Annotated in this window: 51 protein-coding genes and 2 pseudogenes (1 of these 53 running past the window's edge); 17 read left to right on the forward strand and 36 right to left on the reverse strand. The window is 67.0% G+C overall.

The annotated features are described in order from the left end of the window. Positions 1–17: 17 nt before the first annotated feature. From GS4_RS18755 to GS4_RS18770, 3 genes are all read right to left on the reverse strand, one after another. Positions 18–716: a hypothetical protein gene (locus GS4_RS18755; protein ID WP_040511076.1), complete on the reverse strand. Its 699-nt coding sequence runs from the start codon at positions 714–716 to the stop codon at positions 18–20. Positions 717–1318: 602 nt separating this feature from the next. Next, on the reverse strand, positions 1319–2149 hold the full coding sequence (locus GS4_RS18765; protein ID WP_157226689.1) for a hypothetical protein: 831 nt from the start codon (positions 2147–2149) through the stop codon (positions 1319–1321). 967 nt (positions 2150–3116) lie between these two features. Then, positions 3117–4274, reverse strand: coding sequence for a hypothetical protein (locus GS4_RS18770; protein WP_007623485.1), 1158 nt, complete (start codon positions 4272–4274; stop codon positions 3117–3119). Between the two features lie 746 nt (positions 4275–5020). Here GS4_RS18770 and GS4_RS18775 point away from each other — a divergent pair. The 3 genes from GS4_RS18775 to GS4_RS18785 all read left to right on the forward strand — a co-directional run bounded on the left by GS4_RS18775 (position 5021) and on the right by GS4_RS18785 (position 9010). After that, positions 5021–6433, forward strand: a complete 1413-nt coding sequence (locus GS4_RS18775) for an amino acid permease (RefSeq protein WP_007623487.1) — start codon at positions 5021–5023, stop codon at positions 6431–6433. Positions 6434–6779: 346 nt separating this feature from the next. Continuing rightward, complete coding sequence (locus tag GS4_RS18780; protein ID WP_174344031.1) at positions 6780–7376, forward strand: DUF8020 domain-containing protein; 597 nt, start codon at positions 6780–6782, stop codon at positions 7374–7376. 206 nt (positions 7377–7582) lie between these two features. Next, positions 7583–9010 (forward strand): CYTH and CHAD domain-containing protein, encoded by a 1428-nt coding sequence (locus GS4_RS18785; protein WP_007623491.1) that lies wholly within the window; start codon positions 7583–7585, stop codon positions 9008–9010. Positions 9011–9092: 82 nt separating this feature from the next. Here the strand turns inward: GS4_RS18785 and GS4_RS18790 are convergent, their stop codons facing one another. The 3 genes from GS4_RS18790 to GS4_RS18800 form a co-directional block, all read right to left on the reverse strand. Then, positions 9093–10532: an MFS transporter gene (locus GS4_RS18790; RefSeq protein WP_157226690.1), complete on the reverse strand. Its 1440-nt coding sequence runs from the start codon at positions 10530–10532 to the stop codon at positions 9093–9095. 24 nt (positions 10533–10556) lie between these two features. Next, complete coding sequence (locus GS4_RS18795; protein WP_007623494.1) at positions 10557–10979, reverse strand: SRPBCC family protein; 423 nt, start codon at positions 10977–10979, stop codon at positions 10557–10559. Positions 10980–11098: 119 nt separating this feature from the next. Then, a complete protein-coding gene (locus tag GS4_RS18800) occupies positions 11099–12052 on the reverse strand; it encodes a DMT family transporter (protein ID WP_051989783.1) in 954 nt (317 codons plus the stop codon). A 297-nt stretch (positions 12053–12349) separates the two neighbouring features. On the opposite strand from GS4_RS18800, the gene GS4_RS18805 reads away from it, so the two are divergent. Further along, on the forward strand, positions 12350–14398 hold the full coding sequence (locus tag GS4_RS18805) for an OPT family oligopeptide transporter (protein ID WP_083862790.1): 2049 nt from the start codon (positions 12350–12352) through the stop codon (positions 14396–14398). A 22-nt stretch (positions 14399–14420) separates the two neighbouring features. Here the strand turns inward: GS4_RS18805 and GS4_RS18810 are convergent, their stop codons facing one another. Further along, positions 14421–14837, reverse strand: coding sequence for a YchJ family protein (locus GS4_RS18810; RefSeq protein WP_007623500.1), 417 nt, complete (start codon positions 14835–14837; stop codon positions 14421–14423). Between the two features lie 152 nt (positions 14838–14989). On the opposite strand from GS4_RS18810, the gene GS4_RS18815 reads away from it, so the two are divergent. The 3 genes from GS4_RS18815 to GS4_RS18825 all read left to right on the forward strand — a co-directional run bounded on the left by GS4_RS18815 (position 14990) and on the right by GS4_RS18825 (position 17730). Then, a complete protein-coding gene (locus tag GS4_RS18815) occupies positions 14990–15208 on the forward strand; it encodes a dodecin (RefSeq protein WP_007623501.1) in 219 nt (72 codons plus the stop codon). A gap of 57 nt (positions 15209–15265) precedes the next feature. After that, positions 15266–15820: a TetR/AcrR family transcriptional regulator gene (locus GS4_RS18820; protein ID WP_007623503.1), complete on the forward strand. Its 555-nt coding sequence runs from the start codon at positions 15266–15268 to the stop codon at positions 15818–15820. A 320-nt stretch (positions 15821–16140) separates the two neighbouring features. Continuing rightward, complete coding sequence (locus tag GS4_RS18825) at positions 16141–17730, forward strand: GMC oxidoreductase (protein ID WP_007623511.1); 1590 nt, start codon at positions 16141–16143, stop codon at positions 17728–17730. 9 nt (positions 17731–17739) lie between these two features. Here the strand turns inward: GS4_RS18825 and GS4_RS24915 are convergent, their stop codons facing one another. Both GS4_RS24915 and GS4_RS18835 read right to left on the reverse strand, forming a co-directional pair. After that, positions 17740–18315, reverse strand: a complete 576-nt coding sequence (locus tag GS4_RS24915) for an ANTAR domain-containing protein (protein WP_007623512.1) — start codon at positions 18313–18315, stop codon at positions 17740–17742. Between the two features lie 196 nt (positions 18316–18511). After that, positions 18512–18697 (reverse strand): hypothetical protein, encoded by a 186-nt coding sequence (locus tag GS4_RS18835; RefSeq protein WP_007623513.1) that lies wholly within the window; start codon positions 18695–18697, stop codon positions 18512–18514. A 266-nt stretch (positions 18698–18963) separates the two neighbouring features. On the opposite strand from GS4_RS18835, the gene GS4_RS18840 reads away from it, so the two are divergent. Further along, positions 18964–19308 (forward strand): hypothetical protein, encoded by a 345-nt coding sequence (locus tag GS4_RS18840; protein ID WP_007623514.1) that lies wholly within the window; start codon positions 18964–18966, stop codon positions 19306–19308. Between the two features lie 57 nt (positions 19309–19365). On the opposite strand, the gene GS4_RS18845 is transcribed toward GS4_RS18840, so the two are convergent. Then, entirely contained in the window at positions 19366–19677 is a 312-nt protein-coding gene (locus GS4_RS18845) for a MerR family transcriptional regulator (protein ID WP_007623515.1), read from the reverse strand. 319 nt (positions 19678–19996) lie between these two features. Then, a complete protein-coding gene (locus GS4_RS24920) occupies positions 19997–20383 on the reverse strand; it encodes a hypothetical protein (protein WP_007623516.1) in 387 nt (128 codons plus the stop codon). 271 nt (positions 20384–20654) lie between these two features. On the opposite strand from GS4_RS24920, the gene GS4_RS18855 reads away from it, so the two are divergent. The 5 genes and pseudogenes from GS4_RS18855 (at position 20655) to GS4_RS18865 (ending at position 25938) form a co-directional block, all read left to right on the forward strand. After that, entirely contained in the window at positions 20655–23717 is a 3063-nt protein-coding gene (locus tag GS4_RS18855; RefSeq protein ID WP_007623518.1) for an MMPL/RND family transporter, read from the forward strand. Positions 23718–23762: 45 nt separating this feature from the next. Continuing rightward, positions 23763–24197, forward strand: coding sequence for an FAD-dependent oxidoreductase (locus tag GS4_RS26420; RefSeq protein WP_369403317.1), 435 nt, complete (start codon positions 23763–23765; stop codon positions 24195–24197). After that, positions 24103–24816 (forward strand): annotated as a pseudogene (locus GS4_RS26425) (NAD(P)/FAD-dependent oxidoreductase); the annotation flags it as partial. The gene GS4_RS26420 and the pseudogene GS4_RS26425, both read left to right, overlap by 95 nt. Before the next feature lie 309 nt (positions 24817–25125). Then, entirely contained in the window at positions 25126–25263 is a 138-nt protein-coding gene (locus tag GS4_RS26430; protein WP_369403318.1) for a Rieske 2Fe-2S domain-containing protein, read from the forward strand. A 70-nt stretch (positions 25264–25333) separates the two neighbouring features. Then, positions 25334–25938, forward strand: a pseudogene (locus GS4_RS18865) (flavodoxin family protein). Between the two features lie 79 nt (positions 25939–26017). Here GS4_RS18865 and GS4_RS18870 read toward each other — a convergent pair. Then, the gene (locus GS4_RS18870; protein WP_007623525.1) at positions 26018–26875 is read right to left on the reverse strand and encodes an SDR family oxidoreductase; all 858 of its coding nucleotides are present in this window, start codon (positions 26873–26875) and stop codon (positions 26018–26020) included. A 231-nt stretch (positions 26876–27106) separates the two neighbouring features. Between GS4_RS18870 and GS4_RS18875 the strand changes: the two genes are divergently transcribed. The 3 genes from GS4_RS18875 to GS4_RS18885 all read left to right on the forward strand — a co-directional run bounded on the left by GS4_RS18875 (position 27107) and on the right by GS4_RS18885 (position 29376). After that, positions 27107–28285 (forward strand): alcohol dehydrogenase catalytic domain-containing protein, encoded by a 1179-nt coding sequence (locus tag GS4_RS18875; protein WP_007623527.1) that lies wholly within the window; start codon positions 27107–27109, stop codon positions 28283–28285. Between the two features lie 49 nt (positions 28286–28334). After that, a complete protein-coding gene (locus GS4_RS18880; protein ID WP_007623530.1) occupies positions 28335–28769 on the forward strand; it encodes an SRPBCC family protein in 435 nt (144 codons plus the stop codon). Positions 28770–28839: 70 nt separating this feature from the next. After that, positions 28840–29376, forward strand: a complete 537-nt coding sequence (locus tag GS4_RS18885) for a Dps family protein (RefSeq protein ID WP_007623532.1) — start codon at positions 28840–28842, stop codon at positions 29374–29376. Between the two features lie 45 nt (positions 29377–29421). On the opposite strand, the gene GS4_RS18890 is transcribed toward GS4_RS18885, so the two are convergent. Then, positions 29422–30252, reverse strand: a complete 831-nt coding sequence (locus GS4_RS18890; RefSeq protein WP_040511090.1) for a SigB/SigF/SigG family RNA polymerase sigma factor — start codon at positions 30250–30252, stop codon at positions 29422–29424. Between the two features lie 314 nt (positions 30253–30566). On the opposite strand from GS4_RS18890, the gene GS4_RS24925 reads away from it, so the two are divergent. Continuing rightward, complete coding sequence (locus GS4_RS24925; protein WP_007623540.1) at positions 30567–30983, forward strand: STAS domain-containing protein; 417 nt, start codon at positions 30567–30569, stop codon at positions 30981–30983. 98 nt (positions 30984–31081) lie between these two features. On the opposite strand, the gene GS4_RS18900 is transcribed toward GS4_RS24925, so the two are convergent. From GS4_RS18900 to GS4_RS19010, 23 genes are all read right to left on the reverse strand, one after another. After that, positions 31082–31501 carry an anti-sigma factor gene (locus GS4_RS18900; protein WP_157226692.1) on the reverse strand — a complete coding sequence of 140 codons (420 nt, stop codon included), beginning with the start codon at positions 31499–31501 and terminating at the stop codon, positions 31082–31084. 194 nt (positions 31502–31695) lie between these two features. After that, positions 31696–33531, reverse strand: a complete 1836-nt coding sequence (locus GS4_RS18905; RefSeq protein ID WP_007623542.1) for an AMP-dependent synthetase/ligase — start codon at positions 33529–33531, stop codon at positions 31696–31698. A 129-nt stretch (positions 33532–33660) separates the two neighbouring features. Further along, positions 33661–35586, reverse strand: a complete 1926-nt coding sequence (locus GS4_RS18910; protein ID WP_007623543.1) for an ABC transporter ATP-binding protein/permease — start codon at positions 35584–35586, stop codon at positions 33661–33663. Positions 35587–35708: 122 nt separating this feature from the next. Further along, the gene (locus GS4_RS25670; RefSeq protein ID WP_007623544.1) at positions 35709–36311 is read right to left on the reverse strand and encodes a hypothetical protein; all 603 of its coding nucleotides are present in this window, start codon (positions 36309–36311) and stop codon (positions 35709–35711) included. A 36-nt stretch (positions 36312–36347) separates the two neighbouring features. After that, positions 36348–37226, reverse strand: a complete 879-nt coding sequence (locus GS4_RS18920) for an acyl-CoA thioesterase (protein WP_007623545.1) — start codon at positions 37224–37226, stop codon at positions 36348–36350. Between the two features lie 36 nt (positions 37227–37262). After that, positions 37263–38684, reverse strand: a complete 1422-nt coding sequence (gene pyk, locus GS4_RS18925) for a pyruvate kinase (RefSeq protein ID WP_007623547.1) — start codon at positions 38682–38684, stop codon at positions 37263–37265. Positions 38685–38855: 171 nt separating this feature from the next. Further along, positions 38856–40358, reverse strand: a complete 1503-nt coding sequence (locus tag GS4_RS18930) for a glutamate synthase subunit beta (protein ID WP_007623549.1) — start codon at positions 40356–40358, stop codon at positions 38856–38858. Next, positions 40351–44922, reverse strand: a complete 4572-nt coding sequence (gene gltB, locus GS4_RS18935; protein WP_007623550.1) for a glutamate synthase large subunit — start codon at positions 44920–44922, stop codon at positions 40351–40353. The genes GS4_RS18930 and gltB overlap by 8 nt, the downstream gene beginning before the upstream one ends. Positions 44923–45292: 370 nt before the next feature. Beyond that, on the reverse strand, positions 45293–46927 hold the full coding sequence (gene lgt, locus GS4_RS18940) for a prolipoprotein diacylglyceryl transferase (RefSeq protein ID WP_007623552.1): 1635 nt from the start codon (positions 46925–46927) through the stop codon (positions 45293–45295). 54 nt (positions 46928–46981) lie between these two features. Continuing rightward, the gene (gene trpA / locus GS4_RS18945) at positions 46982–47794 is read right to left on the reverse strand and encodes a tryptophan synthase subunit alpha (protein ID WP_007623554.1); all 813 of its coding nucleotides are present in this window, start codon (positions 47792–47794) and stop codon (positions 46982–46984) included. Continuing rightward, positions 47791–49101 carry a tryptophan synthase subunit beta gene (gene trpB / locus GS4_RS18950; RefSeq protein WP_007623555.1) on the reverse strand — a complete coding sequence of 437 codons (1311 nt, stop codon included), beginning with the start codon at positions 49099–49101 and terminating at the stop codon, positions 47791–47793. The genes trpA and trpB overlap by 4 nt, the downstream gene beginning before the upstream one ends. A gap of 70 nt (positions 49102–49171) precedes the next feature. Next, complete coding sequence (trpC, locus tag GS4_RS18955) at positions 49172–49990, reverse strand: indole-3-glycerol phosphate synthase TrpC (RefSeq protein ID WP_007623556.1); 819 nt, start codon at positions 49988–49990, stop codon at positions 49172–49174. 128 nt (positions 49991–50118) lie between these two features. Beyond that, positions 50119–51021, reverse strand: a complete 903-nt coding sequence (locus GS4_RS18960; protein ID WP_007623557.1) for a TIGR02234 family membrane protein — start codon at positions 51019–51021, stop codon at positions 50119–50121. After that, positions 51018–52586: an anthranilate synthase component I gene (locus GS4_RS18965; RefSeq protein ID WP_007623558.1), complete on the reverse strand. Its 1569-nt coding sequence runs from the start codon at positions 52584–52586 to the stop codon at positions 51018–51020. Before GS4_RS18965 ends, GS4_RS18960 begins: the two co-directional genes overlap by 4 nt. Next, a complete protein-coding gene (locus tag GS4_RS18970; protein ID WP_007623559.1) occupies positions 52583–52762 on the reverse strand; it encodes a tautomerase family protein in 180 nt (59 codons plus the stop codon). The genes GS4_RS18965 and GS4_RS18970 overlap by 4 nt, the downstream gene beginning before the upstream one ends. Before the next feature lie 55 nt (positions 52763–52817). Next, on the reverse strand, positions 52818–53168 hold the full coding sequence (hisI, locus tag GS4_RS18975) for a phosphoribosyl-AMP cyclohydrolase (protein WP_007623560.1): 351 nt from the start codon (positions 53166–53168) through the stop codon (positions 52818–52820). Positions 53169–53253: 85 nt separating this feature from the next. After that, the gene (gene hisF, locus GS4_RS18980; RefSeq protein WP_007623561.1) at positions 53254–54027 is read right to left on the reverse strand and encodes an imidazole glycerol phosphate synthase subunit HisF; all 774 of its coding nucleotides are present in this window, start codon (positions 54025–54027) and stop codon (positions 53254–53256) included. Positions 54028–54171: 144 nt separating this feature from the next. Next, positions 54172–55023: an inositol monophosphatase family protein gene (locus GS4_RS18985; protein ID WP_007623562.1), complete on the reverse strand. Its 852-nt coding sequence runs from the start codon at positions 55021–55023 to the stop codon at positions 54172–54174. 8 nt (positions 55024–55031) lie between these two features. Continuing rightward, on the reverse strand, positions 55032–55775 hold the full coding sequence (priA, locus tag GS4_RS18990) for a bifunctional 1-(5-phosphoribosyl)-5-((5-phosphoribosylamino)methylideneamino)imidazole-4-carboxamide isomerase/phosphoribosylanthranilate isomerase PriA (RefSeq protein WP_007623563.1): 744 nt from the start codon (positions 55773–55775) through the stop codon (positions 55032–55034). Positions 55776–55866: 91 nt separating this feature from the next. Next, positions 55867–56229, reverse strand: coding sequence for a hypothetical protein (locus GS4_RS26260; RefSeq protein WP_007623564.1), 363 nt, complete (start codon positions 56227–56229; stop codon positions 55867–55869). Further along, positions 56226–56867, reverse strand: coding sequence for an imidazole glycerol phosphate synthase subunit HisH (gene hisH / locus GS4_RS19000; protein WP_007623565.1), 642 nt, complete (start codon positions 56865–56867; stop codon positions 56226–56228). Before hisH ends, GS4_RS26260 begins: the two co-directional genes overlap by 4 nt. A gap of 31 nt (positions 56868–56898) precedes the next feature. Further along, complete coding sequence (gene hisB, locus GS4_RS19005) at positions 56899–57540, reverse strand: imidazoleglycerol-phosphate dehydratase HisB (protein ID WP_007623567.1); 642 nt, start codon at positions 57538–57540, stop codon at positions 56899–56901. A 1-nt stretch (position 57541) separates the two neighbouring features. Beyond that, positions 57542–57671, reverse strand: the final stretch of a protein-coding gene (locus GS4_RS19010) for a histidinol-phosphate transaminase (protein WP_007623569.1). It continues 1010 nt past the right edge of the window; 130 of the gene's 1140 nt are visible here — the last part of the coding sequence; its start codon lies off the right edge, out of view; the stop codon is at positions 57542–57544.

Raw genomic sequence — 57671 nt, forward strand, 5'->3', positions numbered from 1 at the left:
CACAATCGCCGCGCTCATCACAGCCACCGCTCATCAGGGAATCCGGCCAGAACAGGCCAGTCGTCCCAAGCTCGGAGCCACGTCAGCCCGATAGGCATCTCATTGCGGAACCGCGACTCACAACCATCGCAGCACGCCGTGACTCGCGTGACGCCGTGACACCCGAGCAGTAGATACGTGTCCAGCCGAACCCGGGATTTCGCCTCGCAGAAGAAGCAATCATGAACGTAGAAGCCACGGCTGACGAGTTCCGCCACTCGCTTCGGTGTCCAGTACGCGCTGACCAGGAACTCCAAGTTCCCGGCGTCCTTCACGCCATAGAGGATCACCGTCTCGACAGGGCTACCGCCGTACGCAGCGACTTCTGCGGCCTCGTCGTGTTCAAACTCGCGGCGCATAAACTCGTTCACACCACCCCGCTCTGCCTTGGCCTGCGCCAGAGACAGCCGACGCAGCTCGGCATCGGATCGTCCTGGGACAAGAGGCAGAATCTTCCGCCCGCAGTTCGCCAAGATGTACGCAGCCACCGGACCACGAGCCGGAACCACAGGCATCTGTTGCGCCCGAGTGATCGCCTGAGCGGTCGGTAAGTAGTTCGCTGCCTCCGGCGAGTACTCGACTTCCTCGCCGTGCGCGTTGCGGGGATGATCGACGCGCTCCACCGCGTCGGCCAACGGGTCGTCGCCGAGAGAGAATCCAAACGCAGGGAATCTCACTGGTCCTCCCCTGCGACGGGGCGAGCCAGCGACTCGATGAAGCGGACAACGCCCGCCGGACTGTAAGCGTTCTTCGCAGACAGCTTGAACACCTGAATGCGGCGCGCCTCTGTCGCCCGCCGGACGAGGCTACGGGTCAGGTCGACGCCCAGTTCGTCGCGGGCGAAGCGGATTACAGCCTGGACACCGACTAGCGTCGGCTGATCGGACCACACGCGATTCGCGGGCTGCCGATACGGGTCTCGGGGCGGTTGCGGGAGAGCGCCTGCCGGTCGCGCCGGGGCAACTCGTGCTGCTTGGGACACTTGTTCGTTCCTCTCGGGTTACGAGAGAGGTGGGGCCACGGACAACAAAAGAGCCGACCGCGAACGCACCCCTCACGGGGTTTCGCTGGTCGGCCCTAACCCAAGGAACGCGGGGCTGGCATGAGCGCCTTGTCCGCATTGGTACCGATACGTCACGAACCGCTTGACCGGCCCGGCGCGCTTTGTTGCGCACGCCCATAACCCTACAGCATTGCGCACCTATTGCCAAGCGCTGCGCACCCCATAGTCGTTGTGCCGCAAGAGAAGTTGTACAGGGTAGGTTCTCTCATCGCTGCTCTATGGCCTAGGCTCATCGGGTGTGAATCCCCGTTCGACCGATAGGTCCCAAAGGTACCTGTTGTACTCGATCTCATAGTGTTCGTACGCGGCACGACACGATAGAACTGGAGTTATATCCACGCCGCGAAGCACTCCGACCATCCCGGCCGACATGATGCCGCAGTGACTCGCAAAGAGCGCATACCTCCATCCGTCGTCCACATTCTGCGCATTGTCTTGCTGAGCGGATATGACGGCACCAGTGAGTGTGATCGCATTCGCGTGTGTGACACCGGATAGTCGCTGGTACTCCCGACGGCCGATGCTCGGAGCCAGTTGATGAACGAGGTTTGTGTAGTTGGGTAGCGATGTCTTCGGAAAACTCTGTGCGCTCCGCCACGCATTTATGCCCTCAGCCAGCTTGACCATCTGCGGGTCGGCGTCCGGCTTGTTGACACCCAGATCATTGAAGCCTTCTCGGAACAGGTTGAACATCTTTGATATGCGCACTTCGGCAGAGTCGTCGTCCGATGACAGGTAGGCACAACGACTTGCATACTCAGCTGCCGAGCGCGCGAGAACCGCAGGCGATGTGACCATCGGCTGCTGAAGTCCCAGGAGCTGGCCAAGGCTGTACACGAAGTCGCCTGCACCCACCAGATAGAAGCGTGTTAGTCGATGAGCCGACAGGAGCGGATCTGGCATTGCCCCAGAGCCGTGCTGCCTGTCGTACTCGTCAATGTCAGCGATCTTCGGCTCACGATAGTCGCGGTAGGCGATTGCCTGCATAACTTGCGCGGTCGATTCGCAAAGTCGGCTGGCCTCGGACAGCGCGGGGAGGGATGACATACCGGAGACAGTAGCGAGCTCCACTGACGCTTCGACCGTTTAGCTGATAGCGACTAGCGAGAACCCCGCCTCACCGGACCAGGACAGGTCGATGAGGCGGGGTCTCGGTGGGGACGCCCCGGCTTGGGGTTCGGGGACGTCCTCGGCACGGCGGGACAAGTCGACCGCGGTGCCAGGAGACGGACAAGTCGACGTCTCCTTCTAACGGGAGAGCCGAGGCTCCCGTTAGTCTTCGGCGGGTTGGGCGTTCAACCCGCCTGCTTGGTGGCCGCGCTGCGGCCTGTCTGGGGTAGCTGAGCTCTCGGTGGGCCGTGTTGCGGGCTGCGCCGGGTGCCCGTGGGTAGGTAGCCGTTTCTCAACGCTTCAACCGGGTTCCGGCCGGCGATCGGTACCGAATCTTCAAGGTGCCGAGGCTCTGGCCCATCTTGTATCCAGACACTGTCGTCGCTGCTACGTACGCCGCCGACGCTGGAATGGTGTGGGGAACCGCTCGCGGCGCTGGAGCCAGAAACCCGACAGCCGCGCCCGCGAGAGCCGACCGACGAACCGTGCGCTTACGCTGCGCCTTGGCCGACCGGCGAGCCGCCGCCAACTCGGTAACGCCGTCCTCCGCACGTCGTAACGCGGCCTCAGCCTCGTCTAGAGCACTGAGCACCCGCTTACCAGGCGTTGCAGCAAAGCGTCCCCGACTGTCGCGAATGTAGTTGCGCGCCTTCATGACGGACCCGGACGATTGCGCAACGCTCGGCGCTGCGCCAGCTCGTCAGCGACGGATCGAAGGCCGTCGGCGGTCTCGCTGTCAAGCTTCGGAGCCTTGCCGTGGTAGCGTCCACCCTCCGAAGGTGGCGCGTCTTCCAGACCGGGCGGAGTGAGCCCCGTACCCCAACTCATTTCTGAAGCGTCGGGACCGGGTCGGAATTCCTTCGCCTGTTGCCTCATGTTTTCGGCGTACGGCGTGGGACGCATGTCAGCGCCAGTTCCACGACGGCGCGGTGTACGCGCCCGACGCCTTGACCTGGACAATGCACGCCGCGCCCCGGTATCGGACGCCCGTACCGAACGAGCGCTGGAAGAAGCTGTCCTGCAACGGGTAGCGCTGATCTTTTCCTGGGATCATGCGCAAACCCTGATACGCGGAGTTGGCGTGCTGACGGAACGCAACCGGGTTGACGCCGCTGTTCGGGCCGCCTGTCGCCACTACCGCGATGTAGCCCTGTGGGAGGAAGTACGAAGGGACAACCCACGCCGGACCGTAACTGCCGCTGACCTCCAAGCCCGACCACTCAGCCGGAGCGATCTGCCCGACAACGGTCTCGCTCGTGAGGTACGGGATCGAGCTGTTCGACGGGATGAAGTCGTACTTGGACTCCACGCCGTTGGTGATCGCCCCGGCGCGGAAGGTCGAGATGACCTCGGCCTCCTTCGGGTTGCACAGCACGATCAGCCGCGAAGAACCGTCGATGCCGAAGCCCTTGGAGGTCACCTGATTGATCGCGTCGGTGAGATCGCCGGGATCGAGCGCGGTGTTGCCGGACACGAGGTAGTGACTCGTGCTTGACGGGAAGTCCTGCCCAGCGAACGACGGCGGGGTAATCCCGTCCGTGCCCGTGTAGAGGCCATAGGCAGTCTGGCCCACCTCGTTGAGGACGGGAGCCGGATCGAATAGCCGCCGCAGCAGCGTTCCGGTGATGAGCCGGTTGTCCGATTCCATGGCGCGGTTGATCAGGTCGTAGACCTGCTCGGCGGTGGCGCTGCGCAGGAACTTCCACGTGGCTCGGGTCGCCAGGTCGTAGTCCTTGAAGGTATACCCAACGATCAGCGCGTCGGGCGCGGTCGCAATGCTCTGCGGCTCTCCGAACTCCGAAGCTTCCTCGAAGTGATCGCCACCGATGGTCTGGGGGATCGCATCCCCGACGGCGATAGTCGGATAGCTGATCAGCGCGGCCAGGGCGGTGCGCTTCTTGTTCCAGGCCGACATGACCTGATTCGCCTCGTCCCAGATGACGTTGAGGTCGATACCGTCTGCCGTCTTGTTGACGAGTACGTCGCCGTGCGTGCTGTAGCCGCGAGCGTTGTCGCCACCGAACGCGAAGAACTGCGCCGGGGCGGGATGGATGGTGGACATTTGTAGAACTCCGATTCGGTAGTAGATAAAAGCGAGAAATCCGCGACGCCTGGTCGACGGAAGTCCGGCCCTACCGAACTGAGATGTGAAGTTGTCGGCGGAAATCTGTTCACGCCGTAGAACTTGCGGGCGCTCACTAAGCGATCCGCGGGTCGGTGCCGGGTACTGCCCAGCGACGCCGTACTGCCCGCCACCCTATGCCCCGCCCGTGGCTCATCGCTAGCCTCAGCGCACCGAGTGCCGCGCCGCTGCCGTGCTACCCCCGTACTACCCACACGCGCCATCTCAACGGTGATCCAGCGGTAGCCGCTACTGAGCAATAGGGAGCGATTCGTACGGCTCTACCTGCGTCGATTCCTATTGGTCGGCCTTGTTCGCGCCGGTCACCAAGTCGCCCAAAGTGCACACCGCAGGTTTTCAAAACCCGTCCAGTGTGAGTTCGAGTCTCACCGAGGGCACCATCACATTGCCGGCCTCCGGCCGGAGTGCGCGTACTGAGTTCGAGTGACAGCCCGGAAGGCGCACCATGAGACCCCCTGCCCCGGCAGGGGTCTTTCTCGTTTTCGTAGAAGCTCGACGCGGGGCGAGTTCGCCGACGCGGGTGCGGCATCACCCGCGTCCACGGTGACACCCCGCATCCGCGCGGGGCGGCTCACCCGCACCACGAGTGCGACACCCGTCACAGCACCCGATCGGACAGGCGTTAGATTGACACGTCAGCTCGTTAGGGATGCTTAGGAGAACGCGTGTCTGCCGACAATCGCAGTGACGTAACGACTGCCGCCGCCGAGGACGAGGGATATCAGCGGGGACTGACCTCGCGCACCGTCCAGATGATCGCGATCGGCGGCGCCATCGGCACCGGCCTGTTCTACGGTGCCGGCGGCGCCATCGAGAAGGCCGGCCCGGCGCTCATCCTGGCGTACGCCCTGGCAGGCCTTGCCATCTTCATCGTCATGCGCGCGCTCGGCGAGCTGCTCATCTATCGTCCGATCTCCGGCGGCATCAGCGAGTACGCCGACGAGTTCCTCGGCCGCTTCGCGGGATTCACCCAGGGCTGGACCTACTGGGCGGTGTGGACCACCACGTGCATGGCGGAGATCACCGTCGCAGGTAAATACGTCAACTACTGGTGGCCGTCCATCCCGGTCTGGGTCACCGCACTCGTCGCACTGCTGGTGCTCTTCTCGGCGAACCTGATATCGGTCGGTCTCTTCGGGCGCGCGGAGTTCTGGTTCTCGGCTATCAAGGTGACCGCGATCCTCGGCATGATCATCGTCGGCATCGGCGTCTTGCTGCCGATCGCCGGGCTGGGGCCCGAGTCGGGTCCATCGGTCACCAATCTGTGGAACGACGGCGGCTTCTTCGCGACCGGACTGAGCAACGCGCTGCTCAGTCTGCAGATCGTCATGTTCGCCTACGTCGGCGTCGAACTCGTGGGTGTGACCGCAGGCGAGGCCCAGAACCCCCGGGTCACGCTGCGGAAGGCCATCAACTCCGTGCCGTTCCGGATCGGCATCTTCTACGTCGGCTCGCTGATCGTGATCCTCTCGGTGCGCAGCTGGCGCGACTTCCAAGAGGGACAGAGTCCGTTCGTGTCGGTGTTCCAGTACATCGGCATCCCCGGAGCCGCCGGTCTGGTCAACTTCATCCTGCTCACGGCCGCGCTGTCGTCGTGCAACTCCGGCATCTACTCGACCGGTCGGATGTTGCGGTCGCTGGCCCAGCGGGGCGACGCACCCAGACGACTCGACATGCTGTCGGGGCGCCAGGTCCCGGTGGCCGGCATCGTGCTGAGCGCGGTGGTGATGGTGATCGGCGTCGTGGTCAACGTCATCGACCCCGACCACGCCTTCACCTACATCACCTCCGTGTCGACCGTCGGCATCGTGGTGGTGTGGGCGACGATCTTGGTGTGCCAGCTGGCATATCGACGCAAGGTGTCCCGCGGAGAACTCCCCGCTTCGGACTATCGGGTCCCCGGCGCGCCGGTCACCACCTGGCTGGCCCTCGCATTCCTCGCGCTCGTGCTGGTGCTGCTCTTCTTCTCCACCGACGGGCGGGTTGCCCTGGTCGTCGGAGCGATCTGGTTCACCGGGGTCGGGATCGGATACCTCGTGTGGGCGCGCACCAGAGCGGGATCCGACTCCGGGCGGTGAACCGGGGCACTCGTCCACCGGACGGATGCTCTGCCGACCGGGTTCCCGGTCGCCGCGGCGCCTCGCCATGTCGGTGGCGCGCTCCCCCGATCAGCGGCGTGCGCAACCGGCATGGGAACGCAGGACACCGACCCGGAGCGGTGTCGTAACGGCCTGACGAACCGCTACGATTCACAGGTGATCACCGCGGGGGAACATCGGTGGTCATTCACTGGGGAGGAAAGGGCCATCCATGCGAGGGCTTTCGGCTGTCTTGGGCACCGTGTTCACGATCGCGGCGTTGGTGATCGCAGGGGGAACCGCGCACGGCGCACCGCGTGACGCGTCGCCCACACAATCGACAACGGTGGCACGAGACGGCAGCACCATCACGACGACGCTGACGGTCGCGACATTCCAGAAGAAGGCCGGTGACGTGATCGTCGTCGACCGACGGGGCACAACCATCGACCGCATCGCCGATCGCATCATGCTCGACGGTCAGACGGTTCCGTTGCGCACCACGGTGAGCGACGACGGCCGGAAGGCAACCTTCACCCCGCGGTTCACGAAGGAGACGCGGGCGGCACTGGCCCGCGGTATGCACCCGGTCTCCGGCCAGAAGGACCGCGCGTTCCGCGACATGCTCTTCCACGTGGCCAACGGGCTGAACCGGGCAGGCACGGTGAGCACCGTCGCCGGTGCCGCCGTCGGTGCCGCGGTGGGTGGAGTCGTCGGCCTCATCGCGGGGTGCTTGATCGTCACCGGCTGCATCTGGTGGGGCGTGGTCGGACTCGGCATCGGCGCCGCAGCCGGCGCGGGCATCGCCGGATCCATCGGGACCACCTACGGCGATCCCCTCGCCGGGCAGGCCGTCCTCGACTGGCTCAGGACACCGTCGCTGAAGCCGGTCGATCTGTTCGCTCCGGTCCCCCGACCTGAGCAGGTCCGTCACACACCCTGACCTCGACGTCCTCCCGTCGGCCGGGGGGCCCGACGTTGTCAGTCGTGCCGAGCTAATCGAGTCGCACCAGCCGCCCGTCACCGAGGCGCGTTGTCCTGTCTGTTCGTCCGCCTCGGGCCGATCCGACGCGTGAGACAGTCGTCGTCTGGGTACGCCTTCGCTCAACCCGTCACCCACGGGCCACCGACGACGACGAGGAGGACCCCGTGTCCCGCAATCCGGTCCGCGAGGCGGCCTGGGACATCGACCTGGACCGTGCAGTCGAGTTCCCCGAGCGCCACGCCGACGACGACGGCGAGGTGGTGATCACAACGCTCGAGTCGACCACCACCTATTTCGACACCCCGGGCTCCGACCTGCTCGCGCACGGAGTGACCGTCGCCCACCAACACGGCGACGAGACACCCGCTGCCTGGGTGGTCGACGGTCCGATCGAGTCGGAAATCCGCCCCACCGACGACGCACCGCCGTCGGACCCACCGGGCGAGATCGTCGACGAACTCTGGGGACTGCGCGCCGGACGCGATCTCACGATCGCCGCCATCGTCCACACCCACCGGACCCGACACCGCTACACCGACGGCGCCGGAGCGATCCGCTACGACGTCCTCGACGACAGGTTGTCGGCGACCGTCACCGGACCGGTCGCGACCGCCACGACCTGGCGGCAGATCAGCATCGAGAGCGCAGACGCCGACTCCGGTCCCGCATCGCGACTGGGCAGACATCTTCGTCGACAGGGTGCGAGCCCCGCTGCAGGCGTGTCGACGCTGCGTCGGGCACTGGGTGACGACGACTCCGCCCGTCCACACCGTCGCACCGCGGAGTCGGCCGTCACCGACTATGTGACAGAGCAGCTCTCGGCGATCTTCGCCGGCGACGTGGCACTCCGACGCGGTGAGCACCCCATTCATCCCACCCGAGTCGCGATCCGGCGTCTACGCAGCACCCTGCGCACCGCGCATCGGCTCTTCGACGAGACCGCCGTGGCGGGCCTGGACGACGAACTACGGTGGTTCGCCGGGATTCTCGGCGAGGTGCGGGACCGCCAGGTGCTCCGCGCCCGCTTCGCCGACGCCATCGACACGTTGCCCGGCGAGCTCGTCCTCGGCCCGGTCGCGGCGTGCATCGACGAGACGCTGGCAGCCGAACAGGCAGAGCATCGAGCCGTCGTGGCCGACACTCTCACCTCGGAGCGCTACCGCGACCTCGTGGCCCGACTGTCGGAATGGCGACACCGGATCCCGCTCGCCGACAAACGCGTCCACGCCAAACATCTGCGCGCGATCGTCGAGACGGCCACGCGCAAGGCCGACAAACGACTCCGCACCGCCCGCCGAACCGTCGACCCCGACGAGGTGCACAGGGCGCGGAAGTCGGCCAAGCGAGCCCGCTATGCCGCCGAACTGGCCGCTCCGGTGCTGAGTCGCAAGTCAGGTAAAGCACTGGTCAAGCGCTACAAGAAGATTCAGACGACGCTGGGTGAGCACCAAGACGCGGTGGTCGCCGCCGAGGCTCTGCGCACTCTCGGTGCTCGAGCCGGAGTGCGCGACGGCGAGAACGGGTTCACCTACGGCCTGCTCTATCAGCGTGAGGTCGCCATCGCCACCGCGGCGCGGGCCATGCTCCGCTGAATCGGGCTCATCCTCGCCGAACCACAGGCGGTGATTGCCGAGCCGTCGGCAGCGTTCATGCCCGACGAGCCGTCGGCGGCGTTCATCCCCGACGAGCCGTCGGGGGCGCGCCAGCACGGTCGAAGCACTTGGCCGCCGTGTCCGGGGCCACTCGGTCGTCGCGATGGTCGGAGTTTCGGATGCCGACCGCGGCGACGACACCGCCGAGGATGAACAGCACCGCGGTAACCAGCGCTGTGCGATGGAAGGCCGAGGTGTCCAGCACACCGCCGACGACGATCCCCGTGCAGGCGATCGCCACCAGCCCGGCGATGCGGGAGACGGCGTTGTTGATGGCCGAACCGATCCCGCTCTGATCACGGTCCACCGCACCGAGGATCGCCGACGTCAGCGGAGTCACCGTGATCGCCAGCCCCACACCGAAGACGATCAGACCGGGCAGCATCTGCCACCAGAACGCGAGCTGTTCTCCGGTGGTGAGCATCAGCAGGAATCCGATTCCCGCGACCATCGGCCCGAGGGCCATGAACAGTCTCGGCCCGAAGCGTGCGGACAACGCACCCACCGGACGCGCGATGAAGAACGACAACACCGGCACCGGAAGCGTCGCCACACCCGCGAGCAGCGCCGACAGTCCGGCGACCTCCTGGAGGTACAGCGCGGTCACCAGGGTGCCCATCGAGACCCCCGCGTAGACGAACACGGTGGCGAGATTGCCGACCCCGAAGTTGCGGATGCGGAACATCGCGACCGGGATCATCGGATGATCGGTATGGGTCTCGCGCCAGGCCAGCACGCCGAGGCAGGCCACCCCCGCGATCAGGGCGACGAGTACTGCCGGATCGGACAGTCCGAGCCGCTGCTGTTCGATCAACGCGTACACGGTTCCGGCCAGGCCGACCGCGGCCAGGACGGCGCCGGGTACGTCGATGCGCGACCGGCCGCCGCCGTGGGCCGGTTCGGTCACCCGCGTGGCGAGCCACAGGGTCACGACGACCGGGATGACGTTGACCGCGAAGATCCATCGCCAGTTGAGCGCATCGACCAGCACTCCGCCCAGCAGTGGCCCGATGACAAACGCCGTGCCGGTCCACGCGGTCCAGGTGCCGATCGCCTTCGGTTGGTCGTCGGGCGATACGGCCGCGTTGATCAGGGCGAGGGAACTGGGCACCAGCAGCGCGGCTCCGACGCCCTGCAGCCCACGGGCGGCGATGAGGGTGAGGTCGGTGGGTGCGGCCGCACACGCAACCGATGCCAGGCCGAACACCACCAGTCCGACACGCAGCACGGGCAGCCTTCCGAAGGCATCCGAGACGGACCCCGCGACGAGGATCAGGGCGCCCAGGGCGAGCAGGTAGGCGTCCACGACCCACTGTTGGGTCGCCAAACCTCCACCGAGGTCGGACGAGATGGCCGGGAGCGCGAGGTTGACCACCGAGCCGTCGAGGAATGCGACGAAGGACGCGAGGATGGCGACCGCCACCACCGGCCCCGCGGACGTTCTCGTCTGAGGTGTGGCCACGTCGCGCCGCCCGCCTTTCGTCGTTCAGGCGTCACGACGCGCGGACATCCGCGCGACGCGGCCGAGGGCGATCGCCATGACGCCCAGGTACGCCGGTGCCCACAGGGGGACACCAAAGCTCACCACACATCCGTGATCGTGGGGGAACACTTCGTGGCGGGTCGCCGACACGCCGCCCACCCGCCAGGCCCACGATCGTCCGTCGACGAACTCGGAGATCTCGAACGGAAGGGCTATGCCGACCGCGGTGCGCACCGTCCCGCGGGCACCGAGCGCCAGCGACCCCGGACCGTCCAGAGTTGCGCCGACAACCGTCGGGCCCCATTCGGGCCAGGCGTCCAGATCGGTGAGCACCTCCCACGCCGCAGCGGGCGCGGCGTCGACGACGAGATCGACGGTCGGCATCCCCTGTCGGAGCCGAAGGTGCGTCGGCAGGTCGAACCGCATGTCCACTCGGTAGCCCGGTGTCGGGTCACCCAAACCCGGGCGCGAACGAGTGCTGCGCATTCCGCGAGGGACACTCTTGTCGGCTAGCAGAGCTTCGCTCGCAGACGGGTTCGGTCAGGTCAGTGAGATTCGGGGGTGGCCGACGAAGCCGCCGGCTCCGCCCGCCGGCCGAACCCGGTCGGCATGTTCGTGAGATCGGCCTTCTCGACCGCGGTGACCGCCCCTGAGGACGCGAGCACGATGCCGCCGAGGATGGCGGCCGCGAACGCCACGAAGGCGACCGGGCCCCATCCGGCCCGCGTGACATCGCCCAGCAGCCATATCCCGACCATCCCCGGCAGTACCGTCTGCCCAACAACCAGGGCGGCGGCCGCACCGTTGACCGAGCCGGTCTGCAGGGCAACGGTGAACAAATAGAAGCCGAGGATGCCGCTGATCAACAGCGCGTAGAGCGCCGGATCGGTGAACAACACGCCCACTCGGAGCGGCTCGACGCCGTCGAGGATGCGCGACGCAATGGCCATGACACCGAAGATCGCGCCGGCGATCAATCCGGTCGCGGCCGCGAGATGTCGGTGCACGACCCGCATGACCACGATGCCGACCGCGAACAGCGCGGGTCCGGCGACCAACACCGCCCAGTGGAGCCAGCGCTCGTCGTCGACCCCTTCGCGACCGGCCGACACCGCCAGCAGGACCAGCGAGGCGATGACCACCGCGCCCGCCAACCAGTCGCGCATGGTCAGCGATACGTGCAACACCACCAGGGCCAGCAGAGCGGTCGCCACCAGTCGTGCCGAGATGATCGTCTGTGAGAGGAACAGCGGGATGAGCCGCGCCGACAGGATCGTCGCGATGAATCCGACGATGTCGAACACGAATCCGATCAGGAACGGAACCGTGAGCATCGTCGCGACCGTCGACCGCAACGACGGGTGCGCCTTCGACGATCGTCGGCGCTCCTCGCGGACCGCTGCGCGCTGGGCGACGCGATCGGCACCCAGAGCCTGAAGCACCGACGCCGCGGCGAAGGCGATCGATCCGATGACCGCGATGACGACGCCGGTGATCATGAGCGACGAGTTCGGCCGGACCCGATCGATCGGGGTGTGCACACCGGTGGTGAACACACGACGATCTGCCCGACGTCGACGTCGCCGTGTGCGGCGACCTGCCACCGATCCGGGCAGCCGTCGGCCACACGCTGGGTCCTGATGTCGATCACTCCGACGACCCTACTGGGGTCGTCACCGATTCCGCCGACAGCGTTTCCGACATTCCGGACAAGGCGCGCCACACCTGCATCGCCGACCGCATGCGAATACCTGCGAACCACCCACCCCGCTCCTAGAGTTGTCTCTCAGTCCACAATGCCGACCTTCGGAAGTAGAGGTCACACCGTGTCCACACCAGGTTCGACAGCGACGGCTGCCGCCAACAAGGGTTTGAAGGAGTTGACCATCCGGGGCATCGTCCTCGGCGGGTTGATCACCCTCGTATTCACCGCGGCCAACGTGTACCTCGGCCTCAAGGTGGGTCTGACCTTCGCGACCGCGATCCCGGCCGCCGTGATCTCGATGGCGTTGCTGAGATACTTCGCGAACCACTCGATCATCGAGAACAACATCGTCCAGACCATCGCCTCGGCCGCCGGGACGCTGTCGGCGATCATCTTCGTGCTGCCCGGTCTGATCATGATCGGCTGGTGGACCGGATTCCCCTACTGGACGACGGTCGCCGTCTGCCTGATCGGCGGAATCCTCGGTGTCATGTACTCGATCCCGTTGCGGCGCGCACTGGTCACCGGGTCGGATCTCCCCTATCCCGAGGGCGCCGCGGCGGCGGAGGTGCTCAAGGTCGGCGACACCGCAGAGGGTGCCGAGGAGAACAAGCGCGGACTCCGCGTCATCCTCGTCGGCAGTGTGGTCTCCGCGATCTTCTCGATCCTGACGCAGACCAAGCTCATCGCAGGCACGATCTCGGGGACCTTCCGGATCGGCTCCGGCGGATCGATGTTCGGCGCCGGACTCCTCTTCTCGTTGATCGGTGTGGGCCACCTCGTCGGTATCACCGTCGGTATCTCGATGTTGATCGGCCTGGTCATCTCGTACTTCGTGCTGCTGCCGATCGAGACCTGGGGCGACCTGCCTTCGGTCGGTTCGATCGAGGACGTCGTGAGTACGACCTTCGCCAACGACGTCCGTTTCATCGGCGCCGGCGCGATCGCCATCGCCGCGGTGTGGACGCTGGTCAAGATCATCGTCCCGATCGTCCGGGGCATCAAAGATGCGATCGTGTCCACCCGCGCTCGGCGACAGGGACAGAAGGTGGACCTGACCGAGCAGGACCTGCCCGTGACGATCGTGGGCGGCGTGATCCTCGCCGCACTCATCCCGATCGGGTTCATGCTGTGGGACTTCGCATCCGGCACCGCGCTCGGCGGCAGTGCCGCCGGCATCATCACGGTCAGCGTCGTGTTCGTCTTCGTCATCGGCCTCGTGGTCGCGTCCGTGTGCGGCTACATGGCCGGGTTGATCGGATCGTCGAACAGCCCCATCTCCGGTGTCGGCATCGTCGTGGTGCTGGTAGCTGCCGTCCTGATCAAGATCACCTTCGGCTCGGCCGACACCACCCAGTCCGCGGCGCTGGTCGCGTACACGTTGTTCACCGCGGCGATCGTGTTCGGCGTCGCGACCATCTCCAACGACAACCTGCAGGATCTGAAGACCGGCCAGCTGGTCGGTGCCACACCATGGAAACAGCAGGTCGCCTTGATCATCGGCGTCATCTTCGGTTCGGCCATCATCCCGCCGGTGCTGCAGCTGATGCAGACCGCCTTCGGATTCGTCGGAGCTCCGGGGGCCGGCGAGGACGCCCTGCCCGCGCCGCAGGCCGGTCTCATCTCGTCGCTCGCGGAGGGAGTGTTCGGCGGCGACCTCGACTGGGGCCTCATCGGCCTCGGCGTCCTCATCGGCGCCGTGGTGATCGTCGTGGACGAGGTGCTCACGCGCACCACCACCAAGCTGCGGGTGCCTCCGCTGGCGGTGGGAATGGGCATGTACCTGCCGATGTCGGTCACGCTCATCATCCCGATCGGTGCGTTCATCGGACGGTGGTACGACAGCTGGGCCGAGAAGTCGGGGAAGAACGTCGACCGGAAGAAGCGGATGGGTGTGCTCCTCGCGACCGGCCTCATCGTCGGCGAGAGCCTGTGGAACGTCATCTTCGCGGCGATCGTCGCGTCATCCGGTAAAGACACCGTCCTCGCGCTGCCGTTCATCGGCGACGGATGGGAGAACTGGTCGGAGATCCTCGGCGTCGTACTGTTCGTCGCGACGATCGCCGGACTCTACAAGTGGACGCAGAACTGGTCGTCACGGCAGTCCGGCAACGCCGACACCGAGCCCGCGGCACGCTGACGCAGCGGACGCCCTCTCGGCCTCAGGTCGAGTGGACGTCGCCGTCGACGTAGTACCAGCGGCCGGCGTCCCGGACGAACCGACTGCGCTCGTGGAGTGTGCCCCGCGTACCGTCGACGCGATAGTGTGCGGTGAAGACGACCTCACCGGTGCGCTCGAACGGAGTTCCGCCACTTGCGGATTCGATGTCGAGTCGATACCAGCGCATCGACGGGTCGAGGTCTATCCGATCCGGCCGGGTGTCGGCATGCCAGGTCTCGCGGAGATACGACGCGTCGCCGATCGCGAAGGCCGTGAACCGTGATCGCATGAGAGCCCGGGCTGTCGGCGCCGCACGTTCGCTGATCAGGAACGGTCGACAGCACTCACCGTGGGTCAGGCCGGACGTGTACGGGCACCGTTCGTCGGCCGCGACTTCGACAGGGAACTTCGCCACCACCGAATACTAGGTGCGTCGTCCACCTCTGCCACCGCCGCCGGCGCCACCCGCCCGAAACCGACTTCACCTGTTCCGACCGCCGCGCGCACAACGGCCGTCCGAGACCGCGGTTGCTGGTAGACACAGAGGACAGTCAAACGATGGGAGAAGTCATGAGCGACAAGATCTACCGGGTCACCGAGATCGTCGGGACCTCGACCGAGAGCACCGACGACGCCATCCGCAAGGCGATCGCACGGGCCAACGAGACGCTCAACAACCTGGACTGGTTCGAGGTGGTCGAGACACGCGGCCACATCGAGAACGGTGCGGTGGCGCACTTCCAGGTCACCGTCAAGGTCGGCTTCGCACTCGACGCGCCTCGCGCGTGAGATGCTGGGAACGGCGGCCACACCAGGTCGCCGTTCCCGAGAGGCAACACCCACACGATGCGGTCCCGACAGAAGATCATCGACGCCACGCTGGATCTCATCGGCGAGCGCGGGTTCGGGTCCGTGACGATCGCCGCTGTCGCCGACACCGCGCAGGTGTCCCGACAGACCATCTACAGCAACTTCGGGACGCGCGAAGACCTCGTGTCCCAGTCCCTCGGTCATTTCTCGGTGGCGCTCCTCGGTGAGTTGCGCACCCGACTCGAAGAGGCCGACAGCGACCTCGACTACGTCATCGAGCTCATCGTGGCCGGCCGAGCGGCGGTGCGCGAGCATGCGGTTCTCAGCGTCCTGCTCCGGTCCGAGGACGAAGCGAACCCGATCTTCGATCCCGACACGATCAGCCGCGCCTCCCCCTTCACCGCAGACCTGCTAGCGCCCGTGTTCGAGCGACGACCTGACCTGCATGCGGACCGAGATGCGATCGTGCAGTTCGTGGTTCGCATCGCCATGTCGGTCGTGTTCTACGACGATGTCATGGTGCACACCGACGCCGACCTCCGCACGTTCCTGGCGCGCTGGTTGCGTCCTGCGATCGACCCATCGCGCTGAGACCCTGCGCTGAGAGATCCCGCGCTGACACCCCGCTCTGGACCACCGCCACGACACGCAGCCGAGTCGCTGCAGGCAGGCACAGCACCGAAGCACGCCCCTTGACACTTGACCGCCTGAGTGTCTAGTTTGAGCGAGCGCGTGATCAGCACCACCTTCACCTGACTGCTCGACACAGATCACGCAGATCATCTCGGCAGCACGACCGCACCTGTCCGACCGACAGTTCTGCACACCATCTCTTCCACACCGAGCGCACAGCTCGGCGACTGGTGTCGGTTCGCGCTGCCCGCATCGTCATCATGACCGAGGGAGATCACGTGACTGCTGTCCGACGACGAACGTTCCTGGCCGGATCGGCAGGCCTGGCCGCTGCCGGGGCCGCCGGGACACTCGGCGGACCACACGCCGGTGCCGCCCCCGCGCGCATCCGGACCACACACGAGGAGCATCGGGTGGTGGTGATCGGGTCGGGATTCGGCGGCGGGGTGTCGGCGCTGCGACTCGCGCAGGCGGGAGTCCCGGTCCTCGTGCTCGAGCGTGGCCGCCGCTGGGCGACCGGCCCGAACGCGACCACATTCCCCCACGCCGCCGCCCCCGACAAACGCGCGCTCTGGTACGCGTCGTTCCCGCAACTCTTCGGTCGGCGTGTGTCCGTGGACCCCTACGTCGGCTTGTTCGAAGCCGTGGTCGGCGACAACATGACCGCGGTCTGCGCTGCCGGACTCGGTGGCGGATCACTGGTCTATCAAGGGATGTCGCTCCAGCCCGCGGAACACGTGTTCAACGCACATCTCCCCGAGGCACTCGACTGGCAGACGATGAACCGCGTGCACTATCCCCGCGTGGCCCGGATGCTGCGGCTCGCCACAGCCCCCGACGAACTGATCCGGAGCGCGCCGTATCGAGCTCCGCGGATCTTCGCGCGTAACGCCCGACGTGCCGGACTCCCGGTGTCGAAGATCCCGATGCCGATCGACTGGTCGTACGCCGTCCGAGAGCTCCGCGGGGAGATGGCGCCCTCGTATACGAACGGAGACAGCGCCATCGGGGTGAACAACGGGGGCAAACACTCGGTCGACGTCACCTATCTCGCCGCCGCGCAGGCAACGGGCCGCGTGACCATCCGTACCCAGCACAACGTGACCGCCGTGGAGCAGATCGCCAAGGGCCGGTGGCGCGTTCGCGCCGACCGGATCGACACGACGGGACGAGTCGTCGGCCACACGGTGATCTCCACCGGCACCGTCATCCTGGCCGCGGGCAGCCCGAACACCACCAGACTGTTGGTCAAGGCCGACGCCACCGGCAGCATCCCGGATCTACCCGACGGCGTCGGAACCGGCTGGGGCACCAACGCCGACCGTATCTACACCTGGACCAACCCCGATGAATCGTTCGGTGCCACCCAGGGCGGTCCGGTGGTCTACGGGAGCCTCAACTGGGATGACCCCGCAACGGCACACACCATCATCCAGGCCTCGCTACCTCCCATGGGTGTCGATGCGCGCACCACGATGATGGTCGGCTACGGCGTCAGCACCAGCCGCGGTCGATGGGTCTTCGACCGTTCTCGAGGCGAAGCGGTACTGCGCTGGCCCGCCGACGGCGACTCCCGAATCCAACAGCGCCACATCGACCCCGCCGCACATCGCATCGCCGGCCCGCGCGGCATCCTTACCGACACCAACGAACTCGTGCCGTCCACCTGGCATGCACTGGGTGGCGCGAACATGGGATCGGTGTGCGACCTGGAGGGCCGGGTGTCGGGACATCGTGGGCTGTACGTCCTCGACGGCGCACTGATCCCCGGTACCACAGCAGCCTGCAACCCGTCGATGACGATTGCGGCCGTCGCCGAGCGGGCCCTCGACCGCATCGTGGCACGAGATGTCGGTCCGATCATCTGATCGGCGCGATCAGCCCTGTGGTCCTGCCTCGACGATCAGCCTGGCCACCTCGGCGACCTTGGTGTTGGACTCCTGCGACAGCCTGGTCACGAGTGCGAATGCCTCATCAGCGTCGACGTCGTAGCGTTCCATCAGCATGCCTTTGGCCTGCCCGATGAGGTCGCGTGTGTTCAATGCGCGGCGCATCTGAGCCATCTCGACGGCTGCTTGCACCGTCGGCGCCGTCTGGTTCGCCACGATCCCGAACAGCCGGCCCGATACGTCATCAGCCTCGGTCGTCCACATCGTCCAACGAACGCTGCCCTTGTCACCGAGGTCGACGTTCTCGACCACTACAGAAGCAACCTCGCCTGCCGGGTCCACTAGGCCGTCGGCGAGGGTGGGTTCACCGAACCTCGCCGTGGCCACGTCGTCACCGTGAACCGCGAAGACCGCGAGTTCGACAGCGCGGGCGGAGTCGAATCGTCGAGCGACGATGTCGACCACGGCGAGGAGGACGTCGTCGAGCGAGGTCGAGTCGATCGGCATGGCGGTGAGTTCTGCGGCCAACCGGATCACGAAGGAAGCGTCGGCATCAGCCGTCATCGCCCGCACCTGAGCCGGGAGGTCGACCGACTCTTCCGTCTGTCGGCCTCACAGTGGACCGCCGTCACCTCTCCACGCACCCCCTGAATCTATGCCATCAGCAATAGATTTTATGTACCGGGGGACGTCGCTCAAATCAACCCGGACGCGCCGACAACAGCCGACACGACTGCTCGACACCGCCGGCGGCCCGACCTCAGTCCGGCGGCTCGTCCGTCTCGGCGTCGTCGTCCGCAGTGCCGTCGGCCTGACGTCGGGAGTCCGAACTCGGGTCGGTCACATGGTCCGCCCCGGTGTCAGGTGTACTGACGTGGCGACGCTCGAGGTCGTCGACGAGCTCTGACACGTCGGTCTGGTCCACATCGCGCGGTTGCTCGGTCATGAGAACCTCCTGTTCGCCGTCGGATCGACACGATCCGAACACAACTGGCTCCCGATCGGCTTCCCGCCATCCCCAGACACAAACGTTCACAGGGGTTCTCGACGGCGGTGAGGTCGAACACGCCCGCCATCGGGAGCCACCCCTCGCACAGATCTACGCAACCATGTCGTAATCTGTACCGAGTCCGGGACCGAGCAAGGGGTCTGGCGCATCCACGTTCGTGGTGATGGCAGCTCATCGCCGTGTCAGAAACGAGATCCGCTCCCGTGTGTCGCACCCCTGATGCCTCGCTGTACGCCGATGCCCGCAATGCCCTGTCCGTGGTGACCGGCCGCCCGACCTCGATCGTGCCCCTCGGTGACGACACAGCCGTCCGAGTGGAATTCGAGTACAGCCGCTACCTTCTCGCCGTTGTCGACGCCCACGGGCGCACCGACTCGGACCAGTGGACGCGATGGCACGTGACGATCAACCAGAAGTCCGATGGTGCTGCGGATTCCGTCATCGCCGAAGCGACATCGGCATGGCTGATAGACGCCTACGACGCGGCGATCGCGGAGGTTCCCGACGACGATCTCGGGATGACGCCCTCGCGGGACGACGTCCGCTGACGGATGTCTGGACGGGTCGGCTGCACGCGATGACAGACGGGGCCGAGCGCGACCGAACTAGGTGGAGACCGCAGCGTGGACGTCCCCACCGTCGAGCCGCAGGCGCAGGTTCGCGTTCTCGTCCTCGAGCTGGAGGATCAGTCCGACCGCAGCGAGATTCACACCGTCCCGGACCAGGCGGGTGATCCGCCCCAGTCGCAAGAGATCGTCCTCGCTGTAGCGTCGAGTGCCTCCCTGCGTGCGAGCCGGCAGAAGAAGGCCACGGCGTTCGTACAAGCGCAGAGTCTGCAGACCGACGCCGGAGCGCTCCGCTGCGACCGAGATGCTGTACACAGCCCCGACCGACTGCTGCGGTCGTGGCTGCACCATCTCGTCCTCCATAGTCCGAACGTCGGGTTGAAGATTACACCGTCGCGACACGGGCCAATAGCCACGAAGAGCACCGATCCCCCGACGCGGCGGCCGCTTCTGTCGAGCATGACCCATCGAGGTATCTCAGTCGGCGACCGACACCCGATCGATCAGGATCCGCATCGCCTCGATGATCGTCGAAGCGATGATGTCCGGTGTCTGTCCGTCGAAGACCCGCTCAGATGTCGACACGTCGTCCTGGTCGAAGAGCCCGAACCATATCCTTCCCGGCAATCGCGGAGCAGGAGCACGGACGGGGTCGTGAGCGGAGCCGACATCACCTGAGGGACCTGGTCTTTCGGCATGTCACCGCCACGTGATCATCGGATGTCGACACCTGCACGTCGTCGACCATCGCCCGTGCGGTCCGCCAGGCGAAGTCGTCCTCGGGCAATCGGAGTCGCTCGGCCAACCGCCCGGTCACGTGGACGTCGGCGCCTCGACTGCGAGCGTTCACCACGCAGCGGAGCTCATGCGTCTCGGCGGAACAAGACATCACCAGCGCGCAGATCGCGTCGACGGCAACGGTGAGGTCGATCGCGTCGATGGGGTCGAAACCCGTTGCGGCAGCCACGTCACCGACCACCTGACGCACCAGCGACAGCCGTGGGGCTGATGCACACACGGTGAGTTCGACCGAGACATCGGTGCTCGAACCGGACACATGCCTCCCATCGATCCGTCGCTTCACTACTGATACCGGGACGCTGCGGCCACTCAGATCTACCCGTGATCGGCGAGCACAAACACCGCCAGCTCAACGGTTCGTCGCGCCGTCGCGGGTGCCGACACCACCCATGGCGTAGCGATGCCTCCGCGCTAAACGTGACAACGACTGTTGACTGGTACCCGCGGTTACGGCTACCGTCGCCACCCATATCATCTATGTAGGCATACATACCCGCGCCGGATGCCGCCGCGGTCGAGGGGGCAACATGGCGCACGGCAGTAGTCGGACGCTCGTCAGGGTGGGCGGCTGGACTCATCGGCACGCCTGGTGGGTCGTCGGCTTCTGGGTGCTGGTCGCGGGCGTCCTCAACGTCACCATCCCGCAGTTGGAGAGCACGGTGTCGGCGAACTCGGCCGACTTCCTGCCGCGAGACCTACCGGCCAACATCGCGCTCGAGCGAATGTCGGCAGACTTCGATGTCCCGGCATCGAACGCAGTGAGCAGCGTGGTCCTGGTCAACGAGAAGGGCATCGGTCCGGCCGACGATGCCTATTACCGAACGCTCATCGGCAAACTCATCGACGACAAACAGGATGTCGCCTACGTTCTCGACACCTACAGCAACCCGGTCACCAGGGACATCGCACTGAGCCCCGACCGCAAGGCAGTGAACCTGCTGGTGGCCTCCGAGGGATCGGTGGGGTCGACACGTGCCCACCACAGCACCGTCGCCATCCGCGACCACATCGACTCGATCCCGAAACCGGATGGTCTGGAGGTCCATTACAGCGGCCCCACCGCCACGCTCTCGGATCTGTTCTCCGCCATCGACGTCTCGCTGCTCATCATCACCGGGGTCTCGATCCTGCTGATCACGCTCCTGCTGTTCGCGGCGTATCGAGACGTGGTCACCGCCCTGATACCGCTCATCGCCATCGGCCTGACGCTCGGCGTCGTGCGCCCGATCATCTCGGTACTGGGCGGAACCGACGTCCTGTCGGTCTCGAACTTCACCGTCGCGATCATGACCGCACTGGTGTTGGGCGCCGGGACGGACTACGCGATCTTCACGGTCGCGAGTTATCACGAGGCCCGACGGCGAGGATCCCCGGTCGGTGAGGCGGTCGCCCATGCATCCGGGCGGACCGGCCCGATCCTCATCGCATCGGCACTGACCATCGCAGCAGCCTGTGCATCGATGGCGTTCACCAAGATCGGCATGTTCACGACCGCAGGCCCGCCGACTGCTATCGCCGTCCTCGTGACCCTCGCGCTGGCACTCACCCTGCCACCCGCACTGCTGTCACTCGCCGGTCGCCGCGGATGGGCCGAGCCTCGCCGCGACACCGAGAACGCGTGGCGACGACGCGGTGCACGCATCGTGCGACGAGCGGGTGTCTACACCGCCGCAGCCCTGGCCTTTCTGATCGGCACGTCGCTGATCGCGGTCACCTTCGAGATGAATTGGGACGAGTCGGCGATGCCGATCTACGACACCGACTCGACCCGCGGTTACGACGCCGTGTCAAAGCATTACGGCGACAACGAGATCGCGCCCGAGTACCTCACCATTCGCAGCGACCACGATCTACGATCCACCACCGACCTGGCCGCCATGGAGCTGGCGGCGCGCGCCGTCGCAGACCTCCCCCAGGTCGCACGCGTCCGTTCGATCACCCGTCCCGACGGATCGCCGATCAAAGAAGCGGCCACCGGATATCAGACGGGTGTCGTAGGCAGCCAACTCGGCGACGCCCATCGTCAGATGTCCGATGCCGCACCGGAACTCCGGAGACTCGCATCGGGTGTCACACAGTTGGGTGAGGGCGCGGATTCTGCTGCGGCGCGCATGCCCGAGCTGGTCGACGGGACCCGACAGGTCGTCACCATGGCCGACTCCGTCCTCGACGGATTGACGGTGGTCGAGAAGATCGTCGCCGCGAGTACCGGCGACGATTCGCGATCGCTCGCCGGCTCGCTGCCCTCGATCCGATCGTCACTGGCGAGCACGGAGGCGGTCGTGGCGGCAATCGACCGCCGAGACCGCGAGACGTCGGCAGCCGTCCGACGCGTCACCGCCGTCTTCGGCCCCCTCACCTCTCCCACACCTCCCCCCGGATGTCGCACCGACCCCGGATGCCTCGCCGCACGAGCGGCTTTCGCCCAACTCGATCGACTCGTGGGCGGACGCGCATCGACGGCAATCCGTGATGTCGACGCGCTCGCCGGGGTCGCGCCCGAGATCGTGGACCGGCTCACCGCGACACTGCCACAGGTGCGTCGTGCACTCGACACCGTGGACCGACTGCTCGCGCAGATGGGCGGCCGTTCACCCGACCAGGTGCGCGCGGATCTCCGGCGTCTGACATCCGGTGTCGGCGAACTGTCCACCGGGATGGCGCAACTCTCTGACGGACTCCGCCAGGTGAAAGCTGGCACCGACACCACGGTGGCACTCACCGCGCGCCTGCAGGCCGGACTGAAGCAGGCATCGGACTATCTGACGACGATGAGCGCCTCGACGCGGTCGGGCCCGGGCGCCGGTTTCTACCTGCCGAAGGATGCGCTGACCGACAAACGGTTCGTCGAGGGCAGCAAGCTGCTCATCTCACCGGACGGACACACCGCGCGCATGCTGGTCACCTGGAGCGTCAACCCGTACGGGACCGAGGCGCTCGAGACCAGTCGGCGGCTACCCGAGGTGGCGAAGCGGGCACTGCAGGGCACCGGTCTCGAGGACGCCGAGGTGTCGACCAGCGGACTGGCGTCGCTGTCGGCCGACATGTCCGACCAGGTCGTCCGCGACTTCCTGGTGTTCGCCACCGTCGCGGTGATCGCGGTCCTGCTCATCCTGATGGTTCTGCTGCGCAGCATCCTCGCTCCCGTCGTCCTCGTCGCCGCGGTGATCCTGTCGTTCGCCTCGGCCGTCGGCGTGAGCGTGCTCGTGTGGCAGCACATCATCGGCTTCCCCCTCGACTGGTCGGTGATCCCCGTGTCGTTCATGGCCCTCATCGCCGTGGGCGCCGACTACTCGATGCTGTTCGCCTCCCGAATACGGGAGGAGTCGGCGAACGGTGGCATGGTGCGCGGAATCATCCGCGGGTTCGGCAGCACGGGCGGGGTCATCACCACCGCCGGGATCGTGTTCGCCCTCACCATGTTCGCGCTCATGAGCGGAACGGTCCTGAACCTGGTCCAGATCGGCTTCACCATCGGGGTCGGACTCCTGCTGGACATCGCCCTTGTGCGCTCCATTCTGGTGCCCGCCGCGATGACGGTCATCGGGGACCGGATCTGGTGGCCGGCGAAGCCAGGTCCGGAGGCGTGATGCGCCGGGCGTTTGGTCGTCGCGCGCCGGGGGCATCCGCCGACCATGGTCTCCCTCTGGACGAACGTCGATGATGCGACCGAAGTCCATCCGGTCGACGGATCGCCGGAGTTCGACAGCCAGACGACCGACCACGTGGTGGTTGGTGGCGGTCTGACGGGCCTCACCACCGCATTGCTGTTGGCGCGCGCACGACGGAGTGTGACGGTCATCGAAGCCCGGCACCTGGGGGCGGGAGCGACCGGCAACACGACGGGAAAGGTCTCGTTGTTGCAGGGCACCCGCCTGTCCTCCATCGCCAGGCACCACGGGCGCAGAAACGATCCGTTCCTACGTCGAGGCGAACGCGGAGGGGCAGGCGTGGCTTCGACACTTCTGTGCCCGGCACGACATCGATGTCCAGGTACGGACCGCGATCACCTTCGCCGAGTCCGAGTCCGGCGCGAAACAAGTGGTGAAAGAACACGAGATCGCACGTGATGCAGGTCTGCCGACCCACCGCGCGGACTGCCCAGAACTGCCGTTCCCGGTCCGTGCAGCCGTGCACCTCGACGAGCAACTGCAGATCGATCCGATGCCTGTGCTGCGCGCGCTGGCCGATGAGATCCGTTCGCACGGTGGGCAGATCATCGAAGGTGTGCGTGTGCGGCGGGTGAGTTCCGACCGCAACCGTCAGCTGGTGCACACCGACAACGGCACGCTCTCCACGGAGTCCGTCGTGCTCGCGACGGGGACACCAGTTCTCGATCGCGGTGGATACTTCGCACGCGTCCACGCGATGCGGTCGTATGCGGCGGCCTTCGAGGTCGACGGAGAAATCCCTCGGCAGATGTACCTGGGCGCCGATGAACCATCGGTCTCTCTGCGCACGGTGCCGCGACGCGACGGCCCCGGCGACCTCTTGCTCGTCGGAGGATTCGGCCACGAGGTCGGCCGGGCCCGGTCCGAGCAGCAGCATGTCGACGAGATGCTGGGTTGGACGGACCGATGGTTCCCGGGCGCGCGTCGTGTCGCCCGATGGTCGGCTCAGGACTACGAGTCATTCGACCAACTCCCCTACGTCGGTCGCCTCCTGCCGGGCACCGAACGGCTTCTCGTCGCCACCGGTTTCGCCAAATGGGGGCTGAGCAATGGTGTGGCCGCAGCGCTCGCGCTCGCCGGACGGCTTCTCGGAGGCCACCAGGAATGGGCTGAGCCGTTCCGACCATGGCGCAACTCGGAGTTGTTCTCACTGCCGTCCGCTGCCCGCGCCAACACACAGGTCGGCGTGCAACTGTTCGCCGGCTACACCCAGCTGGTGCGCCCGTCGGACCCGAACCCCGCCGAGGGCCACGGAGTCGTCGGTCGACACGGGCTGCGACCACGGGGCACATGCACCGTCGACGGGGAGACGACATCCGTCGTCCCGGTGTGCACACACCTGTTGGGGGCACTCCGCTGGAACGACGCCGAACACACCTGGGACTGCCCGCTGCACGGCTCGCGCTTCGATCGCCGGGGCGAGGTCCTGGAAGGGCCTGCGACGCGCCCGTTGCCGACTCCGTGACGAATTGTGCAGGGGGCCACGTTCTCACGCATCCATGACTGTCCTGCAGTCGGTTGGGTACCCGACAACCATGACTTCAGCACTGGCAATCGTCTGCACACTCAAGCCCACACCCGCGGAGTCGAGCAGTGAACTCATCGCTCGTCAGACTCTGGACGCGTTGTCGGAACACGGCGTGGGCGGAGAGATCGTCCGTGCGGTGGACCACGACATCCGTCCTAGTGTCGAACGCGACATGGGCGACGGCGACCAGTGGCCGGTCATCCTCGACAAGGTTCTCGCCGCTGACATCCTGCTGATCTCGACGCCGACGTGGCTGGGTCACCCGTCCAGCGTGACTCAGCGCGTCCTCGAACGTCTCGATGCAGAGATCTCCGAGACGGACGATGCAGGAAGGCCGTCGTCGCTCGGGAAGGTGGGCATGGTGGCTGTGGTGGGCAACGAGGATGGCGCACACAAGATCATCGCCGATGTGTTCGGCGGTCTCACCGACATCGGCTTCACCATCCCCGCGCAAGGGTCGACGTACTGAATGACGAGGCGATGGGCGGACGCGACTACCTCGACCTGGAGACCGTCCCCTCCGCGGTGGCAACCACCACGGCGAACGCTGCACGTAATGCCGCTCATCTGGCCGGACTGCTGCGCGCCTCCGGATACCCCGCGTACTCCTGATCGATCGGCATCCGAGGTGCCCATGACACCGTCGCACCGCCCATGAGGGTGGCGGTGCGACGGCTTCGCCGTGACCACGTCAACCGGGCAACGTCTCGCCGCCGATCGGCGCCAGCACCTCGCCCGAGTAATACGACGACAGCTCGTCCGCGGCGAAGAAGACGTATGAGGGAGCGATCTCATCTGGCTGCGCAGCTCGGCCGAACGGCACCTGCGCACCGAAGTCGGCGACTTTGTCCGGCGGCATGGTTGCCGGGATCAGCGGTGTCCACACGGGGCCCGGCGCCACACAGTTGACCCGGATCCGACGCTCCAGCAACGATTGTGCGAGCGAGTAGGTCAGCGCGGTGACCGCACCTTTCGTCGCCGAATAATCGATCAGCTGCTTGTTGCCGCGCAACCCGTTGATCGATCCCGTGTTGACGATCGCTCCTCCGCCGGTGAGATGCGGCACCGCCGCGCGCGTGGTGTGGAAGAAGCTGTCGATGTTGACGTCGAATGTGCGTCGCCATTGCTCTGGGGTGAGCTCGAGGAAGTCGTCGACGGGATTCTGGAACGCGATGTTGTTCACGAGTACGTCGAGATCACCCAGATCGGTGACGGTGCGCCGCACGATCCCCGCGGCGTGCTCGGAATCGGCGAGATCGCCCGCGTAGGCGGCTGCGCGGCGGCCGGTCGCCTCGACGAGTGCCACTGTGTGCCGTGCGTCGTCGGACTCCTCGAGATACGCGATCGCGACGTCGGCCCCTTCTTTGGCAAACGCCACCGCCACTGCCCGACCGATTCCTGAGTCACCACCGGTTATCAGAGCAGTCTTGCCTGCCAACAGTTCTCGCCCGCGGTATTCGCGCATCTCGTCCTGGGGTCGATCTGTCATGTCACCGGTCTCACCGGGATACGCGAGGTCGTCGGGCGGATGTTGGTTGGAATCACTCATCGTCGACGACTACCCGCGACCCGAGGCCCGGAAACGCCGGAGCACGTGCGGTGCACCGGGGCCAATTTTGCGAAACCGAAAGCAGTTGCTTCACAGCTGCTTTCACCGTGCCCATCGGCGAGGTTTCGGTCCGGGCGGTACCGGGCACGCTCTCATCGAACACATGGTCCGCGCCTGATGGTTCCGACCGTGCTCGACGGTCGGCGTCTCGGCCACGAATGGAGGAAGACGATGCGAGCAGTGACGTGGCAGGGCAAGCGTGACGTACGGATCGAAGATGTGCCCGACCCGCGCATCGAACACTCGACAGACGCAGTCATCAAGGTGACGTCGACGAACATCTGCGGGTCAGACCTCCACCTGTACGAAGTTCTCGGTCCGTTCATGACCGCGGGCGACATCCTGGGGCACGAGCCGATGGGGATCGTCGAGGAGGTCGGCAGTGACGTCGCCGGTCTGTCGGTCGGTGACCGCGTGGTCATCCCATTCCAGATCTCGTGCGGATCGTGCTACATGTGCGATCAGACGTTGTACACGCAGTGCGAGACGACGCAGGTGCGGAGTCAGGGCATGGGCGCGGCACTGTTCGGCTATTCCAAGCTCTACGGGTCTGTCCCAGGTGGGCAGGCAGAGTATCTGCGTGTGCCCCAGGCCCAGTTCACGCACATCACGGTGCCCGAAGGGGCACCGGACTCGCGATACGTCTATCTGTCGGACGTGCTTCCGACGGCCTGGCAGGCCGTCCAATACGCCGACATACCGACCGGCGGCTCGGTGACCGTGCTCGGTCTCGGGCCGATCGGTGACATGGCGGCCCGGATCGCGAGTCATCTGGGTCATGAGGTCATCGGTGTGGACCCGGTGCCCGAGCGACGTGCGCGCCTGGAAGCCCGTGGTATCCCGACGATCGATCTGGAGTCCGTGGACGACATCGGCGAGGTCATCCGGGCCCGCACCGGAGGTCGCGGCACCGACGCGGTGATCGACGCAGTCGGCATGGAAGCGCATGGGTCGCCGGTGAACAAGATCATGCAGCAGGTCGTCGGTCTACTCCCGGACGCTGTGGCCGAACCCGTGATGCAGCAGGCCGGGGTGGATCGACTCGCCGCGTTCTACTCCGCCATCGACATCGTCCGCCGCGGCGGGACCATCTCGCTCAGCGGTGTGTACGGCGGCACCGCCGACCCCCTGCCGATGCTCACCATGTTCGACAAGCAGATCCGACTCCACATGGGGCAGGCGAATGTGAAGAAATGGGTCCCCGACATCCTTCCGCTGCTCGACGACGACGATCCGCTGGGCGTCGATTCGTTTGCCACGCATGAGCTGCCGCTCGATGACGCCCCTGGCGCCTACGAGATGTTCCAGGAGAAGCGCGACGGCGCGGTCAAGATCATGCTCAAGCCCTGAGCCACACCGACGGTCCCACGAGATCCCGACTTCTGCAGGAGGACTTGCGATGCCGAGCGTCACCTATACGACCACAGCGTCTCCGGCCAAGGTCTGGTCGATTCTGTCGAACGGCTGGCTCTACTCTTCCTGGGTGGTCGGGGCGTCGCGCATCCGGTCGGTCGATGAGACCTGGCCGCAAGCCGGCTCCCGCATCCATCATTCGGTGGGCACCTGGCCGCTGCTCCTCGACGACATCACCGTGTCTCGGGAGTCATCTGCGGGATCACTCATCCTCACCGCGCACGCTTCCCCGGTCGGCAAGGCCCGTATCGAACTCACCATCGAGAAGCACGAACACGGCGCGCAGGTGACGATGGCCGAACATGCCGAAAGTCTCTGGATGCGGTGGATTCCCGACAGCGCCCAGCACGTCGCGATGGCTCCGCGGTTGCGGGAATGCCTGCGCCGGCTGACGCTGCTCGCCGAGAACGGCGCGCACTAGGGCTGTCCATCGGCATCCTGGAGTCATCGACGCGCGTTTCGCCGTGCGGATGGTCGGGTAGCCGACGCGTATGGCTTTCACAACTCCCGGATTGTCCGGTTCCGATGCAACGACCGTGATCGATGCTCTGCAGGAGCGATTGAGCGCGTTGAACGACCTTCACTTGACCCTCAAGCACATCCATTGGAATGTGGTGGGTCCCAACTTCATCGGCGTGCACGAGATGATCGATCCCCAGGTCGAACTCGTCCGCGGGTACGCCGACACGCTGGCCGAACGTATTGCGACCCTGGGCGGCTCGCCGAGCGGTACGGCCAAGGCCATCGAGCATGATCGTTCGTGGGATGACTACTCGATCGGCCGCGACACGGTCCAGGCGCATCTCGCCGCCCTCGATCTGGTCTACGACGGTTTCGTGGTGTCCCACCGCAATGCGATCGAGACGACCGGCAAGGTCGACCCGGTGACCGAGGACATCCTGATCGGCCAGACCGCTGAATTGGAGAAGTTCCAGTGGTTCGTCCGGGCGCACCTCGAGAGTTCGACTGGTGATCTCGGACATGGCGGTTCGACAACCGAGAAGGGTGCGGCTGACGCCGTTCGTTGAGTATCGCGGGCCGGGATCGGGCAACCGATCCCGGCCCGAACCGCTCTATTTGCGCGCGTGCTGAGCGTCCGCGTGCACGGAACCGTCACCTGCGGAATCGTCTTCCGTCGGCGTGACCTCGTCGCGCAGCTGCGCGAGAGTGCGTGACAGCAAGCGCGACACGTGCATCTGAGAGATGCCGATCTCGGCGGCGATCTCACTCTGCGACATCGACTTGAAGAACCGCAATTCCAGGATTCTCCGCTCGCGCTCGGGCAGACGCTCCAGAGCCGGACGCAAGGTCACGTACTCCTCGACCTGCCCGATGCGCTCGTCGTCCTCGCCGAGGGTGTCGCGTACCGACCTACCGGCGCCCTCTGCGTCCGACTCGGCGTCGATGGACATGGCGTTGTACGCGGACCGGGCCATCAGCCCTTCGATCACTTCGTCGACCGGCATGTCGAGATGCGCCGCCAACTCCGACGGACGGGGCGATCGGCCGAGGCGTTGGACGAGTTCGTCGCTGGCCTTGCTGATGCTCAGCGAGGTCTCCTTGGCGCGACGCGGAACGCGCATCGACCACGTGCTGTCGCGGAAATGGCGGCGGACCTCGCCCATCACGGTGGGGACCGCAAATGAGAGGAAGTCGGGTCCACGGTCGACGTCGAAACGGTCGATGGCGTTGACCACCCCGATCCGCGCCACCTGAACCAGGTCGTCGAACGGCTCTCCCCGGCCCGCGAATCGACGGGCGACGTGATCGGCCAACGGCAGACAGCGTTCGACGAGATCGTCGCGCCGCCGAGCTCGGCGGTCCGCGTCTTGTTCAGATCGGATCTCGGCGAGTGTTCCGACCACGTCGGCGTAGTCGTCGTCGCCGCGGCGTGCGCTCACCAGAGGCTCGTCACGGATCCGGCGCGATGACCCGCGCGAACTCGCGGATGCACTCTGTGGGTGATCCTGCGGTGCGGTGTCGGCACGTACGAACTTTCCTTCCACAACCGGTGACATCTTTTCGAACGTCCATGGATACCCGAAGCCGTCACTGAACAAACCCTCGTACGTCCCCTCGCCTGCAAACCTTGTAGTCACTGCGCCACAGCCGTACGGTGACAGTAGCGGTTCAGTGAAAAGCTGCATTCGAGCAGACCGGCGAGGCACGCTGAGCGCCTCGCGTACTCGAGACCTTTCGAGCGAAACGAGCATCTTTCATGAGCCTCAACGCTTCGACTTCACACACCCCGTTCTCGACGACCACCGCGACCGCCGGTGTCCCTCGGCCGACAGAACCTCGGCCGTTCACCACTTCCTTTTGTGTCCAACGCTTCTCGGGCGACATCGACATGCAGACCGCAGCCGACTTCGCGCTGGCACTCGATCGCGTCCTGGGTACCTCGCCCGAAGGCGTGGTCCTCGACCTGTCCCAGGTCGGTTTCTTCGGCTCCTCGGGGCTCTCGTTGCTGGCGACCTTCGCTGCCGACGCCGGGCGCCACGGGATCCCGGTGGGCGTCGTCGGTCCCCGCACCGTGACTCGTCCCATCGAGGCATGTCATCTCCACACCGATCTGGACATCTTCGAGACCGTCGACCAGGCCGGATCTGCTCTCGCCGATCGCCTGGCCGGCTGAACGAAACACCGTCGCAGACGAACAACAAGATCGAACTGCCAGGCCGTAGAGAATCCCGGGGCCTGGCAGTCGTCCTATGACGGGCCGTTCGACAGGTGTCAGCGCCGAAGCTTGGCGAATCTGATGGTGGCCTGTCGGCGGTCACCAGCATCGATGTAGGTGACCGATTGCGCGTCGGTGACCGCTTCCACCACGCGCCAACCGAATCCCGCGGTGCTGATGTCCACACCAGCATGCAGATGCCCGTTGATCTGGCCGAGCACGCCGCGCGGACCGACCGTGAGCGTCAGTTCCAGACGCGAATCGTCGTCCGATGCGGCGATGAGCTGTGAGCAGATCTCGTCCACGCCGAGTTTGACGTCGGCGACATCGTCGATCAGCCAGTCGTCGATGAACAGAGCACGCTCGACGACTGTTCGGACTATCGCCAACTGGTCCGCGGTTGCTGCAACCGAGAGTCCGACGGGCGGGCGCGCGTCCACGGATACATCCGCGATCATGTCGAGCTCGTCGGTCACTGCGCCGTTGTCCTCCATCGTTCACCCCTATCCGGCTCCTCTGCTGGGCCGAAATGTCGATCTACCTGTCCGGATGCACAGCGCACCCCGGTCATGGACACATTCGTACCCCACCGGTTTCACGCCAAAACATCCGGCGCGGCAATCCCTGTGCGCAGCGGGGGCCAGGCGTCACCGACTCTCCCGATACGAGGTCAGCGGAGGTCGACGACCGCCGGCGAGGAGTCGTCACCGTACAAGGCGACGATCTCGGTCGCGTACTTGGTCGAGATCGGTGCGCGGCGGAGCTTCATCGTCGGCGTCAACTCATCCCCGCCCGGGTCCCACGCGGTGGGCACGATGGTGAAACGCTTGATCTGCTCGACGCGTGAGAGGGTCTGGTTACCCGTCCGGATGGCGGTGCTCACCTCGTCCACCACCTCCTGGCGCGACGACAACTGCACGATGTCGGCGTCGGGGATGTTCAGGGCCTTGGCTCGAGCGGCCGCCGCATCGGGGTCGAGCACGACCAACGCGGAGACATACGGCCGACCGTCACCGATCGCCACCGCCTGACCGATCAGCGAGGACGCGGCCTTCATCGCGTTCTCGATGTTGGTCGGCGACATGTTCTTACCCGCCTCGCTGATGATCAGTTCCTTCTTGCGGTCGACGATGGTCACGTTCCCGGCATCGTCGATCGTCGCGATGTCTCCGGTGGCCAGCCACCCGTCGGCATCGATGGTCTCGGCGGTCTTGTCGGGCTGCTTGCGGTACCCCTTCATCACGACAGGCCCACGGATCAGCAGCTCACCGTCGTCGGCGAGCTTCGTCTCGACGCCGGCCACCGGCTTGCCGACGGTCCCGATCTTGAGGTTCTCGGCCGTGGTCATGGTCGACACCCCGGTGGTCTCCGACATCCCCCAGACCTCCAGCACCGGGATGCCGAGGCCGAGGAAGAAGGTGAGCACCTCCGGGGGGATCGCAGCTGCTCCGGACCCAGCAAAGGTCAACTGGTCCATGCCGATCGCGGCGCGGACCTTGTGCAGCACCAGCTTGTCGGCGAGTCCGTGCTGCACGCCGCCGAGTGGACCGGTCCCGCGGCCCTCGAGGTGCGCCGCCGCCGAGCGTGCCCCGGCGTCGAGTGCCCACGCGGCCAGGTTCTTCTTGATCGGGCTCGACTCCTCACTCATCTTCGCCTCGATCCCCGCACGGATCTTCTGCCACACCCGCGGAACGCCGAAGAAGAACGTCGGTCGCACCTCCGGTAGCGCCGCCGCGATCTCGCGCGGGTCCGGCACCGTCGTCACCTGCACACCGCGCACCATGTTGGCTGCGTGGGACGACACGCGGTCGGCGATGTGTGCAGCAGGCAGATACGAGACGATCCGATCGTCGAATCCGACGTCGACGTGCTCGGCGAGCGCTGCGAGTTGGGCGATGATGTTGCGGTGCGTGATCTCCACGCCCTTCGGCGGTCCGGTCGTGCCGGACGTGTAGATCAGGGTGGCGAGATCGTCGGGCTCCACGGCGCGCCAAGATGCCTCGAAGTCGAATCCGTCGGGCGCGGAGGTCTTCTCTAGTTCGGCGAGGGTGGTGGCACCGCTGGCGGCCCCGTCGACGACGATCGTCGTCTCGACCGCGGAATCGGCAGCGCGCACCGCGGGCAGGAAGACCTGCTCGGTGACGACGACCCGGTTCTCGGCGTTGCCGAACAGGTACTCGATCTGCTGGGGCGAACTGGTGTTGTAGATCGAGAACGGCACCGCACCGAGGTGCAGCACCGCCGTGTCCACGAGGTGGAACTCCGGCCGGTTGGTGAGCATGATGCCGACGGTGTCGCCCCGCCCGACCCCGATACCTGCCAGGCCGCGCGCGATGGCCTCCACCCGTCGGGCATACTCCGCCCAGGTGATCTGCTGGATGCCACCGACGGTCCGCAGGGCGACCGCCGTGGGTCGCACCCGGACAGTCTCCTGGAACCCCTCCGGCAGGGTGCTGACCTGCACCCCGGTTTCGTGCGGGAACGTGATCGATGCAGCGCCGGACATGGGTAACCCCTCACCTGTGAACCTGTGGTGGGAATCACACTATGCGAGCCGCCGGGCTGTCTCGATAGGTTCCGAGAAGTTGGTAATCGGAAAGTAAAACTTGCCGCTCACAGCACCCGGTACGGACGATCAGCCGCCTGCGGTGCTGGGCACCGGCCGCAACTCCCAGGTCCCGCCGCCGGTCAGTTCCAGGACCTCGGTGTGGTGCTGGTCGGTGCTGCTGCGATGGCTGATGGAGACGACGATGGTGGTCGGCAGTTCGGATCGGATCAGCGTGTACAGCGAGAACTCCAATCCCTCGTCGACCGCCGACGTCGCCTCGTCCATGAAGACCACCTCGGGCTTGGTCAGCAGCACGCGGGCGAACGCCACCCGCTGCTGCTCGCCGGGAGACAGCACCTTGGACCAGTCCTGCTCCTCGTCCAGCCGCGACGTCAGGTGCGGGAGGAAGACCTTCTCCAGCACCGAGCGGATCGACTCGTCGCCGACGTCGTCGGGCAGCGCCGGGTAGGCGACCGCGGTACGCAGATCGCCGAGCGGGATGTACGGGATCTGCGACAGGAAGAGGGTGCGATCCCCTGCCGGTCGGCTGAACTCACCGTCGACGAACGGCCACAGACCGGCCAGGCCGCGCAACAACGTTGTCTTGCCCGAACCCGAGCGCCCCTTGACGACCAATGCGTCGCCGGGGGCGAGTGTCAGCGACAGGTCGCGGATCAACTCGTCGCCGTCGGGCGTGGTGATGTCGACGTCGGCCAGACGGACGGCGCGGTCGACGTCGACGGTCGTGATCTTCTTGAGCGACCTCGACGACTCGTCGGCGGACTGCAGGCCGTCGAGTCGAATGATGGAAGCGCGGAAATTGGTGAAGTCGGCGTACGACTCACGGAAGAACGACAATGCGTCGGCCATGTTGATGAAGGCGTCGGAGGTCTGGGTCATGTCGCCCAAGGTGATCCGACCGTCGAAGAAGCGGGGGGCCTGGACGACGTACGGCAGCACCCGGACCGTCTGGCTGATGATGAAGTTCCAACCGCTGAAGGCGATGCTCACGTAGATGATCCGCCAATAGTTGGCGACGACGGCGGAGAAGCGTGACATGAGGCCGGCGTGCTCGACGCGCTCGCCACCGTAGAAGGCGACATTCTCGGCGCCGTCCCGAATTCGTACCAGCGAGTACCGGAAGTTCGCCGTGAGGCGCTCGCGCCAGAAGTTCAATCGGATCAGTGGGCGACCGATCCAGAAAGCGATGACTGTCGCGACCAGAACGAACATCAGGACCAACCAGACCATCATCCGCGGGATCTCGACGCCCAAGAGGTCCACCGGACCGGACAGGTTCCACAAGATGATCGTGAACGACACGATCGTCGCCACCGCCGGGATGAGGCCGTTGGAGGTGGATCCGCCGGATCCGAAGAATAGTCCTCGGCCGGTGGACGCGATGTTCGTGATGTCGGCTTCGATGCGCTGATCAGGGTTGTCGATGCCGGGCTGGATGTCGGCATCCTTGCTGGTGTCACCCAGATCGACGAAGCGGTTGCGGTAGAAGGCGTTGTCCTGCATCCAGTCCGCGGTGGCGCCTGCGGTGAGCCACCATCGCATCTTGATCTCGAACGCAGCGCCCAGATACAGCTCGATGAGCGTGCGGATCACGTGGATGGTGGCGAGGATGCCGAACACGGCCATGGAGTGCCAGAACGCCGACTTGCCGGCATCGAGCATGGCCTGACCGCCATCTCCTGCCGAGACTCCCTGGGCGATCGTCTGCATCGCGGTGAACAGATCGTTGCCGAAGTAGGAGAACAGCACGGTGATCCGGACGCCGAACAAGCCCAGCACGATCAGCACGATCACATAGGTCCACGCACGGACGCGCGTCTCGCGCTCGGTGAAGAAGCCACCCACCAGGTTCCAGAACGGCCGCCCCCATCGGCTGTATCGAGCCAACAACCAGCCGAGGACCGCGATGCTCACGACCGTGATCGCGAAGGCGATCGCCAGCCATCGGAGCGAGTTCCAGACCTCGTTTCCCCAATCGATGCTGTACTCCACCGACACCTCCCCCTAGTACGTCCGGCCGACACGAATCGAGGAAGTCTAACCCGCGCCCCGCACGGTCACCGGGCAACGGTCGACCACGGCGACGGGAGATCGAAAAGCGTGCGGGCAGAAGGTCAGCGCACCGGACGCAGCACGGCGCCGGAGGTCAGCGCAGCGCGCCCCACAGTTTGTTGGAAGACGTCACCGACGCGCACGAGGTACGTGTCGCCACCGGCGCTGACACCGTCGATCGCGAACGGCAGGGCGCACCCGTGATCACCGCGAACCAGTGCGCGGGTCTCGGTACGCCCGAGTTCGTCGCCGGTCTCGCCGTAGACGCGTACCGCATCACCGAGCCGGATGATGCCGCCGGCGGTCGGCGCGCTCGCGGTCGCGCAGTCGACGATGATCTCACCCTTCGCGGTGAACTGCGACGACAGCACCGACCCCGAGGTGACTGCGGCGACCGCGATGACGGCGAGGAGCACCGCGGCGATCGAGCTCACCACGATCACGAGTGTGCGGGTGCTGCGCTGCCACGTACGTAGCGGCAGCGGGCCGCCCGGCCGAGGCCAGTATTCGGGTGGCGTCTGTGGTGCGTACTGCGGATGCGGGCATTGCTGACCCGAGTACTGCCCGCCGACGGTTGATGCATCCGGGGTCGCCGGCCCGGGGGCCGACGGGGTGACGGACGGCGTCCCGTCGCCGTGGGCCGAAGGCGGTTGGCCGGTGGTCATGCGAACAGTCTGCCAAAGGCCATCCGAGGTACCGCGTCAGCTCTTCGGCGGGAAGTACTTGATCAACGCTTCCTGCACGACCGAGGTGGCCAGGGTGCCGTCCCGGGTGAAGAACCGTCCCGAGCCGATGCCGCGCGATCCGGCGGCCACCGGTGACTCCGTCGCGTAGAGCATCCATTCGTCGAACCGGAACTCACGGTGGAACCACATCGAGTGATTCACCGTCGCCGCGAAGAGCCGGTCGATCCCCCAGGAGAGCCCGTGGGTGGTGATGACCGAGTCGAGCACCGTGGTGTCCGATGCGTAGCAGAGCGCCGCGACATGCAGGATCGGGTCGTCTGGGATGCGGCCGTCGGCGCGCATCCACACCCGGTTGTCGACCAACTTCTCCCCCGCCTCGCGTGCCTTCCAGGTGGGGTCGTTGGCGAAGCGGATGTCGATGGGGTGCAACGCGTTGACGAAGGTGGCGATCCGGTCCTCGAACCCTTTGAAGTGCTCGCCCAACGGGGGCAGTTCCTCGGGGTAAGGCACCTGCGGCACCTGAACGGCGTGTTCCAGTCCGGCGGTGTTGTCCTGGAACGCCACCAGCATCGTGAAGATCTCGGAGTCATCCTGGACCGCGGTCACCTGCCGGTTGGCGAACGACTTGCCGTCTCGGAATCGGGCGACCCGGTACTCCATCGGCTTGTTCACGTCGCCGCCGCGGATGAAGTGTGCGTGCACGGCGTGAATCGGTGGGGTGCCGCGCGTCAACGTCCGCGCGGCAGCCACCACTCCTTGGCCGAGCAACTGCCCACCGAAGGTCCGAGCCGTCTTCTGCTCGGGGTGCTGACCGACGAAGACGTCGTCGGACACCCGCTCGACGTCGAGCAAGGCGAGCAACTGGGCGAGATCCTCGGAATGTTCAGAGACCATGGGAGGACACCCTAATGCCCGCCCCGCGGAGTCCGATCAGTGATCCTGCTCGCCGATGCGGTGCACGTGGATCAGGTTGGTCGAGCCGACCGTCGCGGGCGGTGCGCCGGCGACGATCACCACGACATCACCGTCCTTGAGTCGCCCGATCTCCAACAGTTGGTTGTCGACCTGGTCGATCATCGCGTCGGTATCGGCGACGTGGTCGACGATGAAGGTCTCCGTGCCCCAGCTCAGCGCGAGCTGGCTGCGAACCTCCTGCAGCGGCGTGAAGGCCAGCAACGGCAGACGCGAGTGCAGGCGGGCCAGTCGGCGGACGGTGTCGCCGGACTGGGTGAAGGCGACCAGCGCCTTGACCTCCAACCGCTCACCGATGTCGCGGGCAGCATAGGAGATTATGCCGCGCTTGGTACGCGGAACGTGGCTCAGCGGCGGCACATCCCGGCTGCCCGACTCGACGGCCCGAGCGATGCGGTCCATGGTGCTGACGGCTTCGAGCGGGAACTTGCCGACCGAGGTCTCGCCGGACAGCATCACGGCGTCGGCGCCGTCGAGGACGGCGTTGGCGACATCGGAGGCCTCGGCCCGGGTGGGCCGCGAGTTCTCGATCATCGACTCGAGCATCTGGGTCGCGACGATCACCGGCTTGGCGTTCTCGCGCGCCATCTGGATCGCCTTTTTCTGGACCAGCGGCACCTCCTCGAGCGGGAGCTCGACACCGAGGTCTCCGCGCGCGACCATGATCGCGTCGAAGGCCAGGACGATCGCCTCGAGGTTGTCGATCGCCTCGGGCTTCTCCAGCTTCGCGATCACCGGGACGCGACGACCGACGCGATCCATCACCTCATGGACGAGCTCGATGTCGGCGGGGCTGCGAACGAACGACAGCGCGATCAGGTCGACGCCGAGCCGCAACGCGAATTCGAGGTCGGCGATGTCCTTCTCGGAGAGCGCCGGAACGGACACGTTCATCCCCGGCAGGGAGAGGCCCTTGTTGTTGCTGACCGGTCCGCCCTCGGTGACCAGGCAGACGACGTCGGTGCCGTCGACCTCGGTGACCGTCAGGCCGACCTTGCCGTCGTCGACGAGCAGCCGATCGCCGGGTGCGGCATCGCGCGCGAGGTTCTTGTAGGTGGTCGAGACGCGGTCGTGGTCGCCGACGAGTTCGTCGACGGTGATCCGTACCGTCTCACCGTTTGCCCATTCGACCCGGCCCGAGCCCCCGAACCGACCGAGCCGGATCTTCGGCCCCTGCAGATCGGCGAGGATGCCGACGGCCTTCCCGGACTTGTCGGTGGCCTTGCGGACCCGCGCGTACATCTCCGCATGGTCGTCGTGGGTGCCGTGGCTGAAGTTCAGACGAGCCACGTCCATCCCACTCGCCACGAGCTCTTCGACTCGCTCGTCGGTGCCGGTCGCGGGACCGAGCGTGCAGACTATCTTGGTTCGCCTCGTCACTGTGGAGAGCTTAGTCGGCTCGTCATCCGCACTCCACGGGCGGAGGTACTTGTCATCGTCTCGCCACATGGAGTTTCGGCAGGTGATCAGCCCGTCCGTCATGGTCGTGAACACAATGCACTCGACCCGCAGTCGGGCGGGTCGGCGCGGCGCGTCCCGACGGTGTCGTGCTCATCGGACGCTGAGTGGCAAGGTCGCCGGCCGCACCGGCGACGGAAGATCCGACGACCCCATCAGGAACTCGTCGACCGACCGCGCGGTGGACCGTCCCTCCGCGATCGCCCACACCACCAGCGACGCACCCCGGTGCGCGTCACCGCACACGAACACGCCCGGCGCATCGGTCTGCCAGTCGCTGCCGCACGAGAGCGCTCCGCGCCCGTTCGGCTCCAGCTCGAGGCCGGCCAAGAGCGGTCCGCGTTCGACCCCTTCGAAGCCGATCGCGAACAGCGCCAGATCGCACCGGATCTCGAACTCGTCGCCGATCGGGGTCACCACCCGACGACCGTCGGCCTCGCGACGCACCTCGACCTCGGCCAGCACCAGCGTCCGCACGTGGCCGGCATCGTCGCCGACGAACCGCTGCACTGCGACCTCGAAGCGACGCTCGCCGCCCTCGGCGTGCGCCGATGACGTCCGCATCACCAGTGGCCAGGTCGGCCACGGCGACCGGGTGTCGTCCCGGTCGGAGGGCAGCGCCGGGTTGTAGTCCAGCTGGACGACCGACGCGGCGCCTTGCCGATGTGCGGTGCCCAGGCAGTCGGCCCCGGTGTCGCCGCCGCCGATGATCACCACGTGCTTGCCCGCGGCGGTGATCGCCGACGGTCCGTCGCCCTCGCATTCGCGGTTCGCCGGCACCAGGTGCTCCATCGCCAGGTGCACGCCGTCGAGCTCCCGGCCGGGCACCAGATTGTCCCGGGCCACCAGTGCGCCGACCGCCAGCACCACCGCGTCGTGACGCGACCGCAGCTCCTCGACCGTCAGGTCGGTGCCGACGTCACAGCCGACCACGAACTCGGTCCCCTCGGCGCGCATCTGCGACACCCGCCGGTCGATGTCGGACTTCTGGAGCTTGTATTCCGGGATGCCGTACCGGAGCAGACCACCGATCCGGTCGTCGCGCTCGTAGACGGTCACGACGTGACCGGCGCGGGTGAGTTGCTGAGCGGCCGCCAGACCCGCGGGCCCCGACCCGACCACCGCCACCGACCGTCCCGACCTCGACGCGGGCGCCTCGGGGTGGATGAACCCCTCCGCCCACGATTGCTCCGCGATGGTCTTCTCGATGCGTTTGATCGTGACGCTGCCGCCGGTCGTTGCCTCCGAGATCGAGAGGACGCACGCCGCCTCGCACGGCGCCGGACACACCATCCCGGTGAATTCGGGGAAGTTGTTGGTGGCATGGAGGCGACTGCTCGCCGCATCCCACCGACCGCGACGGACCAGGTCGTTCCACTCGGGTATCAGGTTGCCCAGTGGGCAGCCCGCGGTGCCGGAGTGGCAGAACGGGATACCGCAGTCCATGCAACGGCGCCCCTGCTCGGCCACTTCGTCGAGGGTCCGCAACGCGTCCTCATGGGCGTAGACGTCCGCCCAGTCGTGGATGCGTTCGTCGGCCGGCCGGTAAGCCGCCTCGTGCTTGCCGACTTCCAGAAAACCGCGCGGATCAGCCACGTGCCGCCTCCATGATCGCTGAGTCGACGTCGCGCCCCTCGGCCTGCGCCATGCGCGCGGCGTCGAGCACCCGTCGGTAGTCGGTGGGCATGACCTTGGTGAAGCCGAGGCAGCGCCGCGGCCAGTCGGCGAGCATCGACGCACCGATGGTCGATCCGGTCACCTCGGTGTGACGGGTGATCGTCTCGTGCAGCCAATCGAGATCGTCGGGGTCGGGTTGCAACAGCTCGACCATCGCCGGGTTCACCGAGCCTGGGTCGAGGTCGTACACATATGCGATGCCACCCGACATCCCCGCGGCAAGGTTCCGGCCGGTCGGTCCGAGGATGACCACCCGGCCGCCGGTCATGTACTCGCAGGCGTGATCGCCGACTCCTTCGACAACGGCGATCGCGCCCGAGTTACGCACCGAGAAACGCTCGCCCACCCGACCGCGGAGGAAGACCTGCCCCGATGTCGCGCCGTACAGGATGGTGTTGCCCGCGATCACCTGGTCCTCGGCGATGAACGGTGCGGCCGGGTCGGGCGCGACCACGACCGTGCCCCCGCAGAGTCCCTTGCCGACGTAGTCGTTGGCGTCGCCACGCAGACGGATGGTGACGCCGGGCGGCAGGAAGGCCCCGAGCGACTGACCGGCGGAGCCGGTCAACTCCACCGTGATGGTGTCGGGTGCCAGCCCCTGCGCGCCGTACCGACGCGTGACCTCGGCTCCGAGCAGGGTGCCGACAGTGCGATTGACATTGCGCACCGGCAGTTCGAGGGTCACCGGGTGAGCGTCTTCCAACGCACCTTCGGCCAACTGGATGAGAGTCTGATCGAGGGCGCGATCGAGACCGTGGTCCTGTCCGCGGACCCGACGAGGTTCGCCGCCCCCCGCCACGCCACGGAAGATCGGCGTGAGGTCGAGTCCCTTGCTCTTCCAGTGCGCCACGCCCTCGGCCGTGTGCAGACGCTGCGACTGCCCAATCGCATCGTCGAGCGTGCGATACCCCAATTGCGCCAGATACTTCCGCACATCCTGTGCGACGAAACGGAAGAAGTTGACGACGTGCTCGGCCTGTCCGGTGAACCGTGCACGCAACTGCGGGTTCTGGGTCGCGACGCCGACCGGGCAGGTGTCGAGGTGACACACCCGCATCATGATGCAGCCGGCCACGATCAGTGGCGCCGTGGAGAAGCCGTACTCCTCGGCACCGAGCAGCGCCGCGACGACGACGTCACGGCCGGTGCGCAGCGCGCCGTCGCACTGCACCGTGATCCGATCACGCAAACCGTTGAGCATCAGCGTCTGCTGGGCATCGGCGAGACCGATCTCCCACGGCGTCCCGGCGTGTTTGAGTGAGGTCAGCGGTGATGCGCCGGTGCCCCCGTCGTGACCGGAGATCAGCACCACGTCCGCATGCGCCTTCGACACCCCGGTGGCCACCGTCCCCACCCCCACGGCGCTGACCAGCTTCACGTGGATGCGGGCGTCGGCGTTCGCGTTCTTGAGGTCGTGGATGAGCTGGGCGAGATCCTCGATCGAGTAGATGTCGTGGTGTGGTGGCGGTGAGATCAGCGCGACCCCGGGCGTCGAGTGCCGCGTCTTGGCGATCCACGGATAGACCTTGTATGCCGGCAACTGGCCGCCCTCACCGGGTTTCGCGCCCTGCGCCATCTTGATCTGGATGTCGGTGGCGTTGATCAGATAGTCGCTGGTGACGCCGAACCGGCCCGAGGCCACCTGTTTGACGGCGCTGCGGCGTTCCGGGTCGTACAGCCGGTCGACATCCTCGCCGCCCTCTCCGGAGTTGGACCGACCACCGATCCGGTTCATCGCGATCGCGATCGTCTCGTGTGCCTCGGCGGAGATCGAGCCGTAGCTCATCGCGCCGGTGTTGAAGCGGGTCATGATCGACTCGACCGACTCGACCTCGTCCAGCGGCACCGGTTGCCTGCTCTCGGTGTCGAACCCGAACAGGCCACGCAGCGTCCCGCCCTCGCGCGACAATCGGTTCACCTCGTCGGAATAGCGCTCGAAGACCTCGTCCTGCCCGGTCTTTGTCGCGTGCTGTAACAGGAACACCGTCTCCGGGGTGAACAGATGCAACTCCCCCTCACGTCGGTACTGGTACTCACCGCCGACCTCGAGGCGCCGATAGACCTGTTCGGTCGGGTTCTCCGGGAACGCTCGGTGATGGCGGATGCGGACCTCCTCGGCGAGCTCGTCGAGGCCGGCTCCTTCGATCCGGGAGACCGTGCGGGTGAAGTACTCTCGTACCACCTCGGACGACAGGCCGACCGCCTCGAACGCCTGGGCGCCGGTGTAGGAACTGATGGTCGAGATACCCATCTTGCTCATGACCTTGAGCACGCCCTTGCCCAACGCTTCGAGATAGTTGCGGACCGCTTTCGATCGCGGCACACCGGTCAGTTCTCCCTCGGCGATCAGGTCCTCGATCGACTCCAGCGCGAGATACGGGTTGACCGCCGCGGCACCGAAGCCGATGAGCGTCGCGATGTGGTGGACCTCGCGGGCGTCACCCGACTCGACGACCAGCGCGACCGTGGTGCGTTGTTTGGTCCGCACCAGGTGGTGGTGCACCGCGGAGGTCGCGAGCAGCGACGGGATCGGAGCATGCTCGCGGTCGGTGTGGCGATCGGAGATGACCAGTGTCCGGTGACCGTCGGCGATCGCCTGGACGGCGCGAGCGCGGAGGTCGGCCAGTCCCCGCTCGAGCCCCTCGCCACCGTCGGCCACCTCGTACAGCCCGTGCAGCACCTTGGCCGACAGTCCCGGGTTGTCCCCGTCGTCGTCGATGTGGACGAGCTTGGCGAGATCCTCGTTGTCGATGACGGGCCAGTGCAACTGGATCTGTCGACACGATGCGGCACCGGGTGCGAGCAGGTTCTGCTCCGGTCCCATCACGCGCGCCATCGATGTGACGATCTCCTCGCGGATGGCGTCCAACGGCGGATTGGTGACTTGGGCGAACAATTCGACGAAGTAGTCGTAGAGCAGTCGTGAACGCTGCGACAACACGGCTACCGGGGTGTCGGTGCCCATCGACCCGAGTGGTTCGTACCCGGACGCGGCCATCGGGGTGAGGAGCACCCGCAGGTCTTCTTCGGTGTAGCCGAACGAGACCTGCCGCCGCACCACCGTGTCGTGGTTCGGGCGATAGACCGGGCGCGCGGGCAGCGTCGCGATGTCGAGGAGACCCGCGTGCAGCCACTCCTCGTAGGGCTCCGCGGTCATGAGCTCGCCCTTGACCTCGTCGTCGGGGACGATGCGGCCCTGGGCGGTGTCGATGAGGAACATGTGCCCCGGCTCGAGCCGCCCCTTGGCGATCACCTCCTCGACGGGGACGTCCAGGACGCCGGCCTCGGAGGCGAGGATGACCCGGCCGTCGGCGGTCTGCCACCACCGGCCCGGACGGAGACCGTTGCGGTCGAGGACGGCGCCGACCACCGTCCCGTCGGTGAACGTGACACAGGCCGGCCCGTCCCACGCCTCCATCAGCGAGGCGTTGAACTGCAGGAAGGCCCGACGCCTGGGATCCATCACCGGGACGTTCTCCCAGGCCTCGGGGACCATCATCATCACCGCGTGCGCCACATCTCGTCCGCCCAGGTGCAGCAGTTCGAGCACCTCGTCGAGGGATGCCGAGTCGGATGCTGCCGGTGTGCAGATCGGGAACGCGCGGGTGAGGTCACCCGGGATGAGGTCGGTCGCCAGCAGGGCCTCGCGGGCGCGCATCCGATTCCGGTTGCCGCGCACGGTGTTGATCTCGCCGTTGTGGGCGATGAACCGGAACGGATGCGCCAGCGGCCACGACGGGAAGGTGTTGGTGGAGAACCGGGAATGCACGATCGCGATGGCGCTCGTGCACCGCTCGTCGCGGAGGTCGTCGTAGTACAGCGGCAGCTGCATCGTGGTGAGCATGCCCTTGTAGACGATGGTTCGGCTGCTCAACGACGGGAAGTACAGGCCGGTCCCTGCCTCCTCGATCTCGGGCGTGACCCGCTCGGCCTGTTTACGGAACGGGTAGATCGCCCGATCGAGCGCCAATCCCCCGATACGTTCATCGCCGACCGCCGGGTCGACACCGACGAACAGTTGGCTCATGAACGGCATGCAGTCGCGGGCGGTGTCGCCGACGTCCGCACGGTCGGCGTCCACCGGCAGGTCGCGCCAGCCGAACACGGTGATGCCCTCGGCGGCGGCCAGAGCTGTCACGCGGTCGATGGCGACCTGACGGGCGACGGGCTCCGCGGGCAGGAAGCAGATCCCGGCGGCGTAGGTGTTGGCGCCGTCGGCATCGGGTTCGGGAAGGTCGAAACCGACCGCCGCACGGAACAACTCGTCCGGGACCTGGAGCAAGATGCCGGCGCCATCACCGCTGTTGGGCTCGGCTCCGGCCGCGCCGCGATGTTCGAGGTTCTCCAGCGCCAGCAGCCCGTCGGCGACGATTCCGTGCGAACGGCGACCGTGGACGTCGGCGACCATCGCGACACCACAGGAATCCGATTCGGCGTCGGGGTCGTACAGACCCTGCCGTTCGGGAAGACGAGAGAACAACATCGCTACCTCCACATCCGACCCGTCGTCGGGGCCGCGAGCTGATGTCCTCAGGACAGCACTGGCCCGTGGAGAGTCATGGTGTCGGAACATCGCGAACGAAGGCAGGAGGGGCTGACCTGCACACCGTGACGCCCCCACTGTATCCGAAGCCCGGGCCGATGCTCGGTTCTCCCGGATGGCGGCGCGCAGCGAGCGAGGTGGCCGACCGATCGCGCCGGTGTCGGGGTCGAGACAGCACCGGGTGTCCAGGGGTGGCAGATCGTGTTCCTGGAGTCCATGCGCACGATCGACGAGTCGGAGCGCACGATCAACGGTCAAGGACAGCTGCGGTGGCGTGACCTCGCGGCCAGATGGTGAAGGGCGCAGGTGATCAGGAGTCGCCGGACGACCCCGAGTCTCCCCCGCCCGACGAACTCTCGCCGGAACCGCTGTCACTCGAAGCGGCATCGGAGGAAGCGGCGTTCGAGCTGTCGGAGTCGGATGTGGCGGGGTCGTCGTCGACGGGATCGTCGTCGACGGGATCGTGGTCGACAGGATCTTGGTCGACGGAGTCTTCGGCGACGGGGTCTTCGTCGATGGCCGGTTCCTCGATCGCACCCGGCCCGTCCTCGGCCCGGGGCTCGGATGCGGTCGGCTCAGATGCGGCTGGCTCAGATCCGGTCGGCTCGGCTTCGGGACTCTCGGCTTCGGGACCCTCGACCTCTGCGCTCTCGGCTTCTGCGCTCTCGACGTCTGGGCTCTCGGCCTCGTCTGTGCCGGACTCGTCGTCCGCAGACCCGCCGGCGGTCTCGTCGCTCTCTGCGGCCTCGGACTCCAGCACCCACTCATCGCTTGTCGGACGATCGTCCGACCCGCCGTCGGACGTGGCCGTCGTACCCGACGCGGCAGCCACGCCGGCTGCTGCCGTACCGACCGCCGCACCGGGCTCGCCGACCGACTCGCCGCGGCCGCGTGGGTCGGCATCGACCGGGTCATCGACGGCCTCGTCCTCGAGATCGTCCGGGCCGTCGCCGATGTCATCGGTGTCGTCCAGATCCCCTGTGCCGTCCAGATCGTCTGTGTCGTCGTCGAGGTCACCGGCGCGATCGTCGACGTACCCGACGATCCCCCGGTGTTCGAGTTCCTCGGCACGCCACGGGTGGTACATCTGCAGCCCCACCTCGCGCCCCTTGGGTGCGATGACGAAGTACGCTGCGGCACAGGCGAACACGATCGCAGCGGTGAACGTGTTGATGCGGAGGCCTGCGACCATCGTGGCCGGGTCGGTCCGCATCAGTTCGATTCCGAAGCGGCCGATGCAGTACCCGGCGACGTACAGCGCGAAGAGTCGGCCGTGTCCGATGCGGAACCGGCGGTCGAGGGTCACCAGGATGACGACGACCAACAGGTTCCAGAGCAGCTCGTACAGGAAGGTCGGGTGCACGACAGCGACGACGTGCCCATTGGAGACTCCGTCGATCACGGCGGGATCGGCATAGCCCGAACCGTTCTCGCGGTCGAAGATCTCCAGCCCCCACGGAAGGGTGGTCGGCTCGCCGTACAGCTCCTGGTTGAAGTAGTTACCGAGTCGGCCGATCGCCTGGGCCAGCAGGATCGCGGGCGCGATGGCGTCGCCGAAGGCCGGCAGGCGGACGCCGTGGCGGCGTGCGCCGATCCATGCGCCGACACCACCGAACACGACCGCGCCCCAGATACCGAGACCGCCGTCCCAGATCCGGAGCGCGTCCATCGGTGTCTTCGGACCGTCGCCGAAGTAGGTGTTCCAGTCGGTCAGCAGGTGGTAGATGCGACCGCCGACGAGGCCGAACGGCACCGCCCAGATGGCGATGTCGAGGACTTCGCCATCCTGACCACCGCGGGCGATCCAGCGCCGATTGCCCCAGAAGACGGCGATGACGATGCCGACGATGATGCACAGCGCGTATGCGCGCAGCGGGAACGGTCCGATGTCCCAGACGCCCTGCGGCGGACTCGGGATGTAGGCCAACGTCGTCGGGGCACTCACGCTGCCAACCCTAGCCGACGGGGCTCAGCCGACCGGGCACCCGCGTCGGCCCGGCTAGCCGGCCGCCGGGATCGGCGAACGGACGCCCTCGGCCAACTCGGTGACGAGTTCGCGGAGTCGATCGGTGCCCGCGGTCGCGGCGGTGACCAGTGCCGACCCGACGATCACGCCGTCGGCATACGAGGCGATCTCGGCGGCCTGTCCACGGTTGCGGACACCCAGCCCGACGCCGATCGGGATGTCGGAGTGTTCACGCACCCGTGCGCACAACTCGGGGGCCGCATCCGACACCGCGTCACGCGCACCGGTGACACCCATGGTCGAGGCCGCGTAGACGAACCCGCGTGACGCGTCGGCGGTCAGCGCGATCCGCTCGGTTGTCGACGAGGGTGCGACCAGGTAGATGCGGTCGAGACCGTGCTCGTCGGAGGCGGCATGCCATGCAGCGCCTTCCTCCGGGATGAGGTTGGGCGTGATGAGTCCGGCGCCACCTGCGCCGGCGAGATCGCGCGCAAACCGCTCGACGCCGTACTGCAACACCGGGTTCCAGTAGCTCATGACGACGGCGTGGCCGCCCGCCTTCGAGATGGCCTCTACCGCGGTGAACACGTCGCGCACACGCACCCCGTTGGCGAGTGCGGTATCGGCGGCGTCCTGGATGGTCGGGCCGTCCATCACCGGGTCGGAGTAGGGCACGCCGACCTCGATGATGTCGCAACCGGATTCGACCATCGCGGTGAAGAACTCGACCGACTTGCCGACCGTCGGATACCCGACCGGCAGATAACCGATCAACGCGGCACGCTGCTGCTCGCGAGCCGCCGCGAACACCGGTCCGAGGCGTGAGTCGTTGACTGATGCGGTCATGCGCGTTCTCCCGGGGTCTGCTCGGTCTCCGACGGCGGTGGATCGAAGAGGCCGAACCAGCGCGCCGCGGTGTCGACATCCTTGTCCCCGCGCCCGGAGAGGTTGACCACGATGATCGCGTCCTCGCCCAGCTCACGCCCGAGCTCGAGTGCACCGGCGACCGCATGCGCCGACTCGATCGCCGGGATGATCCCCTCACGTCGGCTCAGCAGCGACAGCGCGTCCATTGCCTCGGTGTCGGTGACCGGACGGTATTCGGCACGACCGAGATCCTTGAGCAGGGCGTGCTCCGGTCCGACTCCCGGATAGTCGAGACCCGCCGAGATGGAATGGGATTCGATGGTCTGCCCGTCCTCGTCTTGCAGGAGGTAGGAGTACGCGCCTTGGAAGGCGCCCGGGGTGCCACCGGTGAAGGTCGCCGCATGACGGCCGGTCTCGACGCCGTCGCCCGCGGCCTCGAACCCGACCAGTCGGACCGACTCGTCGTCCAGGAAGGGATGGAAGATCCCGATGGCGTTGGAACCGCCACCGACACAGGCGACAACGGCATCGGGCAGCCGACCGGCGTGATCGAGGATCTGCGCCCGCGCCTCCAGACCGATGACGCGCTGCAGGTCGCGCACCATCGCCGGGAACGGGTGCGGGCCGGCTGCGGTGCCGAAGCAGTAATAGGTGTTGTGGGCGTTGGTGACCCAGTCGCGCATGGCCTCGTTGATGGCGTCCTTCAGCGTCGCCGAGCCGTTGTCGACAGCGATCACCTCGGACCCGAGCAGACGCATCCGGGCGACGTTCAGGGCTTGTCGGTCGGTGTCGACGCGACCCATGTAGACGACGCACTCCAGACCGAGCAGTGCACACGCGGTCGCCGTCGCCACGCCGTGCTGACCGGCGCCCGTCTCCGCGATCACGCGCGTCTTGCCCATCCGCTGCGCCAACAACGCCTGGCCGAGAACGTTGTTGATCTTGTGGGATCCGGTGTGGTTCAGGTCTTCCCGCTTGAGGAAGATCCGGGCACCGCCGGCGTGCTCGCGCAGTCGGGCGGCTTCGTAGAGCGGCGATGGCCGGCCCGTGTAATCGCGCTGCAGTCGGTCGAGCTCGGCGAGGAAATCCGGGTCGGCACGTACCTTCTCGTAGGTCGTGGTGACCTCGTCGATCACCGACATCAACGCCTCGGGAACGTGTCGCCCGCCGTACACACCGAAATGGCCGGTCTCGTCGGGCTCGTGCGCGGTGCGGGTGGTCAGTCCGGCGCTCGCCGCCGGGAGTGCGTCGGAACGATCGGATTCGGGCTCAACTCTGGGTGTCACGGTCTCTCGAACTGTCGGCGAGCGCGAATGCCGTGGTGGTCAGCCCCGCGGGCTCGGATGTGGATGTCGGTCAGCGAACCGGTTTGGGGCAGGACGGATGCGTCCCTGCAGTGACCAGCTCGGACACCGCTGCGCGCGGGTCGCCACTGGTCACCAGTCCCTCGCCGACCAGTACCGCGTCTGCCCCGGCGCCGGCGTAGGCCAGCAGGTCGGCGGTGCCGCGGACACCGGACTCGGCCACCCTGATGACCTCGGTCGGCAGTCCCGGAGCGATGCGCGAGAAGCAGTCACGGTCGACCGTGAGCGTCTTGAGGTTGCGGGCGTTGACACCCACCACGCCGGCACCGGCCTCGAGGGCACGGTCGGCTTCCTCCTCGGTGTGCACCTCGACCAGCGCCGTCATGCCGAGGCTCTCGGTGCGGTCCAGGAGTGCAGCGAGCACGTTCTGCTCGAGTGCCGCCACGATCAGCAGGATCACGTCTGCACCGTGGGCACGGGCCTCGTGGATCTGATACGGACCGACGATGAAGTCCTTGCGCAACACCGGGATGTCGACGGCGGCACGTACCGCGTCGAGATCGGCGAGCGAGCCACGGAAGCGGCGTTCCTCGGTGAGCACGCTGATGATGCGGGCGCCACCGGCCTCGTAGGCCGAGGCCAGTTCGGCGGGATCACCGATCGACGCGAGGTCGCCGCGGGACGGACTGGCGCGCTTCACCTCGGCGATGACACCGATGCCGGGCTTATGGAACGCAGCGATCGCGTCCTTCGGCTCGGGCGCCTTGGTGGACGCCGCCTTGATCGCCGCGTAGTCGATCACGGCTTCGCGCGCGGCGACGTCAGCTCTCACTCCCTCGATGATCGAGTCGAGGACGGTCGGCGTGCTCACGACTGTCGGGCCCCTTTCCGCGTGCTGTGTACCAAGGGTAAACCGGCGATGTCGGAGACCCTGTTCCGGGTACCCACTAGCTGAGGTGTGTCGTGGATCTCGCGGCGCCGGAGACCCGGATCCGCCCGTCACCGTGCTGACGGGGGACCCGACTCATCGGAGGAATCCGTGGGGTCGGTGGGATCGATGCCGGTGTCCAGCGCGTCCCACATCATCCGTTCGTTGCCGACGGGTGCCTCCGCCGCCGACGACGCGTCGGGCCCGGCCGCGGGTTCCGTGTCCGCGGAGACATCCGGCGTCTCGCCGGTTGCCGTCCCCGCCCCGGAACCGCTGGTCGACGCCGCAGGATCGGTGGTCCCGGAGGTGCCGTGCCCGGACCCCGGACCAGCAGGACCAGGGTCGGTCGCCGCTCCGGCTCCGGCGGCCTTCGCCGCCTCACGGGCGCGGTGATCGGCGAACATCTGCCGTTCGAGCTCTTCGCGCCGTGCACCCGGCGTCCGGTACTTCGACGACATCCCTGCGCCGCGGGCCACCCGCAGCAGGGCGACGCCGGCCGCGACCGCGCAGACCGCGCCGAGCAGGACGACCACTGCCGCCCAACTGTTGGTGGTGATCAGCAGGACCTGGAACCGATCGGGGATGTCTGCAGCGCGTGCCGCGTACCCGGAGTCGGTGCCGTCGCTGATCAGCGAGATGGCCGGGATCGCCGCCAGGATGCCACCGAGGGCGACCAGCACGGCGATCAGACGCAGTCCCCAGCCGCGGACCGACAGCGCGGCCAGGATTGCGGCCAACAGGACCAGAGCCAGCGGTGTCAGCCAGGGGCTCCAGTCGGAACCGTGGACGTCGAAGTCACGCGGCGGTGCCAGTCCGTCGGCCGCCAGCACGCGGCCCCAGATCATCCGGGATGACGACCACAACGCCAGGGCGGCCAGGGCCAAAAGCAGGGCGGCGACCGCTTGTGGCCGCCGAGAAGGCTTCGCGGCGGTCGCCGACTGCGACTGTGCGCGCGGTGTCGGGTCGCCGGTCATCGGGCATCACCGATGCCCGCGCCGGTGTCGGCGGTGCTGCCGACCGTCGGGTCGTCGGCGACACGCTGCATCGTGCCCGCCGCCGCGATGGCGTTGAGCACTGCGGTCGCCTTGTTCCGCGCCTCGTTGTACTCGTACTCGGGTTCGCTGTCGGCGACGACGCCGCCACCGGCCTGGACGAACGCCTTGTTGCCGGCCATCAGCGCGGTGCGGATGGCGATGGCGGTGTCGGCATTGCCCGCGAAGTCGAGGTATCCGACGATGCCGCCGTACAACCCGCGGCGGGTGATCTCGTGGTCGTCGATCAGTTCCATGGCACGGACCTTGGGTGCGCCGGTCAGGGTTCCGGCCGGGAAGCAGGCGGTGACCGCATCGAGCGCCTGCTTGTCGTCGCGCAATGTGCCCGACACCGTCGAGACGAGGTGCATGACGTGGCTGTACCGCTCGACATGGCGGTAGTCGCTCACCGACACCGTGCCGGGTCGGCAGACCCGACCCAGGTCGTTACGGCCGAGGTCCACCAGCATCAGGTGCTCGGCGTTCTCCTTCTCGTCCTCGATGAGGTCCTTGCCCAGGAGCAGGTCCTCCTCCTCGGTGGCACCACGCCACCGGGTACCCGCGATCGGGTGTGTGGTCGCGATGCGGTCGTTGACCGTGACCAGCGCCTCGGGGCTGCTGCCGACGATGCTGAAGGGTTCACGGCCGATGCCCGGCATACGCAGCAGGTACATGTACGGACTCGGGTTGGACGCCCGCAGCACGCGGTAGACGTCGACGGGATCGGCCTCGGTGTCGATCTCGAAACGCATCGACGGAACGACCTGGAAGGCCTCCCCCGCCTCGATCTCCCCGACCAGACTCTGCACGATCTCGCCGTACTCGGCGAGGGTGCGCTGCGCGTGGTGTTCGGGAGTCGGTCGGTCGAAGACCGACACGGTCGACCTGGCCGGTGCCGCGAGTCCCTCCGTCATCCGATCCAGCCGTGCAACGGCGTCGGCGTACGCCTCCTCGGCTCGCTCGTCGGTGCCGTCCCAGTTGATCGCATTGGCGATCAACGTGATCGTGCCCTCGTGATGGTCCACCGCGGCCAGATCGGTCACCAGCAGCATGGTCATGTCGGGCAGGTGCAGGTCGTCGACGGTGGTCTCGGGCAGCCGCTCCAGACGACGCACGATGTCGTAGGCCCAGAACCCCACGAAGCCTCCGGTCAGCGGCGGCAACCCGGGCAGGGGGTCCGTCGCAAGCAGGCGCAGCGACTCGGCGAGCACCGTCAGCGGATCACCGCCGGTCGGCGCCCCCTCGGGAACCGCGCCCCACCAGCTGGCCTCGCCGTCGACGACGGTCAGCGCCGACGGCGACCCGGCACCGATGAACGACCATCGTGACCAGGACCGACCGTTCTCGGCCGATTCGAGGAGAAACGTGCCTGGACGATCGCCGGCGAGTTTGCGATACGCCGACAACGGGGTCTCCGAGTCGGCGAGCACCTTGCGGCTGACCGGCACCACGCGATGGTCACGGGCGAGGTCGAGGAACTCCGCGAGGGTGGTGGTGCGCTCGCTCATCCGAGCGGCTCGCCGCCGACGCCCCACTGCTGCCGCGGGATCTCCGTGATGGTGACCCAGACGGCGTCCGGATTCTTGCCGGTCGCCTTCGCGTACGCCTCGGTCACCGCGGCGATGGTCTCGCGCTTGACCCGGTCGCTGAGGCCAGGGGTCTGGGAGATCTGGATCAGGGGCATCTCACTCGCCGTCCTTCCGCTTCTCGATCGTGCCGGCACCCCGACTGGGGGCTGGTCAGTTGCCGTCTCCGGGGACCAGCGACGGTGTGTCGAAACAACTGTGTTTTCCGGTGTGGCACGCCGCGCCGACCTGGTCGACGACCAGCAACACGGTGTCACCGTCGCAGTCGATACGCACATCGTGCACGTACTGGGTGTGTCCGCTGGTGTCACCCTTCATCCAGTATTCCTGCCGCGACCGCGACCAGTACGTCGCCCGGCGGGTGGTGAGGGTGCGATCGAGCGCTTCGTCGTCCATCCACGCCATCATCAGGACCGTGCCGGTGTCGCGCTCCTGGGCGATCGCGGCGAACAGTCCGTCGGCGTTGTGGGTCAGTTGCGCGGCGATGTCGGCATCGAGTGCCATGTCTTGCTCCCCTGCTCGGTCCTGCTCGCGTGGCCGGAGTCGATGCGCCTCGGGTGATCCCGGCCGCTGTGCGCCGTGGCCCGGCTCATCGGACCGTCACCCCGGCGTCGCGCATGGCGGACTTCACCTCGGCGATGGTCAGTTCGCCGAAGTGGAAGACCGATGCGGCGAGGACGGCGTCCGCACCGGCATCGACGGCGGGAGCGAAGTCGGCCGATCGGCCTGCGCCACCACTGGCGATCACCGGCACCCCGACCGCGGCGCGGACCGCGGCCAGCATGCGCAGATCGAAACCCTGCTTCGTCCCGTCGGCATCCATCGAGTTCAACAAGATCTCGCCCACACCCAATTCCTGGCCTCGGCGCGCCCACTCGACGGCGTCGATCCCGGTGCCCCGCCGACCTCCGTGCGTGGTGACCTCCCACCCCGTCGCGGTGGGTTCGGAATCGTCCGGCACGGTGCGGGCGTCGACCGACAGCACGATGCACTGTGATCCGAATCGTCGGCTCATCTCGCCGAGCACCTCCGGCCGGGCGATCGCGGCGGTGTTGACGCTGACCTTGTCGGCCCCGGCACGCAGCATCGTGTCGACGTCCTCCACGGTGCGGATGCCACCGCCCACGGTGAGCGGGATGAAGATCTGATCGGCCGTGCGCCGGACCACGTCGATCATCGTCGCGCGGCCCGAACTCGACGCCGTGACGTCGAGGAAGGTCAGTTCGTCGGCGCCCTCGCGGTCGTAGCGCTCGGCCAGCTCGACGGGATCACCCGCGTCGCGCAGGTTCTGGAAGTTCACGCCCTTGACCACGCGCCCGTCGTCCACGTCGAGGCAAGGGATGACTCGTACTGCAACAGTCATCGAGAAGTCCTCCCGGCCGAGACGTCCACATCAACACAGTCGAGGCAAGGGATGACTCGTACCGCAACAGTCATCGAGAAGTCCTCCCAGCCGAGACGTCCACATCAACACAGTCGAGGCAAGGGATGACTCGTACCGCAACAGTCATCGCGGTGCCTCCGTCGACCAATCGGTGCCGACGACCTGCCCGATCACCTCGAGCAGTTCGTCGTGCAGTCCTGGTGCCGCGGCGAGCAGCGAGGGCGACTCCACGGTCCACGGTCGGCCGGCGAGATCGGTTGCCACGCCGCCGGCAGCACGGACGAGTGCCGCGCCCGCGGCGTTGTCCCACGCGTGCCGACCGAAGGCGATTGCTCCGCCGAAGATCCCGGCGGCGGTGTACGCCATGTCGACGCCGGTGCTGCCGGTCATCCGGATGCGGGCGACCCGGGTGCTGAGCGCCGACAACAACTCGGCCCGTTGAGCTCCCGGGTAGCGTCCGCCACCGGCCACGTCGAAGGGTCCGTAGGCGACGACCGCGCGGTCGAGGGCGGTGTCCTGCAACGGTGCGGCCACCACCCCGTCGGTGCGCAGCGGACCCTCGACGTGCCCGGCGAACCGCTGTCCGACCAACGGCACCCAGGTCAGCCCGAGGACGGGCTCACCGTCGACGAGCAGGCCGAGGAGGATCGCGCTGAGCGGCATGCCGCTCGAGTAGTTGAAGGTGCCGTCGACCGGGTCGACCACCCACACCGGCCCGTCGGTGAGGTCGGCGCCGCCGAATTCCTCACCGTGTACCGGGATCTGGGTGGTCTGGGTGAGCTCGGCGGCGATCCGACGCTCGAGATCGAGGTCGACCTGGGTGGCGAAGTCGTTGCCGCCCTTGGCGACCGCACTCGGTGCCCCGACCCCGGCGACGAATGCCTCGGCCGCGTCGTCGAGGACCCGACCGGCGATGTCGAGCAGTCGCGGCGGGTCCAGCGCCGAGGTGCTCGGCGAACCGGGGGGCGCAGTCACGGGTCCGGTCACCTCCCGGCGACGGCGGCGAGCGCCTCGGGCAAGGTGAACCGCCCGGCGTACAGGGCCTTTCCGACGATGGCTCCCTCGACGCCACGATCTGTGAGCCCGGAGATGGCGACCAGGTCGTCGATGGCGGACACACCGCCGGACGCGACGATCGGCGCCGAGGTGGCAGCGGCGACCTCGGCGAGCAGATCGAGGTTCGGGCCGCCCAGCGTGCCGTCCTTGGAGACGTCGGTGACGACGTAGCGGGCACAGCCGTCACGATCCAACCGGGTCAGGACCTCCCAGAGGTCGCCACCGTCGGTGACCCAGCCGCGTCCGCGCAGCCGGTACGACTCGCCCTCTCCGATCACGTCGAGACCGACGGCGATCCGATCGCCGTGCTCGCCGATCGCGCGGGCACACCACTCGGGGTTCTCGAGTGCTGCGGTCCCCAGGTTGACGCGGGTGCATCCGGTGGCCAGCGCAGCAGCCAACGAGTCGTCGTCGCGGATACCGCCGGAGAGTTCGACCTTCACGTCGAGCTCACCGACGACGCCCGCGAGCAGTTCTCGGTTGTCACCTCGTCCGAAGGCGGCGTCGAGATCGACGAGATGAATCCACTCCGCTCCGTCGGTCTGCCAGGCGAGCGCGGCGTCCCGCGGCGAGCCGTAGGACGTCTCGGTGCCGGCCGCGCCCTGCACCAGGCGTACTGCCTGGCCGTCCGCGACGTCGACGGCCGGGAGGAGTTCCAGCGTCGTACCCATCGATCGAGTGTTCCTTCGTGTCGGTTCGACCGCATCGATGCGGTCGCTGTCGGTCTGCTGTTGTCGGCCTGTGATCGTCGGTTGCCGAGGATCAGTGCTCGGCGGGTGGCGGTGTGCCGTCACCGGCGCTGTCCCGCCCTGCTCGGTTCTCGATCCCTGTCTGGCTGTCGGGCCCTGCCTGGCTGTCGGGCCCTGCCTGGCTGTCGAGCGCCGCCTGGCGGGCCCGGATCTCCCGCTCAGCGGCACCGACCATCCGTCGGGACACGGTACCGATAGCGGCGATGATCGCCACCACCGCGAGGAGGGCGGCCACCAGTCCCGCGGTCGCCGACCACTGGGCGATCCCGACGATGATCGGGATCGAGATGATCAGCACCAGCACCCCGGCGCCGAGTGAGAAGAACACCAGTCGCAGGAAGGAGAACGACGTGCCGTCGTCCTTCGGGCCGGTCATGTGAGGCTCCGAACCCAGTTCCGCAGGAGGTGCGCCCCAGCGTCGCCAGACTTCTCCGGATGGAACTGGGTCGCCGCGAGTACGCCGTTCTCGACAGCGGCCAGGAATCGGCCGCCATGTTGCGCCCACGTCAGCTTCGGTGCGGCGAAGGGGGATCCGTCGGTGTCCAGCTGCCAGGCCTGGGCCGCGTACGAGTGGACGAAGTAGAACCGGGTGTCGGCGTCCAATCCGTCGAACAGGACCGAGTCGCCCGGTGCCTCCACGGTGTTCCATCCCATGTGCGGCAGGACCGGAGCCGGCAGCGCGGTGACCGTGCCCGGCCATTCGCCACAACCTTGCGCCTCGACGCCGAATTCGACACCGCGCTCGAACAGGATCTGCATGCCGACGCAGATACCGAGGACCGGCCGCCCCCCGGCGAGCCGGCGGTCGATGATCCAATCACCGTGCACGGCACGCAGGCCCTCGGCGCACGCGGCGAACGCGCCGACGCCGGGTACCACGAGTCCGTCCGCGGCCAGTGCCTCGTCGCGGTCGGAGGTGACGACGACGTCGGCGCCGGTGCGCTCGAGGGCACGCTGGGCCGATCGCAGGTTGCCGGATCCGTAGTCGAGGATCGCCACCGAGGTCGCACTCATCGGCGACCGCCACGGACGTCGCGGTACGCCCTCACAGCGCGCCCTTGGTCGACGGCACGCCGCTCACCCGCGGGTCCGATTCGGTGGCGGCGCGCAGGGCGCGGGCCACCGCCTTGAACTCGGCTTCGGTGATGTGGTGCTGGTCGCGGCCGTAGAGCACCCGGACGTGCAGCGCGATCCGCGCGTTGAGGGCGACCGACTCGAAGACGTGCTTGTTGATGACGGTCGAGTACGGCACCCCCGGATACCCGCCGATCACCGCGGTGAGGAGGTGGTCGGGCTCGCCGGTGTGCACGAAATATGGGCGCCCGGAGACGTCGACGACCGCGTGAGCGAGCGTCTCGTCCATCGGGATCCATGCGTCACCGAACCGGCGGATGCCCTTCTTGTCGCCCAGCGCCTGGCCGATCGCCTGGCCGAGCACGATCGAGGTGTCCTCGACGGTGTGGTGGGCCTCGATCTCGATGTCGCCCTTGGCGTGCACGGTCAGGTCGAAGCTGCCGTGCGCCCCGAAGGCCGTGAGCATGTGATCGAAGAACGGGATGCCGGTGTCGATGTCGGTGACGCCGGTGCCGTCCAGGTTCAGTTCGACCGTGACCGACGATTCGCGGGTGGTGCGTTCCACGCGGGCGGCGCGTGGTGCGGCGGTACCGGCCTGCTGCTCGGTGCTCACGTCAGTTCTCCAAGTCTGTGTCGGCGAGCCTGCGGCTCACGGCCAGGAACGCATCGTTCTCGGCGGCCAGTCCGATGGTGACACGCAGGTGGCCGGGAATTCCCACGTCACGGATCAACACTCCGTCGTCG

The sequence above is a fragment of the Gordonia soli NBRC 108243 genome (assembly GCF_000334455.1).
Classification (GTDB): Bacteria; Actinomycetota; Actinomycetes; order Mycobacteriales; family Mycobacteriaceae; genus Gordonia; species Gordonia soli.

What these genes read in the sequence shown, in the direction of transcription:
- GS4_RS18800 (WP_051989783.1), bottom strand. Translation starts at nt 12,052, where the DNA reads ATGATCACCGGCGTCGTCATCGCGGTCATCGGATCGATCGCCTTCGCC.
- GS4_RS26260 (WP_007623564.1), bottom strand. Translation starts at nt 56,229, where the DNA reads ATGACCGGCCCGAAGGACGACGGCACGTCGTTCTCCTTCCTGCGACTG.
- GS4_RS18770 (WP_007623485.1), bottom strand. Translation starts at nt 4,274, where the DNA reads ATGTCCACCATCCATCCCGCCCCGGCGCAGTTCTTCGCGTTCGGTGGC.
- GS4_RS18820 (WP_007623503.1), top strand. Translation starts at nt 15,266, where the DNA reads ATGCGGTCCCGACAGAAGATCATCGACGCCACGCTGGATCTCATCGGC.
- GS4_RS18960 (WP_007623557.1), bottom strand. Translation starts at nt 51,021, where the DNA reads ATGACCGGCGACCCGACACCGCGCGCACAGTCGCAGTCGGCGACCGCC.
- GS4_RS18855 (WP_007623518.1), top strand. Translation starts at nt 20,655, where the DNA reads ATGGCGCACGGCAGTAGTCGGACGCTCGTCAGGGTGGGCGGCTGGACT.
- GS4_RS18845 (WP_007623515.1), bottom strand. Translation starts at nt 19,677, where the DNA reads ATGGTGCAGCCACGACCGCAGCAGTCGGTCGGGGCTGTGTACAGCATC.
- GS4_RS18870 (WP_007623525.1), bottom strand. Translation starts at nt 26,875, where the DNA reads ATGAGTGATTCCAACCAACATCCGCCCGACGACCTCGCGTATCCCGGT.
- GS4_RS18880 (WP_007623530.1), top strand. Translation starts at nt 28,335, where the DNA reads ATGCCGAGCGTCACCTATACGACCACAGCGTCTCCGGCCAAGGTCTGG.
- GS4_RS18805 (WP_083862790.1), top strand. Translation starts at nt 12,350, where the DNA reads ATGCCGACCTTCGGAAGTAGAGGTCACACCGTGTCCACACCAGGTTCG.
- gltB (WP_007623550.1), bottom strand. Translation starts at nt 44,922, where the DNA reads ATGTTGTTCTCTCGTCTTCCCGAACGGCAGGGTCTGTACGACCCCGAC.
- priA (WP_007623563.1), bottom strand. Translation starts at nt 55,775, where the DNA reads ATGGGTACGACGCTGGAACTCCTCCCGGCCGTCGACGTCGCGGACGGC.
- hisI (WP_007623560.1), bottom strand. Translation starts at nt 53,168, where the DNA reads ATGGCACTCGATGCCGACATCGCCGCGCAACTGACCCACAACGCCGAC.
- GS4_RS18965 (WP_007623558.1), bottom strand. Translation starts at nt 52,586, where the DNA reads ATGAGCGAGCGCACCACCACCCTCGCGGAGTTCCTCGACCTCGCCCGT.
- hisH (WP_007623565.1), bottom strand. Translation starts at nt 56,867, where the DNA reads ATGAGTGCGACCTCGGTGGCGATCCTCGACTACGGATCCGGCAACCTG.
- GS4_RS26420 (WP_369403317.1), top strand. Translation starts at nt 23,763, where the DNA reads ATGGTCTCCCTCTGGACGAACGTCGATGATGCGACCGAAGTCCATCCG.
- GS4_RS18920 (WP_007623545.1), bottom strand. Translation starts at nt 37,226, where the DNA reads ATGGTCTCTGAACATTCCGAGGATCTCGCCCAGTTGCTCGCCTTGCTC.
- GS4_RS18815 (WP_007623501.1), top strand. Translation starts at nt 14,990, where the DNA reads ATGAGCGACAAGATCTACCGGGTCACCGAGATCGTCGGGACCTCGACC.
- GS4_RS18875 (WP_007623527.1), top strand. Translation starts at nt 27,107, where the DNA reads ATGCGAGCAGTGACGTGGCAGGGCAAGCGTGACGTACGGATCGAAGAT.
- GS4_RS18765 (WP_157226689.1), bottom strand. Translation starts at nt 2,149, where the DNA reads ATGTCATCCCTCCCCGCGCTGTCCGAGGCCAGCCGACTTTGCGAATCG.
- GS4_RS25670 (WP_007623544.1), bottom strand. Translation starts at nt 36,311, where the DNA reads ATGACCACCGGCCAACCGCCTTCGGCCCACGGCGACGGGACGCCGTCC.
- GS4_RS18835 (WP_007623513.1), bottom strand. Translation starts at nt 18,697, where the DNA reads ATGACCGAGCAACCGCGCGATGTGGACCAGACCGACGTGTCAGAGCTC.
- GS4_RS24915 (WP_007623512.1), bottom strand. Translation starts at nt 18,315, where the DNA reads ATGACGGCTGATGCCGACGCTTCCTTCGTGATCCGGTTGGCCGCAGAA.
- trpA (WP_007623554.1), bottom strand. Translation starts at nt 47,794, where the DNA reads ATGACCGCATCAGTCAACGACTCACGCCTCGGACCGGTGTTCGCGGCG.
- GS4_RS18885 (WP_007623532.1), top strand. Translation starts at nt 28,840, where the DNA reads ATGGCTTTCACAACTCCCGGATTGTCCGGTTCCGATGCAACGACCGTG.
- hisF (WP_007623561.1), bottom strand. Translation starts at nt 54,027, where the DNA reads ATGACTGTTGCAGTACGAGTCATCCCTTGCCTCGACGTGGACGACGGG.
- GS4_RS18795 (WP_007623494.1), bottom strand. Translation starts at nt 10,979, where the DNA reads ATGCGGTTCGACCTGCCGACGCACCTTCGGCTCCGACAGGGGATGCCG.
- GS4_RS24925 (WP_007623540.1), top strand. Translation starts at nt 30,567, where the DNA reads ATGAGCCTCAACGCTTCGACTTCACACACCCCGTTCTCGACGACCACC.
- GS4_RS18970 (WP_007623559.1), bottom strand. Translation starts at nt 52,762, where the DNA reads ATGCCCCTGATCCAGATCTCCCAGACCCCTGGCCTCAGCGACCGGGTC.
- GS4_RS18905 (WP_007623542.1), bottom strand. Translation starts at nt 33,531, where the DNA reads ATGTCCGGCGCTGCATCGATCACGTTCCCGCACGAAACCGGGGTGCAG.